The organism is Streptococcus taonis (assembly GCF_029948085.1).
GTDB lineage: Bacteria > Bacillota > Bacilli > Lactobacillales > Streptococcaceae > Streptococcus > Streptococcus taonis.
Genome location: NZ_JARZZP010000005.1, coordinates 57672 through 115342 on the forward strand (window position 1 = coordinate 57672; position 57671 = coordinate 115342).

43 protein-coding genes, 1 tRNA gene and 1 pseudogene (2 of these 45 cut by a window edge) are annotated in these 57671 nt (G+C 40.7%); 35 read left to right on the forward strand and 10 right to left on the reverse strand.

Going from position 1 to position 57671, the window contains the following annotated elements:
• Positions 1 to 893: the 3' portion of a zinc metalloprotease HtpX gene (gene htpX, locus QEZ38_RS03660; protein ID WP_281335078.1), read on the forward strand. The gene continues 7 nt to the left of window position 1, outside the view; 893 of the gene's 900 nt are visible here — the last part of the coding sequence; the start codon falls outside the window, past its left edge; the stop codon is at positions 891 to 893.
• Between the two features lie 44 nt (positions 894 to 937).
• On the opposite strand, the gene QEZ38_RS03665 is transcribed toward htpX, so the two are convergent.
• Entirely contained in the window at positions 938 to 2497 is a 1560-nt protein-coding gene (locus QEZ38_RS03665) for an ATP-binding cassette domain-containing protein (protein WP_281335079.1), read from the reverse strand.
• 345 nt (positions 2498 to 2842) lie between these two features.
• On the reverse strand, positions 2843 to 3172 hold the full coding sequence (locus QEZ38_RS03670) for a helicase BlpT (RefSeq protein WP_075231845.1): 330 nt from the start codon (positions 3170 to 3172) through the stop codon (positions 2843 to 2845).
• 168 nt (positions 3173 to 3340) lie between these two features.
• Here QEZ38_RS03670 and QEZ38_RS03675 point away from each other — a divergent pair, with 168 nt between their 5' ends.
• The 7 genes from QEZ38_RS03675 (at position 3341) to QEZ38_RS03705 (ending at position 12428) form a co-directional block, all read left to right on the forward strand.
• Positions 3341 to 3883: a YceD family protein gene (locus QEZ38_RS03675; RefSeq protein WP_281335080.1), complete on the forward strand. Its 543-nt coding sequence runs from the start codon at positions 3341 to 3343 to the stop codon at positions 3881 to 3883.
• The gene (nth, locus tag QEZ38_RS03680) at positions 3884 to 4513 is read left to right on the forward strand and encodes an endonuclease III (RefSeq protein WP_281335081.1); all 630 of its coding nucleotides are present in this window, start codon (positions 3884 to 3886) and stop codon (positions 4511 to 4513) included.
• A gap of 208 nt (positions 4514 to 4721) precedes the next feature.
• Positions 4722 to 5243 (forward strand): bifunctional pyr operon transcriptional regulator/uracil phosphoribosyltransferase PyrR, encoded by a 522-nt coding sequence (pyrR, locus tag QEZ38_RS03685; protein WP_281335082.1) that lies wholly within the window; start codon positions 4722 to 4724, stop codon positions 5241 to 5243.
• 20 nt (positions 5244 to 5263) lie between these two features.
• The gene (locus QEZ38_RS03690) at positions 5264 to 6187 is read left to right on the forward strand and encodes an aspartate carbamoyltransferase catalytic subunit (RefSeq protein WP_281335083.1); all 924 of its coding nucleotides are present in this window, start codon (positions 5264 to 5266) and stop codon (positions 6185 to 6187) included.
• Positions 6188 to 6236: 49 nt separating this feature from the next.
• Positions 6237 to 7319, forward strand: coding sequence for a carbamoyl phosphate synthase small subunit (locus tag QEZ38_RS03695; protein ID WP_281335084.1), 1083 nt, complete (start codon positions 6237 to 6239; stop codon positions 7317 to 7319).
• Between the two features lie 242 nt (positions 7320 to 7561).
• The gene (carB, locus tag QEZ38_RS03700) at positions 7562 to 10738 is read left to right on the forward strand and encodes a carbamoyl-phosphate synthase large subunit (RefSeq protein ID WP_281335085.1); all 3177 of its coding nucleotides are present in this window, start codon (positions 7562 to 7564) and stop codon (positions 10736 to 10738) included.
• A 355-nt stretch (positions 10739 to 11093) separates the two neighbouring features.
• Positions 11094 to 12428, forward strand: a complete 1335-nt coding sequence (locus QEZ38_RS03705) for an Nramp family divalent metal transporter (RefSeq protein WP_049530065.1) — start codon at positions 11094 to 11096, stop codon at positions 12426 to 12428.
• Between the two features lie 158 nt (positions 12429 to 12586).
• On the opposite strand, the gene QEZ38_RS03710 is transcribed toward QEZ38_RS03705, so the two are convergent.
• Positions 12587 to 12674: transfer RNA gene (locus tag QEZ38_RS03710), tRNA-Ser, on the reverse strand.
• A 161-nt stretch (positions 12675 to 12835) separates the two neighbouring features.
• Between QEZ38_RS03710 and QEZ38_RS03715 the strand changes: the two genes are divergently transcribed.
• The 9 genes from QEZ38_RS03715 to QEZ38_RS03755 all read left to right on the forward strand — a co-directional run bounded on the left by QEZ38_RS03715 (position 12836) and on the right by QEZ38_RS03755 (position 37183).
• Positions 12836 to 13576 carry a DeoR/GlpR family DNA-binding transcription regulator gene (locus tag QEZ38_RS03715; RefSeq protein ID WP_049530862.1) on the forward strand — a complete coding sequence of 247 codons (741 nt, stop codon included), beginning with the start codon at positions 12836 to 12838 and terminating at the stop codon, positions 13574 to 13576.
• Complete coding sequence (pfkB, locus tag QEZ38_RS03720) at positions 13573 to 14484, forward strand: 1-phosphofructokinase (RefSeq protein WP_281335086.1); 912 nt, start codon at positions 13573 to 13575, stop codon at positions 14482 to 14484. The genes QEZ38_RS03715 and pfkB overlap by 4 nt, the downstream gene beginning before the upstream one ends.
• Positions 14481 to 16436: a PTS fructose transporter subunit IIABC gene (locus QEZ38_RS03725; RefSeq protein ID WP_281335087.1), complete on the forward strand. Its 1956-nt coding sequence runs from the start codon at positions 14481 to 14483 to the stop codon at positions 16434 to 16436. Before pfkB ends, QEZ38_RS03725 begins: the two co-directional genes overlap by 4 nt.
• Before the next feature lie 268 nt (positions 16437 to 16704).
• Positions 16705 to 17493, forward strand: coding sequence for a HEAT repeat domain-containing protein (locus QEZ38_RS03730; protein ID WP_281335088.1), 789 nt, complete (start codon positions 16705 to 16707; stop codon positions 17491 to 17493).
• Positions 17494 to 17623: 130 nt separating this feature from the next.
• Entirely contained in the window at positions 17624 to 19954 is a 2331-nt protein-coding gene (locus QEZ38_RS03735; protein ID WP_281335089.1) for a DNA translocase FtsK, read from the forward strand.
• Positions 19955 to 20283: 329 nt separating this feature from the next.
• Positions 20284 to 27144, forward strand: a complete 6861-nt coding sequence (locus QEZ38_RS03740; protein ID WP_281335090.1) for a SpGH101 family endo-alpha-N-acetylgalactosaminidase — start codon at positions 20284 to 20286, stop codon at positions 27142 to 27144.
• Between the two features lie 156 nt (positions 27145 to 27300).
• Positions 27301 to 35655 carry an SIALI-17 repeat-containing surface protein gene (locus tag QEZ38_RS03745; RefSeq protein WP_281335091.1) on the forward strand — a complete coding sequence of 2785 codons (8355 nt, stop codon included), beginning with the start codon at positions 27301 to 27303 and terminating at the stop codon, positions 35653 to 35655.
• Positions 35656 to 36265: 610 nt separating this feature from the next.
• Positions 36266 to 36430 carry a hypothetical protein gene (locus QEZ38_RS03750; RefSeq protein WP_281335092.1) on the forward strand — a complete coding sequence of 55 codons (165 nt, stop codon included), beginning with the start codon at positions 36266 to 36268 and terminating at the stop codon, positions 36428 to 36430.
• 51 nt (positions 36431 to 36481) lie between these two features.
• Positions 36482 to 37183: a CPBP family intramembrane glutamic endopeptidase gene (locus tag QEZ38_RS03755; RefSeq protein ID WP_281335093.1), complete on the forward strand. Its 702-nt coding sequence runs from the start codon at positions 36482 to 36484 to the stop codon at positions 37181 to 37183.
• Between the two features lie 280 nt (positions 37184 to 37463).
• On the opposite strand, the gene QEZ38_RS03760 is transcribed toward QEZ38_RS03755, so the two are convergent.
• On the reverse strand, positions 37464 to 37877 hold the full coding sequence (locus tag QEZ38_RS03760; RefSeq protein WP_281335094.1) for a DUF6556 family protein: 414 nt from the start codon (positions 37875 to 37877) through the stop codon (positions 37464 to 37466).
• Between the two features lie 136 nt (positions 37878 to 38013).
• Between QEZ38_RS03760 and QEZ38_RS03765 the strand changes: the two genes are divergently transcribed.
• The 10 genes from QEZ38_RS03765 to abc-f all read left to right on the forward strand — a co-directional run bounded on the left by QEZ38_RS03765 (position 38014) and on the right by abc-f (position 48125).
• The gene (locus QEZ38_RS03765; protein WP_281335095.1) at positions 38014 to 39156 is read left to right on the forward strand and encodes a cysteine desulfurase family protein; all 1143 of its coding nucleotides are present in this window, start codon (positions 38014 to 38016) and stop codon (positions 39154 to 39156) included.
• A gap of 8 nt (positions 39157 to 39164) precedes the next feature.
• Entirely contained in the window at positions 39165 to 40379 is a 1215-nt protein-coding gene (gene thiI / locus QEZ38_RS03770; RefSeq protein WP_281335096.1) for a tRNA uracil 4-sulfurtransferase ThiI, read from the forward strand.
• Positions 40380 to 40514: 135 nt separating this feature from the next.
• Complete coding sequence (locus QEZ38_RS03775; RefSeq protein ID WP_281335097.1) at positions 40515 to 41339, forward strand: alpha/beta hydrolase; 825 nt, start codon at positions 40515 to 40517, stop codon at positions 41337 to 41339.
• Positions 41340 to 41360: 21 nt separating this feature from the next.
• Entirely contained in the window at positions 41361 to 42101 is a 741-nt protein-coding gene (locus QEZ38_RS03780; RefSeq protein WP_281335098.1) for an esterase family protein, read from the forward strand.
• A gap of 12 nt (positions 42102 to 42113) precedes the next feature.
• Positions 42114 to 43280, forward strand: a complete 1167-nt coding sequence (locus tag QEZ38_RS03785) for an ATP-grasp domain-containing protein (RefSeq protein WP_281335099.1) — start codon at positions 42114 to 42116, stop codon at positions 43278 to 43280.
• A gap of 158 nt (positions 43281 to 43438) precedes the next feature.
• Complete coding sequence (gene gla, locus QEZ38_RS03790; protein ID WP_281335100.1) at positions 43439 to 44308, forward strand: aquaglyceroporin Gla; 870 nt, start codon at positions 43439 to 43441, stop codon at positions 44306 to 44308.
• 163 nt (positions 44309 to 44471) lie between these two features.
• Entirely contained in the window at positions 44472 to 45005 is a 534-nt protein-coding gene (locus tag QEZ38_RS03795) for a YutD family protein (protein ID WP_281335101.1), read from the forward strand.
• 16 nt (positions 45006 to 45021) lie between these two features.
• On the forward strand, positions 45022 to 46107 hold the full coding sequence (gene rlmN / locus QEZ38_RS03800) for a dual-specificity RNA methyltransferase RlmN (protein WP_281335102.1): 1086 nt from the start codon (positions 45022 to 45024) through the stop codon (positions 46105 to 46107).
• A gap of 1 nt (position 46108) precedes the next feature.
• Positions 46109 to 46582, forward strand: coding sequence for a VanZ family protein (locus QEZ38_RS03805; RefSeq protein WP_281335103.1), 474 nt, complete (start codon positions 46109 to 46111; stop codon positions 46580 to 46582).
• Position 46583: 1 nt separating this feature from the next.
• On the forward strand, positions 46584 to 48125 hold the full coding sequence (abc-f, locus tag QEZ38_RS03810) for a ribosomal protection-like ABC-F family protein (RefSeq protein ID WP_049527818.1): 1542 nt from the start codon (positions 46584 to 46586) through the stop codon (positions 48123 to 48125).
• A gap of 328 nt (positions 48126 to 48453) precedes the next feature.
• Here abc-f and QEZ38_RS03820 read toward each other — a convergent pair whose 3' ends face one another.
• The 3 genes from QEZ38_RS03820 to QEZ38_RS03830 form a co-directional block, all read right to left on the reverse strand.
• Positions 48454 to 49260, reverse strand: coding sequence for a peptidylprolyl isomerase (locus tag QEZ38_RS03820; RefSeq protein WP_000717397.1), 807 nt, complete (start codon positions 49258 to 49260; stop codon positions 48454 to 48456).
• A gap of 71 nt (positions 49261 to 49331) precedes the next feature.
• The gene (locus QEZ38_RS03825; protein WP_248035411.1) at positions 49332 to 50144 is read right to left on the reverse strand and encodes an HAD family hydrolase; all 813 of its coding nucleotides are present in this window, start codon (positions 50142 to 50144) and stop codon (positions 49332 to 49334) included.
• Between the two features lie 13 nt (positions 50145 to 50157).
• Complete coding sequence (locus QEZ38_RS03830) at positions 50158 to 50901, reverse strand: DeoR/GlpR family DNA-binding transcription regulator (protein ID WP_281335104.1); 744 nt, start codon at positions 50899 to 50901, stop codon at positions 50158 to 50160.
• A 367-nt stretch (positions 50902 to 51268) separates the two neighbouring features.
• Here QEZ38_RS03830 and rpsP point away from each other — a divergent pair, with 367 nt between their 5' ends.
• The 6 genes and pseudogenes from rpsP to QEZ38_RS03860 all read left to right on the forward strand — a co-directional run bounded on the left by rpsP (position 51269) and on the right by QEZ38_RS03860 (position 53934).
• Entirely contained in the window at positions 51269 to 51541 is a 273-nt protein-coding gene (gene rpsP, locus QEZ38_RS03835; protein ID WP_000268760.1) for a 30S ribosomal protein S16, read from the forward strand.
• Positions 51542 to 51560: 19 nt separating this feature from the next.
• Positions 51561 to 51800: an RNA-binding protein KphA gene (gene kphA / locus QEZ38_RS03840; protein ID WP_000379617.1), complete on the forward strand. Its 240-nt coding sequence runs from the start codon at positions 51561 to 51563 to the stop codon at positions 51798 to 51800.
• Between the two features lie 184 nt (positions 51801 to 51984).
• Positions 51985 to 52230 (forward strand): annotated as a pseudogene (locus QEZ38_RS03845) (MazG nucleotide pyrophosphohydrolase domain-containing protein); the annotation flags it as partial.
• Between the two features lie 125 nt (positions 52231 to 52355).
• On the forward strand, positions 52356 to 52874 hold the full coding sequence (gene rimM / locus QEZ38_RS03850; RefSeq protein WP_248035415.1) for a ribosome maturation factor RimM: 519 nt from the start codon (positions 52356 to 52358) through the stop codon (positions 52872 to 52874).
• Positions 52864 to 53583: a tRNA (guanosine(37)-N1)-methyltransferase TrmD gene (trmD, locus tag QEZ38_RS03855; protein WP_248035416.1), complete on the forward strand. Its 720-nt coding sequence runs from the start codon at positions 52864 to 52866 to the stop codon at positions 53581 to 53583. Before rimM ends, trmD begins: the two co-directional genes overlap by 11 nt.
• A 12-nt stretch (positions 53584 to 53595) precedes the next feature.
• Positions 53596 to 53934: an ATP cone domain-containing protein gene (locus QEZ38_RS03860; RefSeq protein ID WP_001196044.1), complete on the forward strand. Its 339-nt coding sequence runs from the start codon at positions 53596 to 53598 to the stop codon at positions 53932 to 53934.
• A gap of 30 nt (positions 53935 to 53964) precedes the next feature.
• Here QEZ38_RS03860 and QEZ38_RS03865 read toward each other — a convergent pair whose 3' ends face one another.
• Positions 53965 to 54285, reverse strand: coding sequence for a hypothetical protein (locus tag QEZ38_RS03865; RefSeq protein ID WP_248035418.1), 321 nt, complete (start codon positions 54283 to 54285; stop codon positions 53965 to 53967).
• A 98-nt stretch (positions 54286 to 54383) separates the two neighbouring features.
• Between QEZ38_RS03865 and QEZ38_RS03870 the strand changes: the two genes are divergently transcribed.
• A complete protein-coding gene (locus tag QEZ38_RS03870; RefSeq protein ID WP_000807425.1) occupies positions 54384 to 54599 on the forward strand; it encodes a YdbC family protein in 216 nt (71 codons plus the stop codon).
• A gap of 51 nt (positions 54600 to 54650) precedes the next feature.
• Here the strand turns inward: QEZ38_RS03870 and QEZ38_RS03875 are convergent, their stop codons facing one another.
• Together QEZ38_RS03875 and gor are read right to left on the reverse strand one after the other, a co-directional pair.
• On the reverse strand, positions 54651 to 55190 hold the full coding sequence (locus tag QEZ38_RS03875) for a biotin transporter BioY (RefSeq protein WP_248035420.1): 540 nt from the start codon (positions 55188 to 55190) through the stop codon (positions 54651 to 54653).
• 335 nt (positions 55191 to 55525) lie between these two features.
• Positions 55526 to 56872 (reverse strand): glutathione-disulfide reductase, encoded by a 1347-nt coding sequence (gene gor, locus QEZ38_RS03880; protein ID WP_248035422.1) that lies wholly within the window; start codon positions 56870 to 56872, stop codon positions 55526 to 55528.
• 239 nt (positions 56873 to 57111) lie between these two features.
• On the opposite strand from gor, the gene QEZ38_RS03885 reads away from it, so the two are divergent.
• A protein-coding gene (locus QEZ38_RS03885; protein ID WP_281335105.1) for an efflux RND transporter periplasmic adaptor subunit crosses the window boundary here: on the forward strand, positions 57112 to 57671 show its 5' portion. 628 nt of this gene lie beyond the right edge of the window; the window shows 560 of its 1188 coding nt (coding positions 1–560); it begins with the start codon at positions 57112 to 57114; its stop codon lies beyond the right edge, outside the window.

Sequence of the window (57671 nt, forward strand, 5' to 3'; positions counted from 1 at the left end):
ATGATCAAATTGCGAGTAATAAGCGAAGAACTTGGATTTTACTACTAGTATTCTTTCTCCTTTTAGCCTTGCTCGGCTATGCGGTTGGTTATCTCTTTATGAGATCAGGAATAGGAGGTATGGTTCTAGCCTTAATTATCGGCTTAGTCTATGCATTCTCCATGATTTTTCAATCAACAGAGATAGTCATGAGCATGAATGGTGCGCGTGAGGTGAATGAGCAGACGGAACCAACTCTCTATCATGTTGTGGAAGATATGGCTATGGTGGCGCAAATCCCCATGCCACGTGTCTTTATCATCGAAGATGCTAGCTTAAATGCCTTTGCAACAGGCTCAAATCCCCAAAATGCAGCGGTAGCAGCAACGTCAGGACTCCTTGCGATTATGAATCGTGAAGAGTTAGAGGCGGTTATTGGCCATGAAGTCAGTCACATTCGTAACTATGATATTCGTATTTCTACTATTGCGGTTGCCCTTGCCAGTGCGATTACACTTTTATCAAGTATGGCTGGACGCATGATGTGGTGGGGAGGTGCAGGTCGTGGTCGTAGAAGCGATGACCGTGATAACGGGGGACTTGAAATTGTTATGCTAGTCGTTTCTCTCCTAGCAATTGTTTTGGCTCCCCTAGCAGCAACTTTGGTACAACTAGCCATCTCTCGTCAACGAGAATTTTTAGCAGATGCTTCCAGTGTGGAGTTGACTCGTAATCCTCAAGGTATGATCAATGCCCTTCGTAAGCTGGACCATAGTCAGCCTATGAGTCGTCATGTGGATGATGCTAGCAGTGCACTTTACATCAACGATCCTCAAAAACGAGGTGGGTTACAAAAACTCTTTTATACTCATCCGCCAATCTCAGAACGGATTGAGCGTTTGCAACATATGTAAAAACATCCAGAGATTTTCCTCTGGATGTTTACTATTTTTTACATTTATAAATCTTGTAAATCAATGACTTCTAACCCATTTTCGCTTAAACGATAGATACTTCTACAGACTTCTTTTAAAAAACGCCTGTCATGTGAAACAGTAACCAGACCACCAGGATAATTGGCAAAGAGTTTTCTGATTTCGGGTTGAGAAGTTGGAGAAAAGTTTCGTGTGGGTTCATCCAGAAGGAGAAAGTTTGGTTTCCGCAGAACTAAATTCAAAAGAAGGAGTTTTCCTTGTTGACCTCCAGATAAGGAGTGGATTTGGTGGTGCATCTCTGGATAGCTGAAGTTGAGACTGGCTAAGTGAGATTGGATTTTCTGTAATTCCTCTTTATGTCCAGTTTGGCTGAGAAATTCTACTGGAGATAGATCCAATTGCAATGTTTCTTGGTAATTTTGTGTCATAAATCCAAGTGAAATCTCACTTTTGTCACTTAGTAGTTGATGTATCTTTGCTAAAAGTGTGGATTTGCCAACTCCATTGGGACCGATGATGCCGATTTTATCTTGCCCCCAAACAGTTAGTTGGAGTTTTTGAGCCAAAACACGCTCACCAATGGACAAACTTTCCTTTTCCAGTCGAACTAAGACTTTAGAAGCTGCTAATGGCTCTATATCTGAAAAGAAAAGTTGGATTTGTTCCTCTTCAAGTGGCTTTTGGGTCATGGACTGAGCTGCTTTTTCGTAGCGTTTTTCTTGAGAAAGAACATTTTTCATCTTTTTAGCTAATAGGCGACCAGCAACATCATTTTTAGTATTTCTCAAGGCAGTTTCGACATTTTGCTTGACTCTGCGATGTTTTTCCATAGTTTTGCTATAGGCTCTTTGGTCGTTGGCAGCTTGCTGGCTTTGTCTGGCAAAGTTAGCCTTCCTTTGGGCACTATAGCGATCATAGTCTAAGTGCTCGACTAGGGTTTCAGCTTCCTTTCGATGTTTGACTAGTCGCAAGTGGATAATGGTGTCTGCCGTTTGAGAGAGGAAGTCTTCATCATGAGAAATGAAAATAACGGTTTGCCTCATCTTCTGAATCTGACTTTTTAGCCAATCAATCGTCTCAAGATCTAGGTCATTTGAAGGTTCATCTAAAAATAGAATGTCAAAGGGTTTAGCTAATTCATGGATGAGCTGAATTTTCAAAGCTTCGCCACCCGAGAGGCTACCAATCTCTTGGTCACTAGCAAAACGATTGCTATCAAAGTGCAATTCCTCAGCCAAACGATAGAGAATGCTGAAGTCCAAATCAGCAGACTCTAAAAAGAAGTAGTCTTGTAGAGATTTTTTCTTCAGTTTTTCAGGGAGATGTTGGGGAATGTAAGCCAGGTACTGAAGGTCAGACTGGATTTCTCCCCTGATAGTGAAATCTGCTAATCTTTCCCCCATTAAAGTTCGAAGTAAGGTTGATTTTCCATTTCCTTCTTCACCAATAATAGCAACCTTTTCCCCGTCTTGGATGGTAATGTTTAAATTGGAAATAAGGTCTCGTAAATCTTTGTTTTGTGTGATGGTCAGATGATTGATTTTTATCATATTATTGCCCTTTCTAGAATGTCCACATTGCATAACAAAAAGCTCTACTTTACCTAGTAGAGCCAATGTCTATGTCAAAAAAACTCTATTAATACTCTTCGAAAATCAAATTCAAACCACGTCAGCGTCGCCTTACCGTACTCAAGTACAGCTTGCGGCTAGCTTCCTAGTTTGCTCTTTGATTTTCATTGAGTATAAAATGCCAGAAAAAGAGCATAAAAGAGCACACAAAAAGAGACAAAAACAAGATCTACTAAATAAAGTTTCTTTATTTGATAGACTTAGTTGTTCATGTCTCCCTTACCTCCGAGTATTGTTGCAATCATCATACTCTTTTTGAGAAACTTTGTCAAGATTAAGCCAGAAAATCCTCTATTTTTAAAAACCAAAAACAGGTCCATAGAGTGTCAAAACGTGCTTAACTTGATCGTAGTGGAACTTGTCATAGTTTCGCCAAGCAGTGCGAGCTTCTTCATTCAGTTTAAGTGTGCCAAGTCCAATCAAGAGACTAGTACGTTGGTAAAATATCTCAAGGTCAATTAAGATAGAGTTATCTAGTTTCTCTGTCTTTTTAAGTTGATTGAGTAGCTCGTCGATATTTTGCTGCAAGCGCAGATCATCAGGCAATCCTTGTTTGCAAGTCTGGTAAGCTTTGTTTAACTCGGAAATGAGTTGATAAGCTTCTAAGATTAGTTCTTTATCTTCCATATGAGCGTCCTCCTTTGCCCATGTATTGATGTCTATAGTATAGCACAAAAAATAAAATTGTCATAATAAATATATCAAAAAATAGAGAATGATTTTTTGAAAGTTTAGTTGCCTTGCTTGCGGTTCTTTCATGGTATAATCAAGTGAGTAAATCTTTATGGAGGAAGTATGAAATTAAATATTCAAGAAATCCGTAAGCAGCCTGAAGGCTTGCACTTTGAGCAGACTTTAGACTTAGCAGCTGACTTGCGTGCCCGTAATCAAGAAATTTTAGATGTAAAAGATATTGTTGTTATTGGAAAAGTTCAGTACGAAGACCGTATGTTTTTCCTAGATTATCAGTTGTCTTACACAATCGTCTTAGAATCTAGCCGTAGCATGGAACCGGTAGAATTGCAAGAATCATATCCAGTGACAGAAGTCTTTATGGAGGGGGCGACTAATCAACTAGACCAGGAAGTTTTAGATGATGATTTGGTCTTACCTATTGAAAATGGGGAAATCGACCTAGCTGAAAGTGTTTCGGATAATATCTTGCTAAACATTCCAATTAAAGTCTTAACGGCAGAAGAAGAAGCTGGTCAAGGATTTGTTTCTGGAAATGACTGGCAAATCATGACTGAGGAAGAGTACCAAGCGCAACAAGCAGTCAAGAAAGAAGAAAATAGTCCTTTTGCAGGTTTACAAGGACTGTTTGACGGAGACGAATAGATGGTTTTATCCAAGAAACGTGCCCGTCATGTCATTGAGGAAATCATCGCTCTTTTTCCAGATGCAAAACCGAGTCTAGACTTTCGCAATCATTTTGAACTTCTGGTTGCTGTAATGCTGTCTGCTCAGACAACAGATGCAGCGGTAAATAAGGCCACACCAGGTCTCTTTGCTGCTTTTCCAACGCCACAAGCCATGTCTGTAGCGACAGAGAGTGAAATTGCTTCACACATTTCTCGCCTGGGATTGTATCGAAATAAGGCTAAATTCCTTAAAAAATGTGCCCAACAACTCCTGGATGATTTTGACGGTCAAGTCCCTCAGACTAGGGAAGAATTAGAGAGTTTGGCAGGAGTTGGCCGAAAAACAGCTAACGTAGTTTTGAGCGTGGGATTCGGTATTCCAGCTTTTGCAGTAGATACTCACGTAGAGCGAATCTGTAAACACCACGATATTGTTAAAAAATCAGCTACACCCCTTGAGGTCGAAAAACGTGTTATGGATGTCTTGCCACCAGAAGAATGGTTGGCAGCCCATCAGGCTATGATTTACTTTGGTCGTGCTATCTGTCATCCGAAAAATCCAGAATGTGATCACTATCCACAGTTGTACGATTTTAGTTCGTTATAAAATTGATTTCTTGTGTTTTTTCTTGCATCGATTCCTGGTTTGTGTTATAGTAGTACCAATCAAATATTCCTTTAATCCTGTCCCGTGAGGCAGGCAAGGAGCTGGATCAAGTAGAAGGGTGGAGTCTCTGCTGTTTTGGTAGAGCTAGCTTAACTATACATTCTGAAGTCTCCTTGTTTAAGGAGACTTTTCTTTTTGGAGGTTTGTCATGAAGACAAAAGAAGTTGTAGACGAATTAACCGTCAAGCGAGCGATTACTCGAATTACCTATGAGATTATCGAGCGAAATAAAGATTTGAACAAGATTGTACTGGCTGGGATAAAAACACGCGGTGTCTTCATTGCCTACCGTATCCAAGAGCGATTGGAACAGTTGGAATCTATCTCAGTGCCAGTCGTTGAGTTAGATACCAAACCATTCCGTGACGATGTCAAAAGCGGTGAAGATACTTCTATAATCTCTGTTGATGTGACAGAACGTGAGGTCATCTTGGTGGACGATGTGCTTTACACAGGTCGGACCATCCGAGCAGCCATTGACAACATCGTAAGCCATGGTCGTCCTTCTCGTGTGAGTTTAGCTGTTCTAGTTGACCGCGGGCATAGAGAATTACCGATTCGTCCAGACTATGTAGGGAAAAATATCCCAACCAGTCGTTCAGAAGAAATCATCGTAGAGATGACCGAACTAGATGGACAAGATCGTGTTCTTATTACCGAAGAAGCCTAGATAGCTAAAAGGAGTTAGCCATGTCAGAAAATCAACAAGCCATTCAACATGTAGTCTCAATGGAAGACCTTACTGTAGAACAAGTCATGAAATTGATTAAACGAGGAATTGAGTTTAAAAATGGAGCAAAGGCTTCTTATGAAGACCAACACATCGTCTCTAATCTCTTCTTTGAGAGTTCGACTCGTACCCACAAATCTTTTGAAGTAGCAGAGATTAAACTGGGCCTTCAGCTACTGGACTTCGATGTAAAAACAAGTTCAGTCAACAAGGGTGAAACACTCTACGATACAATTTTGACCTTGTCAGCCTTGGGAGTAGATGCCTGTGTCATCAGACATCCCGAGGTAGATTACTACAGAGAGTTGATTGATAGTCCGACGATTACGACTTCGATTATCAATGGTGGGGATGGTTCGGGTCAACACCCAAGCCAAAGCTTGCTTGATTTAATGACGATTTATGAAGAATTTGGACACTTCGAAGGACTCAAGGTAGCCATTGCTGGTGACCTTGACCATTCGCGTGTGGCTAAATCCAATATGCAAATCTTAAAGCGCTTAGGAGCAGAACTCTACTTTGCTGGTCCTGAGGAATGGAGAAGTCAAGAGTTTGCAGACTATGGACAGTTTGTAAGCATTGATGAAATCATTAACCAAGTTGATGTGATGATGTTTCTTCGTGTTCAGCATGAGCGTCATGAAAGTGGAACAGTCTTTTCAAAAGAGGGCTATCATGCCCAGCATGGTTTGACTCAAGAACGTTATAATCGCTTGAAAGATAAAGCTATTCTGATGCATCCTGCTCCTGTAAATCGCGATGTTGAAATTGCTGATCACTTGGTCGAAGCACCAAAATCACGTATTGTTCAACAAATGACCAATGGTGTCTTTGTCAGAATGGCAATTTTAGAATCTGTATTGACTTACAGAAACGCAAAATAAGACACAAAACGTTAAAAGATGCCTGAGAGCATCCACGAGAGGTGAATTTATGACTAAACGACTTCTAGTTTTAGAAGATGGAACAATTTTTGAAGGAAAAGCCTTTGGGGCTGATATTGATGTAACTGGTGAAATCGTCTTTAATACTGGGATGACCGGTTATCAAGAATCCATTACGGATCAGTCTTATAATGGGCAAATTCTAACTTTTACCTATCCCTTGGTTGGAAATTATGGAATTAACCGTGATGACTACGAGTCTATCAGTCCAACCTGTAAAGGTGTAGTGGTATTTGAAGAAGCTCGTAGAGCCAGCAACTGGCGCAACCAGATGACGCTGGATGAATTTTTGAAATCTAAGAAAATCCCTGGTATTTCAGGTATTGATACACGGGCTTTGACAAAAATCATTCGCAAACATGGAACTATGAGAGCGACTCTGACACATGTGGGAGATAGTATCGATCACATCACAGATCAGCTTCAAGCAACTGTTTTACCAATAGATAATATCAAACAGGTTTCTACAAAAACTGCTTACCCAGCTCCAGGAGTAGGTTTAAGCGTGGTACTTGTAGACTTTGGTCTCAAGCATTCAATCTTAAGAGAGTTGTCTAAGAGAGATTGTAATGTAACGGTGGTTCCTTATACAACAACTGCTGAGGAAATCCTTCACTTGAATCCAGACGGAGTTATGTTGTCAAATGGACCGGGAAATCCAGAAGATGTTCCAGAAGCACTCGATATGATTCGTGGTATTCTCGGGAAAATTCCAATCTTTGGTATTTGTATGGGGCACCAGCTCTTTGCAATGGCAAATGGTGCCAAGACCTATAAGATGAAATTTGGTCACCGTGGATTTAACCATGCTGTACGCGAAATTGCAACAGGGCGCGTGGATTTCACTAGTCAAAACCATGGATATGCAGTGAGTCGTGAAGATTTTCCAGACCATTTGATGATTACTCATGAAGAAATCAATGACAAGTCAGTTGAAGGTGTACGTCACAGATACCAACCAGGTTTCTCTGTGCAATTCCACCCAGATGCTGCACCAGGCCCACATGATGCAAGCTATCTTTTTGACGAGTTTATCGAAATGATGGAAGCTTTTAAAGCAAGCAATCGTTAAAACTAACAACTTCCCGTATGAGATTTTTTATAGTAAAGCATCGTTTCCTAAAAAATCGTCGGAGAATTTATTTAATGGCAACCAGAGAGTTGCCGAATAGAAAGGAGAAGGGTGTTCCGTATTTGCTGAATTGAATACGGGCTACGGACGGTGCTAAAAAGATAGTTATTCCTAGAACTGACGGTTCTTCGTCATAACTCCTATTTTAGCTTTGTCCGCTTGACGCCCTTAATATCTTGTAAATGCCTAAACGTACTGATATTCAAAAAATTATGGTGATTGGTTCTGGTCCGATTATTATTGGTCAGGCTGCTGAGTTTGACTATGCTGGAACCCAGGCCTGCTTGTCTTTGAAAGAAGAGGGGTATGAGGTTGTCTTGGTTAACTCAAATCCTGCAACCATCATGACAGATAAAGAGATTGCAGACAAGGTCTATATCGAACCAATTACACTTGAGTTTGTGACTCGTATTCTCCGTAAGGAACGTCCAGATGCCTTGCTTCCAACTCTTGGAGGGCAAACAGGGCTTAATATGGCCATGGAATTGTCAAAAAATGGTATCTTGGATGAGCTTGGAGTAGAACTTCTCGGGACTAAACTGTCTGCCATCGACCAAGCTGAAGACCGCGATCTCTTTAAACAATTGATGGAAGAACTCAAGCAACCAATTCCAGAATCAAAAATTGTCAACACAGTAGAGGAAGCAGTTGCCTTTGCAGCAACTATTGGCTACCCAGTTATCGTCCGCCCAGCCTTTACTCTAGGTGGTACTGGTGGTGGTATGTGTGCCAATGAGGAAGAATTGCGTGAAATTGCTGAAAATGGTTTGAAGTTGTCACCTGTTACCCAGTGTTTGATTGAACGTTCCATTGCTGGCTTCAAGGAAATCGAATACGAAGTCATGCGAGACTCAGCTGACAATGCCTTGGTTGTTTGTAACATGGAAAACTTTGACCCAGTTGGGATTCACACAGGGGATTCTATCGTATTTGCCCCTGCGCAAACCATGTCAGACTATGAAAACCAAATGCTTCGTGATGCGAGCTTGAGCATTATCCGCGCTCTCAAGATTGAAGGCGGATGTAACGTTCAGCTTGCGCTTGATCCCCACAGCTTCAAGTACTATGTCATCGAAGTAAACCCTCGTGTATCACGTTCTTCAGCCCTTGCATCTAAGGCGACAGGTTATCCGATTGCCAAATTGGCCGCTAAGATTGCCGTCGGTTTGACCTTGGATGAGGTTATCAACCCAGTTACAGGTTCAACCTATGCTATGTTTGAGCCAGCCCTCGACTACGTCGTTGCCAAGATTCCACGTTTCCCATTTGACAAGTTTGAAAAGGGTGAGCGCCGCCTGGGGACTCAGATGAAGGCGACTGGAGAAGTTATGGCTATCGGTCGTAACATCGAAGAGTCACTTCTTAAAGCTTGTCGTTCACTTGAAATTGGGGTGCATCACAATGAAATGCCTGAACTTGCAGATGTTTCAGATGATGCCTTGATTGAAAAAGTTGTCAAAGCACAGGATGACCGTCTCTTCTATGTATCAGAAGCCATTCGCCGTGGTTACACACCAGAAGAAATTGCTGAGCTTACAAAAATCGATATCTTTTATCTGGATAAACTCTTGCATATCTTTGAAATTGAGCAAGAATTGGGTTCACATCCACAAGATCTTGAAGTTTTGAAAACTGCAAAATTGAATGGATTTTCAGACCGTAAGATTGCTGAACTCTGGAATACTACAGCTGATCAAGTTCGCCAACTTCGTTTGGAAAACAAGATTGTTCCAGTTTACAAGATGGTTGATACTTGTGCGGCAGAGTTTGAATCAGAAACTCCATACTTCTATTCAACCTATGGTTGGGAAAACGAATCCATCAAGTCTGAAAAGGAATCTGTACTGGTCCTAGGTTCTGGTCCAATCCGTATTGGTCAAGGGGTTGAGTTTGACTACGCAACAGTTCACTCTGTTAAGGCGATTCAAGCTGCTGGCTACGAAGCCATCATTATGAACTCAAACCCAGAGACAGTTTCAACAGACTTCTCTGTATCAGATAAACTTTACTTTGAACCATTGACATTTGAAGATGTCATGAATGTCATCGATTTGGAGCAACCAAAAGGTGTTATCGTTCAATTTGGTGGTCAAACAGCTATCAACCTTGCTGAGCCATTGGCTAAGGCAGGTGTGACTATCCTTGGTACGCAGGTTGCTGACCTAGACCGTGCCGAAGACCGTGACCTCTTCGAACAAGCCCTCAAAGACTTGGATATTCCACAGCCTCCTGGACAGACTGCAACAAACGAAGAAGAAGCAGTACTTGCAGCCCGCAAGATTGGTTTCCCAGTCCTTGTTCGTCCTTCTTATGTCTTGGGTGGACGTGCTATGGAAATTGTAGAAAACGAAGAAGATCTCCGTTCTTACATGCGCACAGCCGTTAAGGCAAGTCCAGATCATCCAGTTCTTGTAGACTCTTATATCGTTGGACAAGAATGTGAAGTAGATGCTATCTCAGATGGACAAAATGTCCTCATCCCAGGTATCATGGAACATATCGAACGTGCCGGTGTCCACTCAGGTGACTCCATGGCTGTTTACCCTCCACAAACCTTGTCTCAAAAGGTTCAAGAAACAATCGCAGACTACACAAAACGTCTAGCAATCGGCCTTAACTGTCTTGGTATGATGAACATTCAGTTTGTCATCAAGGATGAGAAAGTTTACGTTATTGAGGTGAATCCACGTGCCAGTCGTACCGTACCGTTCCTATCAAAAGTAACCAATATCCCTATGGCTCAGGTAGCAACCAAGCTCATTCTTGGTCAAAGTCTTGAAGAACTTGGTTATCAAGATGGGCTTTACCCAGAAAGTAGTCGTGTTCATATTAAGGCACCAGTCTTCTCCTTTACCAAGCTTGCTAAGGTAGACAGCCTCCTCGGTCCTGAAATGAAGTCAACAGGGGAAGTTATGGGTTCTGATACGACTCTAGAAAAAGCACTATACAAGGCTTTTGAAGCTTCTTATCTTCACTTGCCAACCTTTGGGAATGTTGTCTTTACTATCGCTGATGATGCCAAGGAAGAAGCTTTGGATTTGGCTCGTCGTTTCCAAAATATTGGTTATGGTATCCTTGCGACTCAAGGAACAGCATCCTTCTTTGAAAGTCATGGCTTGAAGGCTCAACTCGTTGGTAAGATTGGTGATGATGAACATGATATCCCAAGCTATGTTCGTAAAGGGAAAATCCAAGCTATCATCAACACAGTTGGTACTAAGCGAACTGCTGATGAAGATGGTGAACAAATCCGCCGTTCAGCTATTGAACACGGAGTTCCTCTCTTTACAGCTTTGGATACAGCGGATGCTATGCTTAAGGTACTTGAAAGCCGTAGCTTCGTTACAGAAGCAATTTAGTTTCTTGTTAAATGATCTAAGTAGCTTTTATCCAGCGTCAAAAGACGCTGGTTTTTCCTCTTTTATAGAGAAATCGAGTTAGAAATAATAGTTACAGTTCACCATTAAATGTCAAAGTTTATCAATAGATTTATCATTATCGTTAATGAGTAGACTTATTCTGACTTTCCCTAAAATTTTGTTGAATTTTCTTAAGTTTTTATCATATTTTTTATAATTAAGGTGCCTTAAGAAAAATAATGAAAAAACTAAATGTTTTTCATATAGTTTTCATTGTTTTAATAGTTTAAAGTCAATCTTATTTTTCTCTAATAGAAAATAATGAAAAAGTAGGTTTAGAAAGAGGTAAGTATCTATGTCTTCTCATAAAAAAGTGTCACTCTCTGAGATTAATCAATCTATCGATACTCCAAATAACAATCATTTCTGGCAAAATTTAAAGGCCTTTTTAGGTCCGGGTGCTCTTGTCGCAGTTGGTTATATGGATCCAGGAAACTGGATTACCAGTGTAGTCGGTGGTGCTTCCTATAAGTATAGTCTCTTGTTTGTTATCTTGATTTCATCTCTCATTGCCATGCAACTTCAGCAGATGGCAGGAAAGCTTGGTATTGTAACCCAGATGGACCTGGCTCAAGCAACGGCTCATCATTCACCTAAATGGCTTCGTTATAGTCTATGGGTGATTTTAGAATTAGCCTTGATGGCGACAGATCTGGCAGAAGTTCTAGGTTCAGCGATTGCTCTCAATCTTCTCTTTAAGATTCCGATTATGATAGCCATCCTTTTGACGGTTCTAGATGTCTTTCTCTTATTGCTTTTGATGAAATTTGGCTTTAAGAAGATTGAAGCTATTGTGACAACACTGATTTTAACGATTTTAGCAATCTTTACTTATCTGGTAGCTTTGTCACATCCAAGCTTCCAAGGAATCGTTGAGGGTTATCTACCGAATGCAACCTTATTTGAAAGTCCTTTGCCAGGGCATGAAAGTCAATTAACCTTGGCGTTAGGTATCGTGGGTGCGACAGTGATGCCCCATAACCTCTATTTGCATTCTTCCTTGTCTCAAACTCGGAAAATCAATCACAAGGACAAGAATGATGTTCGAAAAGCCGTGCGCTTTATGACCTGGGATTCAAATCTTCAACTGTCCTTGGCCTTTATCGTTAACTCCCTTCTTTTAATCTTAGGTGCGGCCCTCTTTTTCGGACATGCATCTGAGATTTCTGCCTTTTCTCAAATGTATAACGCCCTGCAGGATTCTACCATTGCGGGAGCTATAGCTAGCTCAACCTTATCAACCTTGTTTGCCTTGGCCCTATTAGCCAGTGGTCAGAATTCGACTATCACAGGTACCTTGACAGGACAAATCGTTATGGAAGGTTTCTTGCATATGCGATTGCCTCAGTGGTTCATTCGTTTGGCGACTCGTCTCTTTGCCTTACTGCCTGTTATGATAGTAGCGGTTCTGTTTGGTCATCAAGAAAAAACCTTGGATCAGTTATTGGTTTATTCACAGGTCTTTCTTTCAATCGCTCTTCCATTTTCAATCTTCCCTTTGATTTATCTAACTTCTAAGAAATCACTGATGGGCGAATTTACCAATGCTAAATGGAATACCATCCTTGGTTATATTGTTTCCATTATCTTAACTGTTCTCAATGTGAAATTGCTATTTGATATTTTTTAAGAGCATCTGAGATGAAGTAGAAAAAATATCATTTTGATGATTAAAATTGAAGAAAAAAATCACCCAAGAGTTGAATCTTGGGTGATTTTTTGGAATTCTCATCTTAGACGAAAATCCATTATAAAAAGCTGCATCAAGATGCAGCCACACTATAGCTACGGAAGACATGGGATTCGAACCCACGCACGCTTTCACACGCCTACCGCGTTTCCAACACGGCCTCTTAAGCCTCTTGAGTAATCTTCCAATACTTACTAAAATAGTTTATCATAAAGGCAAGTATCTTGCAAATAAAATTCAAACAATTGGCAAAATGATAGAAAATGAAAGAAAATGACAAAAAGTGCTTGACTTTGATTTTTTTTGTGTTAGAATGATTATTGTAATCGTTAACAGGAGGTGAGTAAGTGCTAAAAACTGAGAGAAAAAAGTTGATTTTAGAGGAGCTGAGTAAACATAAAGTCGTAACTTTAGAGAAATTAGTAGGCTTGCTAGATACTTCAGAATCAACAGTTAGACGTGATTTAGATGAATTGGAGTCTGAAAATAAACTTCGCCGAGTTCATGGAGGAGCAGAGTTGCCTCACTCCTTGCAAGAAGAAGAAACCATTCAAGAAAAATCTGTCAAAAACCTTCAAGAGAAAAAATTGATTGCGCAAAAGGCAGCTTCCCTCATCAAAGAAAAAGATGTTATCTTTGTGGATGCAGGAAGTACAACAGCCTTTCTCATTAAGGAATTGGAGCGAAAAGACATTACTGTAGTAACCAACTCCATTCACCATGCGGTTCAATTAGTGGATAAGCAAATCCCAACAGTCATTATCGGTGGTGGAGTCAAGATGACAACAGATGCCAGTATTGGAGGAGTAGCGCTTAACCAGATTAACCAACTGCACTTTGATCGTGCCTTTATTGGAATGAACGGTGTGGATGAAGGTTATTATACAACTCCAGATATGGAGGAGGGAGCTGTTAAGCGAGCTATCTTAGAAAATGCCAAACAAACTTATGTTTTGGCGGATTCATCTAAGATTGGTCAGTCTTGTTTCGCTAAGGTTGCGCCTATAAAAAGAGCTATTGTCATTACAAGCAAGGGTCACGAACTCTTGCCAGCTATCAAAGAAAAAACGGAGGTTATCGAAGTATGATTTATACAGTCACGCTAAATCCATCTATTGACTATATTGTCCGTCTGGATAAAGTGGAAGTTGGTAGTGTTAATCGTATGGATAGTGATGATAAGTTTGCTGGTGGTAAGGGAATCAATGTTAGCCGTGTCTTGAAACGCTTGGATATTCCAAATACAGCGACAGGCTTTATCGGAGGTTTTACTGGTAAATTTATCACAGATACTTTAGCTGAAGAGCAAATTGAAACTCGATTTGTCCAAGTGGCAGAAGATACGCGGATCAACGTCAAGATTAAAGCAGACCAAGAAACAGAAATCAACGGAACTGGTCCTACAGTTGAACCTGAGCAATTGGAAGAGTTAAAAGCTATTCTTTCAAGTCTAACAGCAGAAGACACAGTTGTATTTGCGGGTTCGAGTGCTAAAAACTTAGGCAATGTTATCTATAAGGATTTGATTGCCTTGACCCGTCAGACGGGTGCTCAAGTGGTCTGTGACTTTGAAGGTCAGACCTTGATTGATAGTTTGGATTATCAACCACTTTTGGTCAAACCAAACAATCATGAACTTGGAGCAATCTTTGGAGTGAAATTCGAAAGCTTAGATGAGAGTGAAAAATACGCTCGAGAGTTGCTGGCTAAAGGTGCTCAAAACGTTATCATCTCTATGGCTGGTGACGGTGCCCTTTTGGTAACATCAGAGGGAGCCTACTTTGCTAAACCAATCAAGGGAACAGTGAAAAACTCAGTTGGTGCTGGTGACTCGATGGTTGCTGGATTTACTGGTGAGTTTGTCAAATCAAGAGACGCAGTAGAAGCCTTCAAGTGGGGAGTGGCATGCGGAACAGCAACCACCTTCTCAGATGATTTAGCAACTGCAGCATTTATTAAAGAAACTTATGAAAAAGTTGAGGTAGAAAAAAGATGAAAATTCAGGATTTATTGAGAAAAGATGTTATGTTGCTTGATTTGCAAGCAACTGAAAAAACAGCAGCTATCGAAGAAATGATTCATAGCTTGGTAGAGCACGGATATGTGTCAGATTTTGAAACTTTTAAAGAAGGAATCTTAGCGCGTGAAGCTTTGACTTCTACAGGTTTGGGTGATGGTATTGCAATGCCACACAGCAAAAACGCTGCTGTCAAAGAAGCGACTGTTCTCTTTGCTAAGTCAAACAAGGGTGTTGACTACGAAAGTTTAGATGGACAACCAACTGACCTCTTCTTTATGATTGCGGCTCCAGAAGGTGCCAATGATACTCACTTGGCTGCCTTGGCAGAATTGTCTCAATACTTGATGAAAGACGGCTTTGCTGACAAACTTCGTCAAGTAACATCAGCTGATCAAGTTATTGAACTCTTTAACCAAGCTTCAGAAAAAGCTCAAGAACCAGTACAAGTTCCTGCAAATGACTCTGATGACTTCATCGTAGCAGTTACAGCTTGTACAACAGGAATTGCCCACACATACATGGCACAAGAAGCTCTTCAAAAAGTGGCCGCGGAAATGGGTGTCGGTATCAAGGTTGAAACCAATGGTGCTAGCGGTGTTGGCAACAAATTGACAGCAGAAGATATTCGTAAGGCTAAAGCTGTTATCATCGCTGCAGATAAGGCAGTTGAAATGGATCGTTTCGATGGCAAACCATTGGTAAATCGTCCAGTTGCAGATGGTATTCGTAAGACAGAAGAGTTGATCAACCTGGCTCTTTCTGGTAATGCTGAAGTATATCGTGCTGCTAATGGAGCGCAAGCTTTAACAGCATCTAACGAAAAACAAAGTGTCGGTGGTGCTTTCTACAAACACTTGATGAGTGGTGTATCACAAATGTTGCCATTCGTTATCGGTGGTGGTATCATGATTGCCCTTGCCTTCTTGATTGATGGTGCTATGGGTGTGCCAAATGAAAACCTTGGAAATCTTGGTTCTTACCATGAACTCGCTTCTATGTTCATGAAAATCGGTGGCGCAGCCTTTGGTTTGATGCTTCCAGTATTTGCAGGATATGTTGCTTACTCAATCGCTGAAAAACCAGGTTTGGTAGCAGGTTTCGTAGCTGGAGCTATTGCCAAAGAAGGTTTTGCCTTTGGTAAAATCCCTTATGCTCAAGGTGGTGAAGCAACTTCAGCTCTTGCAGGTGTATCATCAGGTTTCCTAGGAGCCCTTGTTGGTGGATTTATCGCTGGTGCCTTGGTACTCTTGGTTAAGAAATACGTGAAGGTTCCACGTTCACTTGAAGGTGCTAAATCAATCCTTCTCTTGCCACTTCTTGGAACAGTCTTGACAGGATTTGTCATGCTTGCTGTTAACATCCCAATGGCAGCAATCAACACTGCTATGAACGACTTCCTTGGCGGTCTTGGAGGCGGTTCAGCTGTCCTTCTTGGTATCGTTCTTGGAGGAATGATGGCTGTCGATATGGGTGGACCTGTCAATAAAGCAGCTTATGTCTTTGGTACTGGTACTCTTGCAGCAACAGTGTCAACAGGTGGTTCAGTAGCCATGGCAGCAGTTATGGCTGGAGGAATGGTTCCACCACTTGCGATCTTCGTTGCAACACTTCTTTTCAAAGATAAATTTACTAAAGAAGAACGCAACTCAGGTTTGACGAACATCGTTATGGGCTTGTCATTCATCACTGAAGGAGCGATTCCATTTGGTGCGGCTGACCCAGCTCGTGCTATCCCAAGCTTTATCCTTGGTTCAGCAGTGGCAGGTGGACTTGTTGGTCTTGCAGGTATCAAACTGATGGCACCTCACGGAGGAATCTTCGTTATCGCCCTTACAACAAATGCCCTTCTTTACCTTGTCTTTGTCTTGATTGGAGCACTTGTTAGTGGTGTAGTTTATGGTTACCTTCGTAAACCTTTAGAAAAATAATCACAAAGAGATTCAAATGACTGAACACGAAAGTGGGCAGTCATTTTTTGATAATGGAGTTAGAGAGGCCGGTCTCTAAAGTGATATAATAGAGGTAAATCGTAGAGAATTTAATACTCAATGAAAATCAAAGAGCAAACTAGGAAGCTAGCCGCAAGCTGTACTTGAGTACGGTAAGGCGACGCTGACGTGGTTTGAATTTGATTTTCGAAGAGTATAAATGACAGAATGCTAAAGTTCTGCAAATACCTTAGAGGAGATAAGTGTCATGAATGATTCTAGAAAAGAAGAAATCGACAAACGAGAGAAGTCTAAGATTTATTGCCAAAATCTTACAAAAGAAGAGTTGCAAGAGACCTATGCCAGCTTGGTGAAAGAGAATTTTCCCGATTCTAAACGAATTCATTTTATAGCTGATTTAGGTAGGAGCCCAGAAATTGCCTTTCATTTTGAGCTCATTTGCAACGATTGGGAGGAAGGAACTGACCTGAATTTTGAAGCGAGTTTTGACCAGCATGGGCAGGCGGGAATCAATTATCTTTTAGAAACTCTCAATCAAGAGGAAGTGGAGAGTCAACGCGTTTTGATTGTATATCTTCTAGCGAAAATCCTCTCCAAAGCAAGACATAGAGATTTTTATGCGTTTTCTTGCAAGCAAGTACTTCCTGTTCTAATCTCTCTTTTACCTAGTTCAGAAGCTTCGAATCGTAGAAAGCTAATCATTGCCCTAGGTTGGATTGGTTCAATAGGTGAGATAGAAATCTTAGGACAACATCTCTTGACTGACCAAGATGCTCTTTGTCGTGCCTGGTCTGCCAGTAGTCTAATGCAATTATCTTTTCATCAAGTAAAAAAAGAAATCTTAATGGAAAAAACGAAGGATTTGTTTTGTGAAGCAATTACAGAAGAAAAGGACTTACAGGCTTGCGCTCTGATGATAGAAGCAGCCCAGGTATTGTTTGGGAAAAGATGGATCCCTACATCTGCTGTAGAGAAGTTGGAAATCGAAAAGATTGAGAAAGCAAGAAAATCAGCAATTAGATTTTTAAAGAAATAGTGAGACAAGGTTGTTGAAAAATCATATAGAAAAGAAAGTGCAGAAATATCAGCGAAAAATGATTGTATCTAGTAGATTCAGTCATTTTTTGATTTCTCTAGATGTTTCTGAAATATGGTATAATAGAAGCATGGCAAACAAGAATACAAGTAAAACAAGACGGAGACCGTCAAAAGCTGAATTAGAAAGAAAGCAAGCTATCCAAAGGATGTTAATTTCCTTAGTCATAGCTTTTTGCTTAATGTTCGCTGCTTTGAGATTAGGAGCAGTTGGACTCACCCTCTATAATCTTATTCGATTACTAGTAGGAAGTCTGGCCTATCTGGTCATCTTTGTCGTTCTAGTCTATCTTTTTTTCTTCAAATGGATTCGGAAGCAAGAAGGTCTAATCTCAGGTTTTCTTTGCATTTTTTCAGGCTTATTGCTGATTTTTGAAGCTTATCTAGTATGGAAATATGGCATCGAGCAGTCTGTCTTAAAGGGTACTTTAGCCCAAGTTTTGACAGATTTGACAGGCTTTCGTGTGACTAGCTTTGCTGGAGGAGGGCTTCTAGGTGTTGCCCTTTATATTCCAGTCGCCTTTCTCTTTTCAAATATTGGTACTTACTTTATCGGAGCCATCTTAATCTTGATCGGTGCTCTTCTAGTCAGTCCTTGGTCTGTCTATGACGTTGCTGATTTCCTTGGAGCACGTTTTGCCCTTTGGATGGAGCGACGTGAGCAGAAGAAACAAGAACGCTTCGTCAAACGAGAAGAAGAAAAAGCTCGTAAGGAAGCAGAGGAACAGGAAAGACTAGAAAAGGAACAAGCAGAACAAGCTTTGTTGGATATACCTCCTGTTGATATGGAAACTGGCGAGATTTTAGAAGCTCCCCCTGTTCACTTTAATGATTTACCACCTCTTCCTGAGGAAGAATGGATAGGACCTGAAATTATTCTCCCTCAAGCAGACTATGAAGTTCCTAGCGAAGTTGACATTCCAGAGGAAGATGAGTTCATAGAGGATGAGGATGTTGAGGTAGATTTTTCTGCTAAAAAAGCTTTAGAGTACAAACTTCCAAGCTTGCAACTTTTTGCACCCGATAAGCCAAAAGACCAGTCCAAGGAAAAGAAAATCGTTCGCGATAATATCAAGATTTTGGAAGAAACCTTTGCAAGTTTCGGTATTAAGGTAACGGTTGAACGTGCTGAGATTGGTCCATCCGTTACCAAGTACGAAGTCAAGCCAGCCGTTGGTGTGCGGGTCAATCGCATTTCTAATCTAGCAGATGACTTGGCTCTGGCCTTGGCTGCGAAAGATGTCCGTATCGAAGCACCGATTCCTGGGAAATCCTTAGTCGGGATTGAAGTGCCTAACTCAGAGATTGCGACAGTCTCCTTCCGAGAGCTCTGGGAACAGTCGCAAACTAAACCTGAAAATCTGCTAGAAATTCCCCTTGGGAAAGCAGTTAACGGAACAGCTCGTAGTTTTGACCTAGCTAAAATGCCTCACTTACTAGTGGCTGGTTCGACAGGTTCTGGTAAATCTGTTGCAGTCAATGGTATCATTGCAAGTATTCTCATGAAGGCACGTCCAGACCAAGTCAAGTTTATGATGGTGGATCCGAAGATGGTTGAGTTATCGGTCTATAATGATATTCCTCATCTTTTGATTCCAGTTGTGACGAATCCACGTAAGGCCAGCAAGGCCCTTCAAAAAGTCGTGGATGAGATGGAAAATCGCTATGAACTCTTTGCCAAAATTGGCGTTCGTAATATTGCTGGTTTCAATGCTAAGGTAGAGGAATTCAACGCTCAATCTGAGTATAAACAAGTACCTCTTCCTTTGATTGTCGTGATTGTCGATGAGTTAGCTGACCTCATGATGGTAGCCAGCAAGGAAGTAGAAGATGCTATTATCCGTCTTGGACAGAAGGCGCGTGCAGCTGGTATTCATATGATTCTTGCAACGCAGCGTCCGTCGGTTGATGTTATCTCTGGTTTGATTAAGGCCAATGTACCGTCTCGTGTGGCCTTTGCTGTTTCATCAGGAACGGATTCTCGAACTATTTTGGATGAGAACGGTGCTGAGAAACTCCTGGGTCGAGGGGACATGCTCTTTAAACCAATCGATGAAAACCACCCTGTTCGACTGCAAGGTTCTTTTATCTCGGATGATGATGTTGAGCGTATTGTTAGCTTTATCAAGGCTCAAGCGGATGCTGATTATGATGAAAGCTTTGATCCCGGAGAGGTTTCTGAGACGGAAGGTGAGTCTGTCTCAGGAGATGAAGGTGGAGATCCGCTATTTGAAGAAGCTAAGGCTCTGGTCATTGAAACTCAAAAAGCGAGCGCATCCATGATTCAACGTAGATTATCAGTTGGTTTTAACCGAGCAACTCGCTTGATGGAAGAATTAGAGATGGCTGGAGTTATCGGACCTGCAGAAGGAACGAAGCCACGAAAGGTTTTACAACAATAAAAAAACGTAAAAATAGTATAAAAATGCATGGAAACTTTATTAAAAAGTTAGTCAAAATTGGTCTAACTTTTCGATGAAGTTTCCTTTTTTATAGCGATTTCTTTAGAAATAAAGCCATCTGAAAATCGTTTCAGACTTGCCCAATAATTGGATTTTACTTTTACTAGTTTTACCTATTAAACTATTGATTTTTTAAACTGTTTTTGATATATTAAGTTGGTATAGAAAAAATTATATGTTTATTCAGAAGTGTTTAAAAATTGAGGAGGATATTTTTTTAAAATAAAATGCAAACGCTTACTTTGTAAACTGAAAGGAACAAAAAACCGATGGATAAAGGATTATTTGAAAAACGTTGCAAATATAGTATTCGGAAATTTTCATTAGGGGTTGCTTCTGTTATGATTGGTGCAGCTTTCTTTGGAACTAGCACTGTTCTCGCAGATTCTGCACAAACAGGTTCAACAGCGAATATGCCAGCTGATTTGGCGGCAGCTCTTGCCAATGCTAAAGAGGATGATGGGCATGACTTTGAAGCGCCAAAACCTGGTGAAGATCAGGGTTCTCCTGAAGTAACTGAAGGACCAAAAACTGAAGAAGAATTGCTGGCAAAAGAAAAAGAAACTGCAACTGCAACAAGCTCAGCAGCTTCAGATGCTCTTCCAGAAGACTTACGTGGAAAACTTGATAAGGCTGAAGAAAATGGCAGTACTGTATCAAAAGAGGAATTAGCAAAAGAAGACAAGAGTCTTGTTCCAGAAGATGTCGCTAAAACAAAAAATGGTGAATTAAACTATGGTGCAACAGTAAAAATTCAAAGTGCAGCTGGTGTTGGTAGCGGTATCGTCATCGGTGAAAATCTAGTTTTATCTGTTTCTCATAACTTTATCAAAGATGTTCCAGACGGAAACAATCGTAAGGTAGCTGATAATATTGAAAGTGATGGCGATGTTTATTCAGTTTCTTACGAAGGAGCACCTGATGTTAAATTCAGTAAGAATGATGTTAAGCACTGGGACCGTGAAGGATTCCTAAAAGGTTATAAAAATGACTTGGCCATCGTTAAGCTTCGTTCTCCTCTTGCAAACGCTCCTGTTGAAGTGACTGACAAACCTGCAACTACTAAGGTTGGAGATAAGGTACACGTGTTTGGTTATCCAACTGGAAAACTTTCTCCAATCCTCAATACGACAGTTGAAGATATCAATAATCATGGTGAAGGTGTTCGTGGCATCAGCTATCAAGGAAGTGAACCAGGTGCAAGTGGTGGCGGAATTTTCGATGAAAATGGAAAATTGATCGGTATCCACCAAAATGGTGTTGTTGGAAGCCGTAGTGGAGGTATTCTCTTCTCACCTGCTCAGCTAGAATGGATTCAAAACTACATCAAGGGTATTGAAACAACGAAACCAGCTGGTCTAGATGCTCTCGATAAACAAGTTGAGGACAAGGAAGAAAAACCAAAAGAGGATAAACCTAAGGAAGATAAGCCAAAAGAAGAAACACCAGCAGAAAATAAACCAGCTGAGAACAAGCCAGCAGAAAATAAACCTGCTGAAAACAAGCCAGCTGAGAATAAACCAGCTGAATCAAAAGAAGTTTCTCCAGAATGGAAAACAGTTGAAAATAAAGACCAACAGGGAACAGTAACAATCCGTGAAGAAAATGGAGTTCGTTACAACCAACTAGCTTCAACTGCTCAAAATGACAATGGTAAGAAACCAGCCTTGTTTGAAAAAGATGGTTTGACAGTCGATGCTAATGGAAATGCCACAGTCGATTTGACCTTTAAAGAAGAATCTGAAACAGGTAAATCACGCTTTGGTGTCTTCATGAAATTCAAAGACACTGATAACAACGTTTTTGTAGGTTATGACCAAGGCGGATGGTTCTGGGAATACAAGTCAAATGGAAGTGGACTTTGGTACCAAGGTGGACGTGTTGCAGCTCCTGTTAATGGCTCAACCAACCACTTGACCATCAGTCTTAAATCAGATGGACAACTTAACGCAACAAACAATGATGTCAAACTTTTTGACACACTTACCTTACCATCTGCTGTAAATGACAAGCTCAAAGATGAGAAGAAAATCGTTCTTAAGGCTGGAAGCTATAGCAGTGAGAGAACCATTGTCAATGTTAAAACAGATGACCAAGAAGGCGTGAAAAACGACCAAGAGGCTGCTGAAAAAGAAAAAGGTGATACAGTAGACGATAGCAAAGTCAAATATGACACGATCGAATCTACAGTATTGAAAGCAGTCATCGACCAAGCCTTCCCACGTATTAAAGAGTACGTCCTTAATGGTAACAAGCTCCCAGGTCAAGTGCAACCGATTAATCAAGTTGTGATTAACAAGCACGCTGTGACTCCTGAAGTTACCTATAAGAAGGTCAATGCAACGACTGCCGAGTATGAAATGAAACTCCGTGATGAGGAAAATCTCATCAATGCAGATATGACCGTTCGTTTGCAAGTGGTGGACAACCAACTTCACTTTGATGTGACTAAGATTATCAACCATAACCAAGTTACACCAGGACAAAAGATTGATGACGAACGTAAATTACTTTCTTCAATCAGCTTCCTAGGAAATGCCTTGGTATCTGTTTCAAGCGATCAAGCGGGAGCTAAGTTTGATGGGGCAACCATGTCAAACAATACTCACGTCAGTGGTGATGACCATATCGAAGTAACAAATCCAATGAAAGAATTAGCCAAAGGCTATATGTACGGATTTGTTTCAACAGATAAACTCGCTGCTGGTGTATGGAGTAACTCGCAAAATAGCTACGGTGGTGGTTCTTACGACTGGACACGTTTGACAGCTTATAAGAATACGATTGGCAATGCTAACTATGTGGAAATTCATAGCTCTGAATGGCAATGGGAAAAAGCCCACAATGGAGTTGTCTTCCCAGCATACACTCAAGAACTTCCAAGTGCAAAAGTTGTCATCACTGAAGATGCCAATGCTGACCATAAGGTTGACTGGCAAGATGGTGCCATCGCTTACCGTAGCATCATGAACAACCCTCAAGGTTGGGAAAAAGTTAAAGACATTACAGCTTACCGTATCGCTATGAACTTTGGTTCACAAGCACAAAACCCATTCCTCATGACCTTAGATGGTATCAAGAAGATTAACCTCCACACCGATGGTCTTGGTCAAGGTGTACTTCTTAAGGGATACGGAAGTGAAGGACATGATTCTGGTCACTTGAACTACGCGGATATCGGTAAACGTATCGGTGGTGTTGAAGACTTTAAGACTCTTATTGCGAAAGCTAAGAAATATGGTGCCCACCTCGGTATCCACGTTAACGCTTCAGAAACCTATCCTGAGTCTAAATATTTTAATGAAAATATTCTTCGTAAAAATGCAGATGGTAGCTACAGCTACGGTTGGAACTGGCTTGACCAAGGTATCAATATTGATGCTGGTTATGACCTTGCTCATGGGCGTCTAGCTCGTTGGGAAGAGTTGAAGAAGGAATTGGGTGAAGGTTTAGACTTCATCTATGTCGACGTATGGGGTAACGGTCAATCAGGTGACAACGGTGCCTGGGCAACTCACGTTATTGCGAAAGAAATTAACAAACAGGGTTGGCGTTTTGCTATTGAGTGGGGCCATGGTGGTGAATATGATTCTACCTTCCAACACTGGGCAGCTGACTTGACCTACGGTGGCTATACAAATAAAGGTATTAACAGTGCCATCACTCGCTTTATCCGTAACCACCAAAAAGATTCTTGGGTTGGTGACTACAGAAGTTATGGTGGTGCAGCTGACTACCCACTTCTAGGCGGTTATAGCATGAAGGACTTTGAAGGATGGCAAGGACGTAGTGACTATAACGGTTATGTAACAAACTTGTTTGCTCATGATGTTATGACTAAGTACTTCCAACACTTCACAGTCAGCAAATGGGAAAATGGCAAACCAGTAACCATGTCTGACAATGGTAGTACCTATAAATGGACTCCAGAAATGAAAGTCGAGTTGGTCGATGCTGCAAATAACAAGGTTGTTGTAACTCGTAAATCCAATGATGTCAACAGTCCACAATATCGTGAACGGACAGTTACGCTCAATGGTCGTGTGATCCAAGATGGTTCAGCCTACTTGACACCTTGGAACTGGGATGCAAATGGTAATAAACTTGAAAGTGACAAGGAAAAAATGTACTACTTCAATACTGAAGCAGGTGCAACAACTTGGACACTTCCTAGCGACTGGGCAAATGGTAAAGTTTACCTTTATAAACTAACTGACCAAGGTAAGACTGAGGAAAAAGAAGTTGCCGTGAAAGATGGTAAGATTACCCTTGACCTCACTGCAAATCAACCTTATGTTCTCTATCGTTCTAAACAAACAAATCCTGAAATGTCATGGAGTGAAGGAATGCATATCTATGACCAAGGATTTAACAGTGAATCTTTGGATCATTGGAAGATTTCGGGAGATGCTTCTAAGGCTGAAATCGTGAAGTCTCAAGGTGCAAACCAAATGCTCCGCATCCAAGGCAATAAAGAAAAAGTTAGTCTCACTCAAAAATTGACTGGCTTGAAGCCAAATACTAAATACGCAGTCTATGTCGGTGTAGACAACCGTAGTAATGCTAAAGCAAGTATTACTGTTAATACTGGTGAAAAAGAAGTAACCAACTACACCAACAAGTCACTCGCTCTCAACTATGTAAAAGCCTATGCTCACAATACTCGTCGAAGCAATGCAACAGTTGATAATACAAGTTACTTCCAAAACATGTATGCTTTCTTTACAACAGGTTCAGATGTATCAAATGTAACCTTGACCTTGAGTCGTGAAGCAGGCGATGAAGCAACTTACTTTGATGAAATCCGTACTTTTGAAAATGAATCAAATATGTACGGTGACGGTCATGATACTGCAACAGGCGTTTTCAAACAAGATTTTGAAAATGTCGGACAAGGTATCTTCCCATTTGTCATCGGTGGTATCGAAGGTGTTGAAGACAACCGTACTCACTTGTCTGAAAAACATGGTCCATACACACAACGTGATTGGAATGGCAAGAAAGTTGATGACGTTATCGAAGGAAATTGGTCACTCAAGACCAATGGTCTCGTAAGTCGTCGAAACTTGGTTTACCAAACAATTCCACAAAACTTCCGCTTTGAAGCAGGCAAGACCTACCGTATTACATTTGACTATGAAGCTGGTTCTGACAACACTTACGCCTTTGTAGTCGGTAAGGGAGAATTCCAATCTGGTCAAACGAGCAATATGGAAGTGCATGAATTGCCAAATACTTGGACAGATTCTAAGAAAGCGAAACGAGCAACCTTCCTCGTGACAGGGGCTGAAACTGGCGATACATGGGTAGGTATCTACTCTACAGGCAATGCAAGCAATACTCGTGGTGATTCTGGAGGAAATGCCAACTTCCGTGGTTACAATGACTTCATCATGGATAGACTTCAAATTGAAGAGATTGTCTTGACTGGTAAGATGATGACAGAAAATGCTGTCAAGAACTATCTTCCAACTGTTGCTATGACTAACTACACTAAAGAAACAATGGATGCTTTGAAAGAAGCTGTCTTCAACCTCAGTCAAGCAGATGATGATATCAGTGTAGAAGAAGCTAAGTCTGAAATTGCTAAGGTCAATGCTCTTAAAGACGCTTTAGTGATGAAGAAAACAGCTCTTGTAGCAGATGACTTTGCAAGTCTTACAGCTCCTGCTCAGGCTGGTGAAGGTCTTGAAAATGCCTTTGATAGCAACGTGTCAAGTCTATGGCATACATCATGGAGCGGAGGAGATGTTGGTAAACCTGCAACTATGGTCTTGAAGGAACCAACTGAAATTACTGGCTTCCGTTACGTTCCACGTGGTTCAGGATCAAATGGTAACTTGAGAGATGTTACTCTTGTGGTTACTGATGAAACAGGTAAGGAACATACCTTCAATGCAACCAATTGGGCTAACAATAATAAACCAAAAGATATTGACTTTGGTAAGACTATCAAGGCTAAAAAGATTGTTCTAACTGGAACAAGAACCTACGGTGATACTGAAAACCAATATCAATCAGCTGCGGAATTGATCTTCGCTCGTCCACAGGTTGCTGAAACAGGTCTTGATACAGCAGCCTATGAAGCAGCCTTGGCTAAAGCTCAAAAATTGACTGATAAGAGCAATCAAGAGGAAGTAGCAAGTGTTGTTGCCAGCATGAAATTTGCAACAGATAATCATCTCTTGACAAATAGAATGCTTGAATTCTTTGCAGATTATCTCGACAAATTGAAAGACCAAACACCTACCCCAACTCCAGATCCAGAACCAACTCCAGAACCTAAACCTGAAACTCCAACTTCAAGCAAGGGTGACGAAGCTGCGCCAGTTGTTGACCTTCCAGAATTCACAGGTGGTGTAAATGGTGTTGAAGCCGCAATCCATGAAGTTCCAGAGTACACAGAACCAATTGGTACAGCAGGTGATGAACCAGCACCAGTTGTAGAGGTTCCAGAATACACAGGAGTTCTTGGCACAGCAGGCGATGAATCAGCCCCAGTTGTAGAGGTTCCGGAATACACTGGCGTTCTTGGCACAGCAGGCGATGAATCAGCCCCAGTTGTAGAGGTTCCAGAATACACAGGAGTTCTTGGCACAGCGGGCGATGAAGTAGCCCCAGTTGTAGAGGTTCCAGAATACACAGGAGTTCTTGGCACAGCAGGCGATGAACCAGCGCCAGTTGTAGAACTTCCAGAGTATACAGGAGTAGTTGGAACGGCAGGAGAAGAAGTAGCTGTAAACGAAGTTCCAGAATTCAAGGGTGGAGTTAACGCAGCAGAAGCAGCTGTGAGCCAAGCACCAGAATTCACAGGTGGTGTAAATGGTGCCGAATCCGCAATTCATGAAGTACCAGAGTTTACCGGAGGTGTGAATGGAAGTGATGGCGCAATCCATGAAATTCCAGAATACAAAGGCCAAATTGGTACAGTAGGTAACCAACCTGCCCCTGTAGTGGAAAAACCAGAGTATCGAGAAGATTTAGTAGAGAATAAAGATACATCTAAAGAGTCACATTCAAATGTTCTTCCAAATACGGGTGAACATAATTCTGAAACAGCTCTCTTCATCGCTAGTGTCAGCATGGCAGTTTCAGCAGCACTCTTAGCTGTCAAAAGAAAAGAAGATTAAAATACAAAAAAGTTTTCAATAAAAGAGAGCTTAGACTCCACAATCATTGTCGTGGAGAAAAAGAAAACCCAGAGAGGACCCTCTAGGTCCTCTCTTTTTCTAAAGGGGAATGAGAACGCTTACCACTTGTGAGCGTATGAAAGGAAACAGGAAAAAATGGGAAAACATTTTTTTGAGAAACGGTGTCATTACAGTATACGTAAATTTACAATCGGCGCAGCTTCTGTTATGATTGGTGCTAGTATCTTTGGAGCTAGTGTGGTTCAGGCTGCTGAAACAGAAGGACCTTCAGAGACAGAAGGTACGGTAACACAGGCTCAGCCTCTGGATAAACTGCCAGCAGATATAGCAGCAGCTATTGAAAAAGCAGAAGCGAGTGCTGGAACTGTAGATGATCAACCTGCAGCGTCAGAAACTGGAGCAACTGCAGCTGAAACAACTACTCCAAAACCAACTGAAACTCCTGCTCCTAAGGAAGAAGTGGCTTCAAAACCAGCTACAAATCCTAAAGAGGAAGCAGTTTCTGAGGCGAAACCAGTTGCAAGTCCTGCGATTAAAGATGTAGTAGATACACCAGATGTCAATCATCTAGAAAAGGCGACTGCAACAGCTTCAAACCATGAAGCCAACACACCATTTACAGCAGAAAAGGCAATCGACGGAAAACCTGATACTCGTTGGGCAACTGACCAAAACGTTGAGAAACCAACAATCGAATTTACACTTGAGAAGACAACAGTGATTAAGCATGTGGAGATTGATTGGGACCGCCGTCTTCGTGGTCAACAAAACGATCCAAATATCAAATCATGGAACCTCTATTACGCTGGGCAAGATGATGTAAATGGTTCAGGTAACAAAGAATGGAAGTTGGCTTATCAAAGAACAGGGAATCCTCTTCTTGATGAAAAAATTGACTTGAAAGAAGCTATCCAAGCCAAATACCTTAAACTTGAAATTACAGATTATCAAGCTGGTACAATGAACTGGAAAAATGTTGGGATTCAAGAAATTCGTGCCTACTCAAACATCCCAGACGCTAGCAAACCAACAGATATTCGCCAAGTGACAGAATTAGCGATTGCTGAAGATGGGAAATCACTTGTTTTACCTAAGTTACCAGGTCAAGTCAGCTTGATTGGTAGCAACAAACAGGGAGTTGTTGATCTTAATAACAAAATCTACAAACCCTTAACAGATCAAACTGTCAAGGTCATGGTCCAACAAGTCAAGGATACTCATACCTTCACAAAAGAATTTGAAGTCCTTATTAAAGGATTACATGCAGACGAAGGCGTTGGAACCAAACCAGCAGTTGCTCCAGCAGTTCAACAATGGTATGGAACTGAAGGCAAAACTTCTATTACAGCTGATACCGTGATTTCAGTTGGCGATTCTGGATTTGGTCAAGAAGCTAAATTTTATCAGACTGACCTTGAAAGTCGTGGGCTAGAAATCGCTACAGGTGATCAAACAGCTCAAAAACGGATCGAATTTAAGAAAGTTGTAGATAAAGGCTATGGCAAAGAAGGCTATGGTATCACCATTAAAGATGGAGTTATCACAGTAGAAGCGGCGACCAACGCAGGAGCCTTTTACGCAACTCGTACTCTCCTTCAGATGGGAGAAAAGGATTTGCAAAACGGAGAAATCCGTGACTTCCCAAGCTTCAGCCACCGTGGCTTTATGCTAGATACAGGTCGTAAGTTTATTCCTTATGATACGCTTGTAGACATCATGCTCAACATGGCTTACTACAAGATGAACGATCTTCAGTTGCACTTGAATGATAACTATATCTTCTTAAAAGATCACTTGGCTGGTAAAAATCTTTCTCAAGATGAAGAACTGGACTATGTCCTCAAAAAAGCTAAGACAGGATTCCGTGTAGAGACTGATGTTGTCGGTGAAAATGGTGAAAAATTAACATCTGACGAGCATTACACCAAGGAAGAAATGCAAGAAATCATCAAGTTGGCCAAAGCTTTACATATCAATCTTGTTCCTGAAATTGATACACCAGGTCACGCTCTTTCATTTGTTAAGGTTAGACCTGACCTTATGTACAAAGGCAGTCTTAGCGACTATAGGGGCAAGCACAATGTAGAACGTGTTGCTATGTTGGACTTGGATAACAAGTATGAAGAAACTCTTGCTTTTGTTAAATCAGTCTATGATAAATTGCTCGATGGAGAAAATGCACCACTTCATGGTGTCTCAACAGTTCATATCGGAACCGATGAGTACTACGGTAGTCGCGAAAGCTATCGTCGCTATGTCAATGATATGATTCAGTACATCAAAGGCAAAGGCTATACACCACGTATTTGGGGTTCACTTAGTGCAAAACCTGGTACAACGCCAGTTGATTGGAAAGATGTAGAAGTTGATATCTGGAGTATCGGATGGCAACGTCCAGCTGATGCTATTGCTCAAGGCGCTAAGATTATCAATATCACAGATATTCCAACCTATAGTGTCCCAAGCGGAAGTAACAGTCAAGGTGGTTATGGGGATTATGCAAACTATGAAACTCAATACAACCGCTGGACACCAAATGACTTCTCAACAGGTGGAGGACCACGCCTAGAAGCCTCTAATCCAAATATCCTTGGTGGTGGTCATGCAGTTTGGAATGATAACATTGACCTACATGAAACAGGACTTACCTCTTTTGATATCTTTAAACGCTTCTTCAAGAGTATGCAATCAACTGCTGAACGCACTTGGGGTTCAGATCGTGCAGCTAAGACCTATGCAGACCGTATCCAACCAACAAGTGTTTATGCACCACGTTCAAATCCAGAAAAGACCGTAGCTGAAGAAGATTTGTTCAAGATTAATCCTGAGACTGTCAAAGATTATCTCGCTAAGAAAGTACAGAAGACTGAAGCAGGTTTGAACTTCGAAAAAGATTCTAGTATCGAAGGCTTAGTAGGTGATGTTGGTCCTAGTCATGTTTTGAAATTGGATGTAACTGTTACAGGTGATGGAGAGCAAGTCTTCTCTACAAGCGGGGACAACCAACTTTACCTTGCGGACAAGGATGGCTATCTTGCTTATAAATTTGAACAATTCCATATTCAATTCAACAAGAAACTTGAGAAAAATAAACGTTATCAAATCTCTGTTGTTACCAAACCACAAAAAACAGAAGTTTATGTAGACGGTAAAAAGGTTGAGCGTATTGCAAATCCAGCTCATCCTCGCTTGGCTCACAATAGCTTGGTACTTCCACTTGAAACAATCGGTGGCTTCAAAGGAATCTTGCATAGTGCTGAGTTGTCAAATGAACCATTCGTAAATCCACGTTTGATTCCAAATGATCATTTTACAGTTTCTGCAACTAGTCAAGAGTTACCAGGTACCAATGCAGAAGGTCCAGTAGAAAAAGCCTTTGACAATGATCCAAATACTTTCTGGCATTCAAAATGGTCTGGTCATCAAGCTCCATTCACTGTTGCAATGAACTTGAAAGCAGCAGAAAAAGTAAATGGTCTGACCTACCTTCCACGCCCAGGTGGAGGCAATGGTGTCGTGACATCTTATGAAATCTATGCTCAAAAAGATGGTCAGATGGTTAAAGTTGCCTCAGGAACTTGGGAAAATAATGCCAAAGAAAAAACAGTAAACTTTGAGGCTATTGAAACAGATAAGATAGAGTTTAAAGTTCTAGAAGGTGTGCGTGGATTTGGTAGTGCCGCAGAAATTCAACTACTCAAGCCACTTTCTGATAGCGAATCAGAAGAGCCAGTTGCTCCAGAAAAACCAGTGACTCCAGAGAAGCCTGTAACTCCAGAAAAACCTAAAGTTGAGGAAATGGGAGATGGTACAACTGAACTTGCTGATAACTTTGTAGCTAGCAAACCTGCTAGTGACGACGTAGTTACTGCTGCAGCACAAAGTCAAGACTATCTCAAAAAAGAATACAAGGTCTTCCCAACACCACAAAAAGTAACTTATGATGAAGGTGTTACGAAACTCCATAAACAAGTCAATCTTGTCATGGGAGATCAATTAGACATCTATACTCGCAACCGCTTGAAGAGTGTTCTGCAAGATCATCAAATCTCATACACAAGCAGTCAAACAGCAGTGGCGGGTGCTACTAACATCTACCTTGGTGTTCATGGTCAAAATTCACAGGCTGAAAAAGAAGTGTCTGGAATTTCTCAAGGACTCTTTGATAAGATTGATGCCTATGCCTTGTCAATTAAGAACAATACAATCTCTATCGTCGGTAAAGACACAGATGCTGTCTTTTACGGTTTAACGACTCTCAAACACATGCTTAATGAGAGCGAGGCACCAGTCTTGCGTAATGTAACAGTTGAAGACTACGCTGAAATTAAGAACCGTGGCTTTATCGAAGGATACTATGGTAACCCTTGGAGCAATGCTGATCGTGCAGAATTGATGCGCTATGGTGGTGACTTGAAGTTGACTCAATACTTCTTCGCACCAAAAGACGATCCATACCACAACAAGAAGTGGCGTGAACTTTATCCAGAAGAAAAACTTGCAGAAATCCGTGAATTGGCACGTGTCGGAAATCAAAACAAAACTCGTTATGTATGGACCATTCACCCATTCATGAACAATCGTATCCGATTCGGAAACGATGCTGACTACCAAAAAGACCTTGAAACTATTAAGGCTAAGTTCACTCAATTGATGAACGTCGGTGTCCGTGAGTTCGGTATTTTGGCAGATGATGCTCCAAGTCCAGTTGGTGGCTACAATAGCTACAACCGCTTGATGAAGGACATGACAGACTGGTTGACTGAAAAACAAGCAACTTATGTTGGCCTTCGTAAGGAAATGATTTTTGTCCCTGGTCAGTATTGGGGTAATGGACGTGAAGATGAGTTGAAAGCACTCAACGAAAACCTTCCAACCTCGACTTCTATGACCCTTACTGGTGGTAAGATTTGGGGTGAAGTGTCAGAAAACTTCCTTTCAAATCTTAAGAATAACCTTACTGCAGGTGGTAAGACCTACCGTCCAGTTTCTCTATGGGTCAATTGGCCTGTTACAGATAACTCTAAACAACATTTAATCTTGGGTGGTGGTGAGAAATTCCTTCATCCGAATGTAGATCCTAGTCTCCTTTCAGGAATCATGTTGAACCCAATGCAACAATCTGAGCCTTCTAAAATTGCCCTCTTCTCTGCAGCTCAATATGCATGGAAACAATGGAAGTCTGAAGAAGAAGCTAAGAAAGTAAATGACATCGCCTTTAACTTTGTTGAAAACGGTAAGTTTACAGATAGCGAAGCATCAGTTGCCTTCCGTGAACTTGGTAAACACATGATTAACCAAAACATGGATGGTCGTGTTGTTAAGTTGGAAGAGTCTGTTGAACTTGCACCGAAATTGGCAACCTTCATGTCTAAGTTGAAAGCTGGTCAAGATGTCAGCGCAGAGCGTCAAGAATTGCGTGCAGAATTTGCTAAACTAAAAGCTGCAGCACAACTTTATAAAGCATCTGGTGATGAAAAGATGCGTGCTCAAATCCACTATTGGTTGGACAATACCATTGACCAAATGGATGCCTTGAGTGCTCTTCTTGATGGTACAGAAGCTATCGAAACCAATGATTCTGCAAAACTTTGGGATAGCTACTATAAGGGATTGAAACTATATGAACAGTCTCAAACTTATACCTTCCATTATGTAGACCATGATGAGAGAGCTGAGTTGGGTGTTCAACATATCCGTCCATTCTTGCTTGGCCTTCGTGAAATCCTTGCAACAGAAGTTCAAAAAGCCTTGCATCCTGACCAAGTCATTAGTACCTTTATCACAAACCGTACAGGTGTCGAAGGTGGACTTGCTGAAGTGACTGACGGAGATTTAGGAACACATGCCCTTATCAAGTCACCAAATAGCATTCAAACTGGTGATTACATTGGCTTGAAATTTAACAAAGCTGTTCCAATCCAAAACTTGACATTTGCAATGGGAACTCAAGCAAATCCTCGTGATACCTTCAACAACGCTAAGGTTGAGTATCTAAATGAAAATGATGAGTGGGTCACCCTTTCAGAACCAAGCTACACTGGTAATGAGCCTCTTCTTAAATTTGAAAATCTCAATATCAATGCTAAAGCTGTTCGCATGATTGCGACTTCAGATCGTGAGAACACTTGGTTTGCTGTACGAGAAATCGCTGTGAACCGTCCTGTAGAAGTAAGTCGTCCTAAACAGGCAGCTACAGTGACCATCAGTCCAAATCTTATGTACAAGTACAATACGACAGTTGCTCAGATTACAGATGGTCGTGACAATACTGAAGCAATGCTTGCAAATGCTGATAGAACAGACACTACTCCAGTAAATGGTTGGGTGCAACTTGACTTGGGTGAAGTCAAACCTGTAACTAAGGTTCGTCTTGTTCAAGGATCAGGAGACAAATTGGCGGAAGGTGTTCTTGAATATTCTGCAGATGGTAGCTCATGGCAAGAATTGGATCGTTTGACTGGTGAACAAACTAAAGAAATCGAAACTCCAATTTCAGCTCGCTACGTTCGTGTTCGCAATACTAAGAACATCAACCTATGGTGGCGTATCGCTGACTTCTCAGTTGAAACACGTGCAGGCAATAGCGAATTGACTGATACAAACGTTGAAAGCTTGAAGTCAACTCCAGTTTATGACAGCCTAGGCCGTTATGACCTTCAAATTCCAAGCGGAACTAAGCTTCCAGCTAATAGCTACTTGGGTATGAAACTTGATCGTCTTCACCAAGCTGAAAGCATTCAAGCACTTGGTACACAAAATCCATCCCTTAACTTGGAATACTCTCCAAATGCCCAAGAATGGTATCCAGCTAATCAAGTGACTGATAAGTCCTTGGTACGTTATGTTCGTTTGGTTAATAAGACTGGCCAAGAACAAGCAGTGACAGCAACATCTCTACTTGTTCAGACAAAAGAAGTTCAACCAACAACACTTGATTCGACATCAATGGGAATCCACCCAACATACGGTAGAAACGACGTTCGTAAGATCAAGAACTTGGATCAATTATTTGATGGTGTTTACAATAACTTTGTAGAGTTCTCAGACTATGCTCGTAAAGACGGTCATATCACCTTGAGACTTGGTAGCGAACGTGATATTAAGAAGATTAGAGCTTACATCCAAGACGGCACTCAAAACTATCTCCGTGATGGTAAGATTCAAGTCAGTCAAGATGGCAAGACTTGGACAGATGTTGTGACAGTTGGTGACGGTGTTGCTAATGAAACACGTGATGACTCCTTGACAGATGGCTGGACACATGATTCTAAGATGCCAGGAAATCGCTATATCGAGGGTGAACTTTCAAGCCCAGTTAAAGCCAACTATCTCCGTGTTCTATTTACAGCAGACTATGATGCTCGTTTTGTAGGCTTCACTGAGTTGGTGATCAATGATGGCGAATTCGTGAAACCAATCAATGACCCAACTGTAGAAGGAAACAGCAGTGAAAGCCAAGGCAACCTTTACACTAACCTTGTAGATGGCAAAGTATTGACAAGCTACAAGGCTGAGAAAGAACAAGGTGAGCTTGTTTACCACTTGTCAGAACCAACAGACGCTAACCATATTCGACTTGTTTCAAGTATTCCTCAAGGAGTTACTGCACGTGTGCTTGCTCGTACTCTTAAAGAAGATAAAAAAGATGCTTGGACAGATCTAGGAGCAATTACCTCAAGCTTCCAAACATTTGCAGTGAGAGAGAAAGCGCCATTGTTGGATGTCAAAGTTGTTTGGGAAGGTGGCAAACCAGAGTTCTACGAAATGACTACATTCCACCAAGAACTGCCAGAAGAACCAGAGAAACCAGCTCCAACTACAAGTAAGGGTGATGAGCCAGCACCAGTAGTAGAAGTACCAGAATTTACTGGTGGCGTAAATGGTGTCGAAGCAGCTGTTCAAGAAGTTCCAGAATACACTGAAGCTATTGGTACAGCAGGTGATGAGCCAGCACCAGTAGTAGAAGTCCCAGAATTCACAGGTGGCGTTAACGCAGTCGAAGCAGCTGTTCAAGAAGTTCCAGAATACACTGAAGCTATTGGTACAGCAGGCGATGAAGTAGCACCAGTAGTGGAAATCCCAGAATATACAGGAGCTATTGGCACAGCAGGTGAAGAAGTAGCTGTTCAGGAAGTAAGCCCAGAATTCACAGGCAGTGTCAATGGATCAGAAGCAGCTATCCATGAAGTCCCAGAATTTACTGGTGGTGTGAATGGTGAAGCAGCAGCTGTTCAAGAAGTAGGTCCAGAATTCACAGGTGGTGTCAATGGGACAGAAGGAGCTGTCCGTGAGATTCCAGAATACACAGATGAGCAGTCTCTTGTAGCTCTTACTATGTCACAAGATAAGACCTACCAAGCACCTGCAAGTCATCCATACAAGCTCCCAGAGACAGGTACTAAAGAAAATGCCGGCCTTGCAGCCGTTGGTGTTGTAGGAGCACTTCTTGGTATGTTTGCTATGGGAAAGAAAAAAGACGACGAATAAGATGATGTAAAAGCATCTAATACTCAATGAAAATCAAAGAGCAAACTAGGAAACTAGCCGCAGGCTGTACTTGAGTACGGCAAGGCGACGTTGACGCGGTTTGAATTTGATTTTCGAAGAGTATAAGTCATAGAGATTGGATCAAGATACTAATCTCGATCAAAAAAAGCGGACAAAACTAGTTTTCTGATGAACAGAATCTGGTCTTGTTCGCTTTTTCTTAAAGTGAGGAAGCTGATGGCCACTGAAGTTCTTTGACCAGAATATTTTTAACTTGGGACGAAGAACTTTCGATTGGGTTAAGTCGCAAGCCAATTTCTACCATTTAGGATGTTTTGATGACAATTTAAGAAAGAGCAATCTTTTCCTAGAAATAAATGCTAAACTATAATTGTTCCTAAACATGATTTAGTAGATCGGTGGTCTGGTTCAACCCTAAAAGAATAGAGCTGATCTTACAAGTTAATCATGAAGAGTATTATTAGATTGGATTTAGAGGTAGCTAGTAGAAAAAAGTAAATCTGAAATTTGATGCTCTTATGTGAGCAAGACTAAGAAGTTAATTCTATTCATTCATTCATTTATTTGTAAAAAGCTTTGGGGAGTATCTATGAAATTTAATAAATATGCCTATCCCTTAGCGCAAGCCTGCTTGGGTTTGTATTTATTCGCTAATGGAGGTAGTTTGATCAATTTAGATATTGGGGTTATCCTTGTGTTATTATCCCTGATTAAGGGAGTAGAAATCCATAAAGAGAAAAGAAAACACAGATGAGCATCGTTAGTAAGTGGAGATGCTGGAGTTAAGGAAAGAAGAGGTAGTGGTTTGCAAAAGTTAAAAAATAGTTTAAAATTTGTAGGAATGATCTTACTGATTATAAATGTAAATATATTTCCAATGAGAATGCTGGCTCTCGAAGACTCTAGTTCTCTGCCCTTAAAGTGGACGACTAGTATTGGGTATTTGGTACTGGCTACTTTCTTGCTAGTTGCTGTTTGGCGACAATATAAAAAGAAAATTCCGAATCAGCAGAAGGCTTTCAAGTTTACCTGGAAGGATTTTGGAATAGCCCTTTTATTTTATGTGGCTACTCGACTAGTAGCGATTGTAGGTACCCTCCTGATCCAAGTAGTTACTGGAAATCCAACATCCGCTAACGATGCTGCCTTGCTGGCTACAAGCGAGCAGGTTACTCGTGTTTTTCCTCTATTTTTCATCGCCTTTCATTTTGCAATTGGTATATTTGCTCCAATCATGGAAGAATTAGTATTTAGAGGATTCTTCAGCCACTATTTTTTTAAAGAAGATCAAAAGTGGTTGAAATTGTTAATAAGTTCTGCGATTTTTGGCTACCTGCATATGTTTTATCCGATAGAGTTTGTAACTTATTTTTTACTGGGAGTGATATTTTACTTAGCCTACGCTCGTAGAGGGAATATCCTTGATTCCATAGCTGTTCATTTGCTAAATAACGGACTGCTGGTACTGGTATCTATTTTAAACTATCTATTTTTAGTTTTTAGCTAATACTCTTCGAAAATCTCTTCAAACCACGTCAGCGTCGCCTTGCCGTATATTTGTTACTGACTTCGTCAGTTCTATCCACAACCTCAAAACAGTGTTTTGAGCAACCTGCGGCTAGCTTCCTAGTTTGCTCTTTGATTTTCATTGAGTATAAAATATATTCAAAAAATGATTGGTTTAAAGGCTGATCATTTTTTTGTTGCAAAGATTAACTTTTGCTGATAAATGCTGAAGATAGCAATAAAAAACCAGCGATTCAATCACTGGCTGTTAGATCGTTCTTTTAGGAAGCTCCATTAGTAGTAGACGTTTTTGTATCTGTTGTTTGAGTGCTAGAAGAAGGAACAGTCGGTTGTTCTTGTTTACTGCTAGTATCTTCTTTCTTACTTTCTGCACTGCTACTAGATTGACTTGTTGTTTCTTCTTGTGTGTTTTCTTTTGTAGAAGTATTGTCCTTGTTTGGAGTAGTATTCTCTTGAGGGGATTCCTTTTGAATCTCTTTTATGACTGTTGTCTGGGTTGTCGTAGTTTCTTTTTTAGAGTTATTATTGTTGTTATTCATAGCATTCATGATGGTGATGCTTGCAGTAATCAGTCCCAGAATACTACCGATAGTTGCGATGGTTTTTTGAAAAACGGTAAATCCTTTTTTGATATGTTCCGTTTTAGGTTTTGATGTTCTACGATAATTAGACATAATATCTCTCCTTTACTAAAATTCATTATACCGAAAATCTTTAAAAAAAACTTAAATGAACCTGAATTGCCTTTCTTGTCGCCTGAACTGTTTCGTGATACAATAGAAGGAGTGATTTTAGAAAGCGTGAGAAACCATGATTTACTTTGATAATTCGGCAACGACCAAGCCGTACCCAGAAGCATTAGAGACCTATATGCAAGTTGCTGCAAAAATTATTGGAAATCCTTCTAGTCTCCATCGATTGGGGGACCAGTCTACCAGAATTTTAGAAGCTTCTCGTCAGCAGATTGCAGATTTAATTGGCAAAAAAAGTGAGGAAATCTTCTTTACCTCTGGTGGGACTGAAGGAGACAACTGGGTTATCAAAGGGGTTGCATTTGAAAAAGCGCATTTTGGTAAACACATTATTGTATCAGCTATTGAGCATCCAGCAGTCAAGGAGTCAGCCCTCTGGCTCAAGACTCAAGGTTTTGAAGTGGATTTTGCACCAGTTGATGAAAAAGGATTTGTAGATGTAACTGCTTTAGAAAATCTACTTCGTCCTGATACAACGCTAGTCTCTGTTATGGCTGTCAACAATGAAATCGGCTCAGTCCAGCCCATCCAAGCCATTTCAGAACTTTTAGCGGATAAACCAACCATTTCTTTCCATGTAGATGCTGTTCAGGCCTTGGCAAAAATACCAACAGAAAAGTATTTGACAGACCGAGTAGACTTTGCAACCTTCTCCAGTCATAAGTTCCATGGAGTTCGTGGTGTTGGCTTTGTCTATATCAAGTCGGGTAAGAAAATTACACCCCTATTAACCGGTGGTGGTCAGGAGCGTGACTATCGTTCCACAACTGAGAATGTAGCAGGGATTGCAGCGACTGCCAAGGCACTACGTTTGGCTATGGAGAGATTGGACTTATTTGCTAGCAAAACAAGTCAGATGAAAGAGGTCATTCGTCAGGCTCTTCTTGACTATCCAGATATTTTTGTCTTCTCAGGTGAGGAAGAATTTGCTCCTCATATTCTGACCTTCGGAATTAAGGGAGTTCGTGGGGAAGTTATTGTGCACGCCTTTGAAGACTATGACATTTTCATTTCCACAACATCAGCTTGCTCGTCCAAGGCTGGGAAACCTGCTGGTACCCTGATTGCTATGGGCATTGATAAGGATAAAGCTCAGTCAGCAGTTCGTCTCAGTCTAGATCTAGAAAATGACATGAGTCAGGTAGAGCAGTTCTTGACCAAGTTAAAATTAATCTACAATCAAACTAAAAAAGTAAGATAGGAGCATTCATGCAGTATTCAGAAATTATGATTCGCTACGGAGAGCTTTCAACAAAAGGTAAAAACCGTATGCGCTTCATCAATAAACTACGTAATAATATCTCAGATGTCTTGTCCATCTATCCTCAAGTCAAAGTGACAGCAGACCGCGATCGTGCCCATGCTTATCTGAATGGGGCAGATTATGAACCGGTGGCAGAGTCACTCAAGCAAGTTTTCGGGATTCAAAACTTTTCTCCAGTATATAAGGTTGAAAAATCTGTAGAAGTTCTGAAATCTGCTGTCCAAGAGATTATGAAGGATATTTACAAGGAAGGTATGACCTTTAAAATCTCTAGTAGACGCAGCGACCACAACTTTGAACTCGATAGTCGTGAACTCAATCAAACGCTTGGTGGAGCAGTTTTTGAAGCTATTCCAACCATTCAAGCCCAGATGAAAAATCCTGATATCAATCTTCAAGTGGAGATTCGTGAGGAAGCAGCCTACCTTTCATATGAAACCATTCGTGGAGCTGGTGGTTTACCGGTTGGAACTTCAGGGAAAGGCATGCTCATGTTGTCAGGTGGGATTGACTCACCAGTAGCTGGTTATCTAGCTCTAAAACGTGGAGTGGATATCGAAGCTGTTCACTTTGCTAGTCCACCATATACAAGTCCAGGTGCCCTCAAAAAAGCCCAAGATTTGACCCGTAAATTGACTAAGTTCGGTGGGAATATCCAGTTTATCGAAGTACCATTTACTGAGATTCAAGAAGAAATCAAAGCTAAAGCTCCAGAAGCCTACCTCATGACTCTGACTCGTCGCTTTATGATGCGCATTACCGACCGTATCCGTGAAGTGAGAAAAGGTTTGGTCATTATCAATGGTGAAAGTCTTGGTCAGGTGGCCAGCCAAACTCTTGAAAGTATGCAGGCTATCAATGCTGTCACAAATATGCCAATCATTCGTCCAGTTGTAACTATGGACAAGCTAGAAATCATTGATATTGCTCAGGAAATTGATACCTTTGAAATTTCCATCCAGCCTTTTGAAGACTGTTGTACTATTTTTGCACCCGATCGTCCGAAGACAAATCCAAAGATTAAGAATGCAGAGCAGTATGAAACACGTATGGATGTCGAAGGTCTGGTTGAACGTGCAGTAGCAGGAATCATGATTACTGAAATTACGCCTCAAGCTGAGAAGGATGCAGTTGATGAGCTAATTGACGATCTCCTCTAATTAGAAAATCCAGAAGAATAGAGAAAATAAGTAGAAAAAGTTAGTTTATTGTCCTAAATTTGGACGGAAACTGACTTTTTTTCTATTTTTGTGCTATAATAAGATAAAATTTTGAATATAGAGAGTTTTCTGACAATGAATCAATCTTATTTTTATCTAAAAATGCGAGAGCATAAATTAGTGGTTCCCTACACAGGTAAGGAGCGCCGGGTACGTGTTCTCCTCCCCAAAAACTATGATAAAGACACGGATAGAAGCTACCCAGTTGTGTATTTTCACGATGGACAAAACGTCTTCTATAGTAAGGAATCTTACGTTGGACATTCCTGGAAGATTATCCCAGCCATCAAGCGAAATCCAGATATCAGTTGTATGATTGTTGTGGCTATTGATAATGATGGTCTAGGACGGATGAATGAGTATGCGGCATGGAAATTCCAAGAGTCCAACATTCCTGGCCAACAATTTGGTGGTAAGGGAGTCGAGTACGCTGAGTTTGTCATGGAAGTGGTCAAACCCTTTATCGATGAAAACTATCGGACAAAGTCTGATCGCAAGCACACTGCTATGGTTGGATCTTCTCTAGGTGGCAATATTACCCAGTTTATTGGCTTGGAATATCAGGATCAGATTGGATGTTTGGGAGTTTTCTCATCAGCTAACTGGCTTCACCAAGAGGCCTTTGATCGCTATATCGAGCGAAAAAAACTATTGCCTGACCAGCGTGTCTTTATCTATGTTGGTACGGAAGAAGCAGACGACACAGACAAGACCCTCATGGCTGGCAATATTAAGCAGGCCTATATTGACTCTTCTCTTCGCTATTATCATGATTTGATAGCAGGAGGAGTTCAGTTGGAAAATCTCTTGCTCAAGGTTCAAGCTGGAGCCATTCACCATGAAGTGCCATGGTCAGAAAATCTCCCAGCTTGCCTACGCTTTTTTGCAGAAAATTGGTAATCAATATAAAGGAGACAGGATATGAACATTGAACATCTTAGCCACTGGAGTGGTCATCTTAACCGTGAAATGTATGTTAATCGTTACGGACACGCAGGTATCCCAGTGGTTGTCTTTGCTTCCTCAGGTGGTAGCCACAATGAATACTATGATTTTGGCATGATTGATGCATGTGCATCCTTTATCGAGGAAGGTCGCGTGCAATTCTTTACTCTTTCAAGTGTCGATAGTGAGAGTTGGCTAGCAACATGGAAAAATGGTCATGACCAGGCTGAAATGCACCGTGCCTATGAACGATATGTGATTGAAGAAGCCATTCCTTTTATCAAGCACAAGACAGGCTGGTTCGACGGCATGATGACGACAGGCTGCTCTATGGGAGCCTATCATGCCCTCAACTTTTTCCTACAACATCCGGATGTCTTTACCAAGGTAATCGCCCTCAGTGGTGTCTACGATGCGCATTTCTTTGTAGGTGACTACTACAATGATGATGCCATCTATCAAAATTCACCAGTAGATTATATCTGGAATCAAAATGATGGTTGGTTTATTGACCGTTACCGTCAGGCTGAGATTGTGATTTGTACTGGCTTAGGTGCTTGGGAACAGGATGGCCTTCCTTCTTACTACAAGTTAAAAGAAGCTTTTGACCAAAAACAAATTCCTGCCTGGTTTGCAGAATGGGGGCACGATGTGGCCCATGACTGGGAATGGTGGCGCAAACAAATGCCTTATTTCCTCGGTCATTTGAGTCTATAAAAGGAGTCGCTTATGAATTATCTTGTAATTTCACCCTATTACCCACAAAATTTCCAACAGTTTAGTGTTGAGCTAGCCAATAAAGGAATCACCGTTCTAGGGATTGGGCAAGAACCCTATGAACAACTAGATGAGCCATTGCGCAATAGCTTGACTGAGTACTTCCGTGTTGATAATCTTGAAAATATTGATGAAGTTAAACGTGCAGTTGCCTTTCTCTTTTATAAGCATGGTCCAATTGACCGCATCGAATCTCACAATGAATACTGGCTAGAGTTGGATGCTGCTCTTCGTGAACAGTTTCATGTCTTTGGTGCCAAACCAGACGATCTCAAAAAGACCAAGTTCAAGTCTGAAATGAAGAAACTCTTCAAAAAAGCTGGAGTTCCAGTGGTTCCAGGTGCTGTCATTGAAACAGATGCAGATGTTGACAAAGCTGTGAAAGAAATTGGCCTTCCTATGATTGCCAAACCTGACAATGGAGTGGGAGCGGCAGCAACCTTCAAGCTTGAAACAGAAGAGGATATCCATCATTTCAAGGCAGAGTGGGATCATTCAACCGTTTATTTCTTTGAAAAATTTGTTACCTCTAGTGAAATCTGTACCTTTGATGGTTTGGTAGATAGAGATGGAAATATCGTCTTTTCTACGACCTTTGACTATGCCCATACACCGCTTGATCTCATGATTTACAAGATGGACAATTCTTATTATGTTCTTAAAGATATGGATCCAAAATTGCGTAAATATGGTGAGGCTATTGTCAAGGAATTTGGTATGAAAGAACGTTTCTTCCATATCGAGTTCTTCCGTGAGGGTGATGATTATATTGCCATTGAGTACAATAACCGTCCAGCGGGTGGCTTCACTATTGATGTCTATAACTATGCGCATTCCTTGGATTTGTACAAGGGCTATGCAGCTATCGTTGCAGGTGAAGCATTCCCAGAGTCTCCATTTGAAACCCAGTATTGCTTGGCAACATCTCGTCGCGCCAATGCTAACTATGTTTATTCAGAAGAAGACTTGCTCGCTAAATATGGTCAACAGTTCAAAGTAAAGAAAATCATGCCGGCAGCCTTTGCTGAATTGCAAGGAGACTTTCTCTATATGCTAACGACACCAAGTCGTGAGGAAATGGATCAGATGATTAAGGACTTTGGTCAGCGTCAAGAATAATCAAAATTTTGACTTAACAAACTAGGTTTGTTAGGTCTTTTTTTAAGAACTAAAATAAAAGCGTTTTCCCGCAGTATTCTTTTAGAATATCTGTTGCTAAAAGGCTTAAAAATTGATAGAATAGGGATTGTCTAAAAAATATTAAGGAGAATCTATCAATGGATTTCGCATGGGCAGTCAAATATGCCACTGAATTTTTGGGAACAGCCATCTTGATTATCTTGGGAAATGGTGCAGTTGCCAACGTTGAACTTAAAGGTACGAAAGGTCACCAAAGTGGCTGGCTCGTTATCGCTGTTGGTTACGGTATGGGGGTTATGATCCCTGCCTTGATGTTTGGTAATGTTTCTGGTAACCACATCAACCCAGCCTTCACTCTTGGTCTAGCAGTTAGCGGACTTTTCCCTTGGGCACAAGTAGCACCATACATCGTTGCACAAGTCTTGGGAGCAATCTTCGGACAAGCCTTGGTTGTTGCAACTCACCGTCCTTACTACTTGCAAACTGAAAAAGCAAACAATATCTTGGGAACTTTCTCAACAATTTCAAGTTTGGACCACGGTACAAAAGAATCACGCTTCGCTGCAACAGTTAATGGTTTTATCAACGAGTTCGTTGGTTCATTCGTTCTTTTCTTTGCAGCACTTGGTTTGACAAAGAACTTCTTTGGAGCTGAAGTCCTACAATACATGAAACAAATGGCAACTCAAGCTGGTCAAAATGTTGACTTCTCTGATTTGGCAATTAAAGCTCAAGTAGCGCCTCATACAGCTTCAGGACTTTCTGTTGCTCACTTGGCACTTGGTTTCCTAGTAATGGCCTTGGTTACTTCACTTGGCGGACCTACAGGACCTGGTTTGAACCCAGCTCGTGACTTTGGACCACGTCTCCTTCATGCCTTCCTTCCAAAATCAATCCTTGGTCAACACAAGGGTGATTCAAAATGGTGGTATGCTTGGGTACCAGTAGTTGCACCGATTGCAGCAGCTATTGCAGCAGTAGCGCTCTTCAAATTACTTTACCTATAATCATTAAAAACTGGGAAATCCCAGTTTTTTCTTGTCCATGAAAGTCAAGTTTTTAGATAGATATTCTTAAATCGTCAGACTTTTTTCATTTTAAAACTAAAAGTGAAAATATGGCAAAAATGTGGTAAAATAGAGTATTAAGTAAACGTTAAAAAGGAATATTATGCGTAAAGAGATTGCACCCGAATTATATAATTACAATAAATTCCCTGGTCCTGAATTTCATCTATCTGGAGATAAAGTCGAAGCTGAAGGGTTTACCTTTACTTTGGTTGAAAATAGTAAGGACGCTTTTGATGCAACGGCATTTACTCAACGCTTTTCGGAAGTTTTAAACAAGTATGATTATATTGTAGGAGACTGGAGTAATGAGCAACTACGTTTACGTGGTTTCTACAAGAATGAGCGAGCCGAAGAGTCTTTAGAAAAAATCAGTCGCTTGCAAGACTACCTACTTGAGTATTGTAGCTATGGCTGTGCCTATTTTGTTTTAGAAAATGAAACTCCTAAACGTGCACCATTTGACCAAAAAATGCGCAAAAAAGAGGAAGAAAAAGATACTCGAAAAGGTAAGAAGACTTCTCAAAATAAGAAAAGAAATCATACGGACAAGAGAAATAGACATCGTCGTAAAGAACAGAAACCCCAGAATGAAGAAAAAGGACAACGTCATTTCGTCATCCGCAAGAAAGATTAGAGAATAAGGAGAAAATATGAAACCGTCAATTTATAGTTTAACACGCCAAGGAATGCAAGAATGGGTCTTGGAGCAGGGAGAAAAGAAATTCCGTGCAGATCAAATCTGGGAATGGCTTTACCGTAAACGTGTTCAATCATTTGAAGAAATGACCAACTTGTCTAAGGATTTGATTGCCAAACTCAATGACCAATTTGTGGTAAATCCTTTGAAACAACGCATTGTGCAAGAGTCAGCCGATGGTACTGTCAAGTACCTCTTTGAGTTGCCTGATGGTATGTTGATTGAGACTGTACTGATGCGCCAGCACTACGGTTTGTCAGTTTGTGTAACCACTCAGGTAGGCTGCAATATTGGTTGTACCTTCTGTGCATCAGGCTTGATCAAGAAACAACGTGACCTTAATAACGGGGAAATCGTCGCTCAGATTATGCTGGTTCAAAAATATTTTGACGAGCGTGGCCAGGACGAACGTGTTAGTCATATCGTAGTTATGGGTATTGGAGAACCATTTGATAACTACAATAATGTCTTGAACTTCATCCGTACTATCAATGATGATAAGGGAATGGCTATCGGCGCTCGTCATATTACAGTATCAACTTCTGGTTTGGCTCACAAGATTCGTGATTTTGCTAATGAAGGCGTACAGGTCAACCTTGCTGTCTCACTTCATGCGCCAAACAATGAACTGCGTTCAAGCATTATGAAGATTAACCGTGCCTTTCCAATTGAAAAACTCTTTGCAGCGATTGAGTATTACATCGAAACAACCAACCGCCGTGTGACTTTTGAGTATATCATGCTCAATGAAGTCAATGATGGAGTGGAGCAGGCACTCGAGTTGTCAGAATTGCTCAAGAATATCAAGAAATTGTCATATGTTAACTTGATTCCTTACAACCCAGTTAGTGAGCATGATCAGTATAGCCGAAGCCCTAAAGAGCGTGTCATGGCCTTCTATGATACACTCAAGAAAAAAGGTGTCAACTGTGTCGTTCGCCAGGAACATGGTACAGATATCGATGCGGCTTGTGGACAGTTGCGTTCAAATACCATGAAGCGTGATCGTCAAAAAGCAGTAGCTGAAGTAAATCCATAAGATGAATCGAAAAACATTACTAAGCTTGGGAGTGCTTTTATACAGTCTTTGTATCGTCTGTTTTTGCTTTACTCCCCAACCTCAACTTCCTACAGGAGTGGAAACTCCAGGTATTCAAACTTTTGGACGCCTGGTTTTTCTTTTGACGCCTTTTAACTCCTTTTGGAAACTGGGTGAAGTAACAAGCCTTTTACAGCTGTTTTGGATTTTTTTGCAGAATGCCTTAAATATCCTCTTGCTTTTTCCATTGATTTTCCAGCTTCTCTATCTCAATCCTAGATTAAGAAAAACGAAGAAAGTGATTTTGGTAAGCTTTTTATTGAGCTTAAGCATCGAGTGCACACAATTAGTTTTGGATTTTTTCTTTGATTTTAATCGGGTCTTTGAGATTGATGATTTGTGGACCAACACTTTGGGTGGCTACCTAGCTTGGATCCTCTATAAACTACTACATAAAAATAAGATAAGGAATTAAAATGAGTATCTTAGAAGTTAAAAATTTGAGTCACGGTTTTGGTGATCGTGCGATTTTTGAAGACGTATCCTTCCGTCTCCTCAAAGGTGAACATATCGGTTTGGTTGGTGCCAATGGTGAAGGAAAATCAACCTTCATGAGCATTGTGACTGGTAAAATGTTACCGGATGAAGGTAAGGTGGAATGGTCTAAATATGTGACAGCTGGCTACCTAGATCAGCATGCTGTGCTTAAAGAAGGCCAAACTGTTCGTGACGTTCTTCGTACAGCTTTTGACGAATTATTTAAAGCCGAAGCACGTATCAATGAACTCTATATGGAAATGGCAGAAGAGGGCGCTGATATTGATGCATTGATGGAAGAAGTTGGAGAACTCCAAGATCGTTTGGAAAGTCGTGATTTCTATACCTTAGATGCTAAGATCGATGAGGTAGCGCGTGCCCTTGGTGTCATGGATTTTGGGATGGATACGGATGTAACAGCCTTGTCAGGTGGACAAAGAACCAAGGTACTTTTGGCCAAACTCCTTCTTGAAAAACCTGATATCTTGCTTCTGGACGAGCCAACCAACTACTTGGATGCTGAACATATCGACTGGCTCAAGCGTTATCTTCAAAACTATGAGAATGCCTTTGTCCTCATTTCTCACGATATTCCATTCCTCAACGACGTTATCAATATCGTCTATCATGTAGAAAATCAGCAGTTGACTCGTTATTCAGGCGATTACTACCAGTTCCAAGAAGTCTATGCCATGAAGAAATCACAGTTGGAAGCAGCCTATGAGCGTCAACAGAAAGAAATTGCGGATCTCAAGGATTTCGTAGCCCGTAATAAGGCGCGTGTTGCTACTCGTAACATGGCTATGTCTCGTCAAAAGAAATTAGACAAGATGGATATCATCGAACTTCAAAGTGAGAAACCAAAGCCATCCTTTGAATTCAAAACAGCTCGTACACCTGGACGCTTTATCTTCCAAGCCAAGGACTTGCAGATTGGTTACGACCGTCCCCTTACTAAACCCTTAAACCTCACCTTTGAGCGCAATCAAAAGGTTGCTATCATCGGTGCCAATGGTATCGGGAAAACAACCCTCTTGAAGAGTCTTTTGGGGATTATTCCACCTATTGCTGGGGAAGTTGAGCGTGGTGACTACCTAGAACTTGGCTACTTTGAACAAGAAGTGGAAGGTGGCAATCGCCAAACACCACTAGAAGCGGTATGGAATGCCTTTCCAGCGCTCAATCAAGCAGAAGTTCGTGCAGCCCTTGCCCGCTGTGGCTTGACGACTAAGCACATCGAAAGCCAGATTCAGGTCTTGTCAGGTGGGGAACAAGCCAAGGTTCGTTTCTGTCTCCTGATGAACCGTGAGAACAATGTCCTTGTTCTAGATGAACCTACCAACCACTTGGATGTGGATGCTAAGGATGAGCTCAAACGAGCTCTAAAAGAGTATAAGGGCTCAATCCTTATGGTTTGCCACGAACCAGACTTCTATGAAGGCTGGATGGACCAAATCTGGGACTTCAATGAGTTGACATAAAAAGAGAATCCCGCAAAACTAGAATAGGAAAAAGCCAAGTCTGGGTGACTTGGCTTTTTGGCTAGTAATTCAAATAGGTTTCAATATCAGATTTTTGGATTTCTTTACCGAAGTGACAAATTGGGCAAGAAACGAAATAAGTTTTTCCGTAAGGAAAGAGTGGAATCCAGTAAAGGGTAAACTTACGTCCAGTTTCTGAAATTTCCCAAGTGTTGGCATTGTTACAGTGACCACACTCGATAGTGGTTTGAGTATGTCCTAAGACCTTTTGGTAACCTTTCGACCCCAGAATAAAATCATTTTCACATCTCCTTATTTTGGGGCCATACTATTTTTTACTGAAATCGTAGTCCTTAACAATTTCAATGCTGTCAATAGTGATAGCAGTAGTTGGTTTGTCTTTTTCGTCTTTTTCAGCCTTGGCAATCTTGTCAACAACATCCATACCGTCGATGACTTGACCAAAGACAGGGTGCTTACCGTCTAGACTAGGATTTCCACCTTCTTTGTAGGCTTCGATAATTTTCTTTGGATAGCTACTTGTAGGGAGTTTGGCAGAAATATCCGTCGTATTTTGGTTGATGAAGAACTGGCTGCCGTTTGAATTTGGTTGACCAGTATTGGCCATAGAGAGAGAACCACGAATGTTATAGAGATACGGAGAGATTTCGCTTTTGAAACCAGTTCCCTGGTCTTTAGTCTTGTCCTTATCATGCCAGATGGATTCACCACCAGTACCATCCCCTTTTGGATCACCAGTCTGGACCATGAAGCCATCGATCACTCGGTGGAAGGTAACGCCATTATAGTAGCCTTCTTTTGCGTGAGTTAGGAAATTTTCAACCGCAAGTGGAGCTAGCTTTGGAAAGAGTTTGATGCGGATATCTCCTTGACTGGTGTGGAGAATGACTTCAGCTTCGTCTTCAGCAACTTCTTTAGATAGTTGCGGGAAATTGGCATTTTCATTTGTCAAGGCATCTTTGAGATCCTTGGCAGATTGGGCGGCTGCTTTGGAACTTTCTTCGGCAGCCAAGCTAGAATCTACATAGTCATCCCCTCGCAGACTACGTTGGATACTGCTACATCCAGCAAGGGCAAAAGTTGATATTAATAGAAGTGTTGCTATTTTTTTCATGGTAATCCTTTCAAAAATCATTTCTACCATTGTACCCTAATTGAAAGTGGATTTCAAATATTCAATTGTGATCATTCCGATAGTACATACAATTTTATGGCCTTACTTACCCCATTTTGATCATTAGAATCTGTTACTTTATTTGCACAGACTTTAACATCCGTAGGAGCATTTCCCATTGCAACACCAAGTCCAGCGGTCTCAATCATTGGAATATCGTTATAATTATCTCCAATACTCATAATTTCAGTGAGTGATAGTTGATAATAGTTGGCTAATTCTAACAGAGCTTGTTTTTTTGAGACTTGATTGTGTGTGACTTCAAGATAGTTATCCTTCGAAAGGTAAAAGTCAGTTTGAGGGAAATCCATGGTTGCTAATGTCTCTTTAAGTTTCTGGATAGTAGCTGCGTTATCTATTAGTAAAAGTTTATGAATAAGATTCTTTTCTTCCTGAAGAAAATCTGCTAGTGAAGTAACTTTTGGGCTCTCTCCAGTAATCTGTGCTTCAATTTCTACCCATTTATCTAAAGTATTTACGTACCAATCTTTTCCAGAATAAACATTAATTGAAACTGTCGGAAATTCTTTTTTTAAAAAATCATGTAGTAAGAGTAATTCCTTTTTATTAATAGTATGCTGACTCAGAATTTTATCTCCTTTACTAATGAGAGCACCATTATAACTTGCAATTGGAAAATCTGTGATTCCAAGTTCTTTCGAAATTGGAGCTATACCAAGAGGAGAGCGAGCAGAAGCTAGAACAAAAGGGATGTCACTTTGTTTCAAAAGTGGCATCAGTTCTATCAAATGAGAATCTAATTGGTGATTTTTATCCAAAATAGTGCCATCAATATCACTTATGATTAACTTTATTACTGACATATGTTTCTCCTTTTTAAAATAGAATAGTTGTTTTACCATCTAAAGATTGTTGAATTTCTATGTCGGGTTCTTTGTCTGTAATCCAATAATCAAAATCAGTAAGTTCGGAAAGAATATAATGAGAGTGTTTGTTTATCTTGCTGGTTTCAGCTAACAAGACGCGAATTTTACTGGTTTTAAATGCTCTTTTTTTCATTAGAACATCTTCTTGATCCTCAAAGCTAACTTGTCCGTCTGAAAGACTAGCTGCACCAAAAAATGCTAAGTCAAATTTAATTCTATTCAAAGATTCGGATTCTTCTAATGAGTAATAGAAACGATTCTTTTTATGAAATCGTCCACCGATAATGTGAAAATCGACATTTTCGTTTTCTCCTAAGACCAGTGCATTATCCAATGAATGGCTGAAAATAGTAACTTTTTTATCTGTTATTTTTGCTAACTCAAGTACAGTTGTTGAAACATCATAGAAAATTAATTGTGAATCAGAAATAAGTTGGGTAGCTAAATGAGCAATTTTCTCTTTTTCTTTGGAAGACTGTTCTGCTCGACCTTTATAACCAAGAATCCTTTGTTTTTGGATTGGCAATAAACCTCCATGAGTTCTTTTTGCTCGTTTCTCCTTTGCGAGAATAGCAAAATCTCTACGGATGGTATCTTTGGAAACATGGAAATGGTCAACCATTTCTTTTGCTGATAGACTTCCTCTATCCTCTAAAAGTTTAATGATTTCTTCTAATCGTTGTTCTTGGTACATATGAATTCCCTCTTTTAATACTAATATACCTCTTTCGTAAGCGATTGTCAATAAATGTAATGATTTATAAGTGTTTTGATTGATTTATAAAAAAATCAACCTGACTTGGTTGATTAAAGATTCTTCTTTGGATGGCGGTCAATGATTGCCTGATGGTCCTTGTAAATGTTATCTAGACTAGTATTCATAAAGTTTCTCTTTCTAATTTATCTCTATTAGTCTAACAAATTTCTAAAAAATTTAAAAATTTTAAAGTCTGTCAAGTTTTTTTCTTGACACCTCTCAGAAATCTGCTATAATAGAACATGTGCTAAATAGCTCAGCTATTTCACCGAACTAAAAAAATAAAAGAAAAGAGATATTAAAAATGGCAGTAAAAATCCGTTTGACTCGTATGGGTTCTAAGAAAAAACCTTTCTACCGTATTAACGTAGCAGATTCACGTTCACCACGTGACGGACGTTTCATCGAAACAGTTGGAACTTACAACCCACTTGTTGCTGAAAACCAAGTAACTTTGAAAGAAGACCGCGTTCTTGCATGGTTGGCTGATGGAGCTCAACCTTCAGATACAGTACGCAACATCCTTTCAAAAGAAGGCGTATTGAAGAAATTCCACGATTCTAAATTCTCTAAATAATTCTAAAGTAGGTTGACAGATGGATACGATTGAAAATCTCATTATTGCAATTGTGAAACCTTTGATTTCACAACCAGATGCCTTAACTATCAAGATTGAAGATACACCAGAATTTTTGGAGTATCATTTGGATCTTGACCAAAGCGATGTGGGTCGTGTGATTGGTCGTAAGGGTCGCACTATCTCTGCGATAAGAACGATTGTCTACTCTGTCCCAACTGAAGACAAAAAAGTAAGAATCGTTATTGATGAAAAATAAAAAAGCGGGACGGATGTCTCGCTTTTTTGCTAGGAGTAGGATATGAAGGATTTAACGTTTAGACAATTACAAGACTAGTTATACTCAATGAAAATCAAAGAGCAAACTAGGAAGCTAGCCGCAGGCTGTACTGGAGTACGGCAAGGTGAAGCTGACGTAGTTTGAATTTGATTTTCGAAGAGTATTACTCGAACATTACCAGTAGTCTCGGACTGAGGAAGGTCTTTTTATCAAGCTAGTGGAGGAAGTTGGAGAAGTCGCTGAGGTTTTAAATGGACGCTCTGGTCGAAAAGAAGGGGTTCAGGATTCTAACGAGGAACTTGCCAAAGAACTTGCTGATATCATTCACTACACCGTCGCAATTGCAGCCATCAACGACATTGATCTAACCAAGACTATTTTTGAAAAAGACAAAAAGGCAGCTATCTAATATCAGCATGAACGAGATTTGGAAGGATATTTAGAAGCCGAGGGTCAGAACTAGCTTTTTTCTCCAACTTGTGAAAATACCTAGAACGTGATAAAATAAAGGGAGAAACATACACAGGAGATCAAATGAACTATTTTAACGTTGGAAAAATCGTCAATACGCAAGGTTTGCAAGGTGAGATGAGAGCCTTATCTGTGACGGATTTTTCGGAAGAACGCTTTAAAAAAGGTGCAGAGCTGGCCTTGTTTGATGAGAAGGATCAATTTGTTAAAACTGTGACTATAGCAAGTCACCGTAAGCATAAAAACTTTGATATCATCAAATTTAAGGATATGTATCACATCAATGATATCGAAAAATACAAGGGCTACAGTTTGAAGGTTGCGGAAGAAAACCTTAATGACCTGGATGAGGGTGAATTTTACTATCACGAGATTATTGGACTAGAGGTCTACGAGGGTGACAACTTGATTGGAACCATTAAGGAAATCTTGCAACCAGGGGCCAATGATGTTTGGGTAGTTAAGCGTAAGGGAAAACGTGATCTGCTTTTACCATATATCCCACCGGTCGTGCTCAATGTTGATATTCCGAATAAACGGGTTGATGTGGAAATCTTAGAAGGGTTAGACGATGAAGATTGATATTTTAACCCTCTTTCCAGAGATGTTTTCTCCACTAGAACATTCTATCGTTGGAAAGGCACGTGAAAAAGGGCTCTTGGATATCCAGTATCATAATTTTCGTGACTATGCTGAAAAGGCTCGTCATGTTGATGACGAACCCTACGGTGGTGGTCAAGGCATGTTGCTACGTGCGCAACCAATATTTGATGCCTTTGATGCTATTCAAAAGAAAAATCCGCGCGTGATCCTTTTGGATCCTGCTGGTAAGCAGTTTGACCAAGCTTATGCTGAAGATTTAGCACAAGAAGAGGAACTCATCTTTATCTGTGGTCACTACGAGGGCTATGATGAACGCATTAAGACCTTGGTAACAGATGAGATTTCCCTAGGTGATTATGTGCTAACTGGAGGAGAATTGGCGGCTATGACCATGATTGATGCGACGGTTCGCTTGATACCAGAAGTAATTGGGAAGGAAACCAGTCACCAAGATGATAGCTTTTCATCTGGGCTCCTTGAATATCCTCAGTACACTCGTCCTTATGATTATCGTGGAATGGTGGTTCCAGAAGTGCTTATGAGTGGGCATCATGAGAAGATTCGCCAATGGCGTCTCTATGAAAGTCTCAAAAAAACTTATGAGCGTAGACCAGATTTGTTGGAAAATTATGAATTAACAGTAGAAGAAGCTAAAATGTTAGCGGACATTAAAGAAAATACAAATTAAAAGGAGAAGCCTATGCAAGTCATTAAACGTGATGGACAAGTTGCCGACTTTGATCCAGATAAAATCTATCAAGCCATTCTCAAAGCTGCTCAAACGGTTTATGTTTTGACAGATGATTTACGTCAAAATCTAGCTCAGGTAACTAAGAAAGTTGTCTTGGATCTAGAAGAGGCAAAAGTGGAGCGTGCGACAATCAGCATGATTCAATCAATGGTTGAGCATCGCTTGCTTGGTGCAGGTTACATCACCATCGCTGAACACTATATCTCTTACCGTTTGCAACGGGATTTAGAGAGAAGTGGTTACGGAGAACATATTGCTGTTCATCTTCATTTTGAACAAATCCGTTAATAGAAAAGAGTGAGATGAAGAAAACTCATCTCACTCTTTCTTAAATCGATTTTTTTGGGCAGTTTGGACAGTTGAGGGAACAAAACTTATTTTTCGAATATCTGGGATTCGAATAATGCGGGTCACATTTTTTGCAAAATTTTTAACGATAATTTGCTGGCGGTCTGTATCAAATTTGATGATATCCCCTGTAAAACTTGTATCTGAAAAAATAATGTGGACAGCAGTTTTTTTCAGGAGTGCCTCTTTAATGGCACTTGTCAGGGAGTCAGCTTTGGAATGATCTGGTTCTTCTCGTCCGTTGAGAAATCCTTGGAATTTTTGTTGAATATGTTTAAATAAATCTTTCATCGGAGCCTCCCTTCTTTTTACCATTATTATATACAATTTTAAAAAAATCTACAAGATTTTACGAATAATCAAGTGAAGACAATTAAAAGGAGAATACAATGGCAGAATTTACATTTGAAATCGAAGAACACTTACTTACGCTCTCAGAGAATGAAAAAGGTTGGACCAAGGAAATCAATCGTGTCAGCTTTAATGGGGCACCAGCAAAGTTTGACATTCGTGCTTGGAGTCCAGACCACACTAAGATGGGGAAAGGAATCACCCTCTCAAACGAGGAGTTTCAAGTGATGGTCGATGCCTTTAAGAATCAATAAGCAATCATGTAAGAATAATCCAAAAGAAGCTGGGAAAAACCCGGCCTCTTTTTATTTGCTTGAAAAATAGGATTGAGTACGGAGACGTTGAAGGAGTGGTCGACCGATAAAACTGATGGTAAGGATTTTTGCAAGATCAGGAATGATAAAGGGAATGACACCGACAGCTAGTGCTTTATCAAAAGGCATGCCAGCAAGGAAGTGGAGGCTGAGAATACCACCAACAAAGACAAGGGAATCTCCCAAGAGATTTGCAAGAAAGATACGAATATAGCCACTTTTCTTATGGATAAGATAGGACGTAAGTCCAGCATAGACAAGGTCAAACCAAAGATAGCCAGCGCTTGGACCTACCAAAACATGAAAACCAGCTCCCCCACTGGCAAAGACAGGAATACCGATAGCACCCAGCAAGAGATAGAGACCAACAGAAAGAACGGCTTCCCTTGGTCTAAAAACAGTAGCAATGAGTCCGATAGCAAAGTTTTGTAGAGTAAACGGAACAGGTCCAATTGGGACACTGATTTGGGCTAATACTGCAATCAGAGCAGCTCCAATAGCAGGAATAGCGTAAATATGTGCTTTTTTCATAATAGTTAACCTCTTTTTTAATTTATAGTAACTATTATACTGGAAGGGGGATGATTGTCAACCTGTTTTAAAAATAAAGGTTACAAATCTGTAATGGCCGATTTAGAGAGAGCCGGAGGACAAGAGATTTTTCAAAACACAGGTAAATCTTATCAGTAATAAAAAGATGAGCCTTATGGAAGTTGGCTATCATATAGTGCAAACACTTAGGAATCCTGATGGGATGCTATTTTTAAGTGTTTTATAATTTGCTCTAATAAAAGAAAAAGATTGAAGAAAATGGTCCTAAATAGGCTTTTTCTTCAATCTGAGTGACCAAGATGGTCTTTTTTGTATTAACGCATGGTCACAAATTCTTCTGAACCTGTAGGATGGATAGCGACCGTCGCATCAAAATCAGCTTTTGTAGCTCCCATCTTGATAGCAACTGCAAAACCTTGAATCATTTCGTCGACGCCGTAGCCGATACCATGAAGGCCAACTACCTTTTCGTTCTCACCAGCTGTAATGAGCTTGAAGCGGGCTTCTTGACGGTGGCTAGTGACTGCTGAATACATAGAAGCAAATTTTGAAGTATAAACTTTAATGTTTTCTTGTCCATACTCTTTGATAGCTTCTTCCTCAGTCAGACCGACAGTTCCGATAGCTGGATGTGAGAAGACAACAGTTGGAATAGTAGTGTAGTCCATTTTAGCATTGGTTTTACCGTTGAAAAGTCTCTCGGATAGGGTACGACCAGCCTTGATAGCGACGGGAGTTAGTTCTTTCTCACCCGTGACATCTCCTAGAGCATAGATACCATCAACGACTGTATTTTGGTATTCGTCAACTTGAATGAAACCACGTTCATTGAGGGTAACACCTGCTTTCTCAAGCTGGAGCCCTTCAACATTTGGACGGCGACCAGTTGCCCATATAACTTGACTGGTAGTATGAGTGCTCCCATCTTCGAAATGAATGGTAATGCCTTGTTCAGTTTCTTCAAGTTTAGCAGGAACCTTATGGGTGTGGAGGTGTAATCCAGTATTTTCCATTTCTTGAACTAGACTCTCAACAATATAACTATCAAATCCACGGAGCGGACGCTCGCGACGGACGAATAAATCTGTCTGCACACCAAGGGTATGGAGCACGCCAGCTAATTCGACAGCAATGTAACCAGCACCCAGAATGGCTACAGAATCTGGCAACTTTTCCCAAGCAAAGACATCATCAGAACTACCACCTAGTTCAGCACCAGGAATGGTAGGAATACGAGGATGTGCCCCAGTTGCAATCACGATGTGCTTAGCACGGATCAACTCTCCATTGACACTAACAGTATGAGCATCAACGAACTCGGCGCGTCCTTCAATCAAATCAACTCCGTTACGCTTAAAGCTTCCACCATAAGAAGAGCGAGCACGATCAATATAGGCTTCACGATTTTTACGAAGCCTTGCATAATCAAATTCATTGCCAGTACTTGTAAAACCATAGTCAGGCCCATATTTGTGGATGCTCTCTGCGATTTGAGCACCGTACCACATAATTTTCTTAGGAACGCACCCAATATTGACACAAGTTCCACCTAATTTCTTTTCCTCAATAACTGCGGCTTTAGCGCCATGTTCACCAGCACGATTCATGGTAGCAATACCCCCGCTACCTCCACCGATAGCGATAATATCATATTCTCTCATAGAAAGCTCCTTTACTTGTTTTCTAGTCATATTCTATCTTTTTTTGGGAGTCAATGCAAAAATCTGCTACGCTTAAAAATTTTAAGAAAATGCTTGCAAAAATAAAAAAGAAAGTGTATTATATAACTAATACAACAATAAAAGGATCTTACAAATAAATTTGGATTGTTAGAAAGAAATTGTCCATTTTTGAGACTTGTGCTATAATCTTAATATATATTTGTAAAGAAGGAGTTCTTATGAAAAGAAAGAAAACAGCCAAGAAATGGCCTTTATATACTGCTATTGGGGTTGCAACAGCCATCGTAATTGGTGCTGGAGCTATTCTCCTATTTAGACAACCAAACCAAAGTGCAGCAATTGACGAACCTGCTAAAATCGCTGTAGCAAAAGAGGGAACGGTTGCTTCATCGGTTCTTCTATCGGGTAGTGTAACTGCTCAAAAAGAACAATATGTTTATTTTGATGGCAGCAAGGGAGATTTGGATGAGGTTCTAGTTTCAGTTGGTGATAAGGTAAGCGAGGGCCAGGCCTTAGTCAAGTATAGTAGCACAGAAGCCCAGGCTGCCTATGATGCTGCCAGTCGTGCAGTTGCTAAAGCTGACCGTCATATCAATGAACTGAATGAGTCTCGAAATACCGCCGCAGCAACACCTAACCTTCCGCAAGCAGGTCTAGAAGGAGCAACTGGACAAGCGCCAGCTCAGTCATCCGGTTCTGCCACAGCTGCTATTGATTCTCAAATCAGCGATGCTCGTGATGTGCGTGCAGATGCAGAAGCGCAACTTGAAAAAGCTCA

What these genes read in the sequence shown, in the direction of transcription:
- QEZ38_RS03665 (WP_281335079.1), bottom strand. Translation starts at nt 2,497, where the DNA reads ATGCAATGTGGACATTCTAGAAAGGGCAATAATATGATAAAAATCAAT.
- QEZ38_RS03670 (WP_075231845.1), bottom strand. Translation starts at nt 3,172, where the DNA reads ATGGAAGATAAAGAACTAATCTTAGAAGCTTATCAACTCATTTCCGAG.
- QEZ38_RS03675 (WP_281335080.1), top strand. Translation starts at nt 3,341, where the DNA reads ATGAAATTAAATATTCAAGAAATCCGTAAGCAGCCTGAAGGCTTGCAC.
- nth (WP_281335081.1), top strand. Translation starts at nt 3,884, where the DNA reads ATGGTTTTATCCAAGAAACGTGCCCGTCATGTCATTGAGGAAATCATC.
- pyrR (WP_281335082.1), top strand. Translation starts at nt 4,722, where the DNA reads ATGAAGACAAAAGAAGTTGTAGACGAATTAACCGTCAAGCGAGCGATT.
- QEZ38_RS03690 (WP_281335083.1), top strand. Translation starts at nt 5,264, where the DNA reads ATGTCAGAAAATCAACAAGCCATTCAACATGTAGTCTCAATGGAAGAC.
- QEZ38_RS03695 (WP_281335084.1), top strand. Translation starts at nt 6,237, where the DNA reads ATGACTAAACGACTTCTAGTTTTAGAAGATGGAACAATTTTTGAAGGA.
- carB (WP_281335085.1), top strand. Translation starts at nt 7,562, where the DNA reads ATGCCTAAACGTACTGATATTCAAAAAATTATGGTGATTGGTTCTGGT.
- QEZ38_RS03705 (WP_049530065.1), top strand. Translation starts at nt 11,094, where the DNA reads ATGTCTTCTCATAAAAAAGTGTCACTCTCTGAGATTAATCAATCTATC.
- pfkB (WP_281335086.1), top strand. Translation starts at nt 13,573, where the DNA reads ATGATTTATACAGTCACGCTAAATCCATCTATTGACTATATTGTCCGT.
- QEZ38_RS03725 (WP_281335087.1), top strand. Translation starts at nt 14,481, where the DNA reads ATGAAAATTCAGGATTTATTGAGAAAAGATGTTATGTTGCTTGATTTG.
- QEZ38_RS03730 (WP_281335088.1), top strand. Translation starts at nt 16,705, where the DNA reads ATGAATGATTCTAGAAAAGAAGAAATCGACAAACGAGAGAAGTCTAAG.
- QEZ38_RS03735 (WP_281335089.1), top strand. Translation starts at nt 17,624, where the DNA reads ATGGCAAACAAGAATACAAGTAAAACAAGACGGAGACCGTCAAAAGCT.
- QEZ38_RS03740 (WP_281335090.1), top strand. Translation starts at nt 20,284, where the DNA reads ATGGATAAAGGATTATTTGAAAAACGTTGCAAATATAGTATTCGGAAA.
- QEZ38_RS03745 (WP_281335091.1), top strand. Translation starts at nt 27,301, where the DNA reads ATGGGAAAACATTTTTTTGAGAAACGGTGTCATTACAGTATACGTAAA.
- QEZ38_RS03750 (WP_281335092.1), top strand. Translation starts at nt 36,266, where the DNA reads ATGAAATTTAATAAATATGCCTATCCCTTAGCGCAAGCCTGCTTGGGT.
- QEZ38_RS03760 (WP_281335094.1), bottom strand. Translation starts at nt 37,877, where the DNA reads ATGTCTAATTATCGTAGAACATCAAAACCTAAAACGGAACATATCAAA.
- QEZ38_RS03765 (WP_281335095.1), top strand. Translation starts at nt 38,014, where the DNA reads ATGATTTACTTTGATAATTCGGCAACGACCAAGCCGTACCCAGAAGCA.
- thiI (WP_281335096.1), top strand. Translation starts at nt 39,165, where the DNA reads ATGCAGTATTCAGAAATTATGATTCGCTACGGAGAGCTTTCAACAAAA.
- QEZ38_RS03775 (WP_281335097.1), top strand. Translation starts at nt 40,515, where the DNA reads ATGAATCAATCTTATTTTTATCTAAAAATGCGAGAGCATAAATTAGTG.
- QEZ38_RS03780 (WP_281335098.1), top strand. Translation starts at nt 41,361, where the DNA reads ATGAACATTGAACATCTTAGCCACTGGAGTGGTCATCTTAACCGTGAA.
- QEZ38_RS03785 (WP_281335099.1), top strand. Translation starts at nt 42,114, where the DNA reads ATGAATTATCTTGTAATTTCACCCTATTACCCACAAAATTTCCAACAG.
- gla (WP_281335100.1), top strand. Translation starts at nt 43,439, where the DNA reads ATGGATTTCGCATGGGCAGTCAAATATGCCACTGAATTTTTGGGAACA.
- QEZ38_RS03795 (WP_281335101.1), top strand. Translation starts at nt 44,472, where the DNA reads ATGCGTAAAGAGATTGCACCCGAATTATATAATTACAATAAATTCCCT.
- rlmN (WP_281335102.1), top strand. Translation starts at nt 45,022, where the DNA reads ATGAAACCGTCAATTTATAGTTTAACACGCCAAGGAATGCAAGAATGG.
- QEZ38_RS03805 (WP_281335103.1), top strand. Translation starts at nt 46,109, where the DNA reads ATGAATCGAAAAACATTACTAAGCTTGGGAGTGCTTTTATACAGTCTT.
- abc-f (WP_049527818.1), top strand. Translation starts at nt 46,584, where the DNA reads ATGAGTATCTTAGAAGTTAAAAATTTGAGTCACGGTTTTGGTGATCGT.
- QEZ38_RS03820 (WP_000717397.1), bottom strand. Translation starts at nt 49,260, where the DNA reads ATGAAAAAAATAGCAACACTTCTATTAATATCAACTTTTGCCCTTGCT.
- QEZ38_RS03825 (WP_248035411.1), bottom strand. Translation starts at nt 50,144, where the DNA reads ATGTCAGTAATAAAGTTAATCATAAGTGATATTGATGGCACTATTTTG.
- QEZ38_RS03830 (WP_281335104.1), bottom strand. Translation starts at nt 50,901, where the DNA reads ATGTACCAAGAACAACGATTAGAAGAAATCATTAAACTTTTAGAGGAT.
- rpsP (WP_000268760.1), top strand. Translation starts at nt 51,269, where the DNA reads ATGGCAGTAAAAATCCGTTTGACTCGTATGGGTTCTAAGAAAAAACCT.
- kphA (WP_000379617.1), top strand. Translation starts at nt 51,561, where the DNA reads ATGGATACGATTGAAAATCTCATTATTGCAATTGTGAAACCTTTGATT.
- rimM (WP_248035415.1), top strand. Translation starts at nt 52,356, where the DNA reads ATGAACTATTTTAACGTTGGAAAAATCGTCAATACGCAAGGTTTGCAA.
- trmD (WP_248035416.1), top strand. Translation starts at nt 52,864, where the DNA reads ATGAAGATTGATATTTTAACCCTCTTTCCAGAGATGTTTTCTCCACTA.
- QEZ38_RS03860 (WP_001196044.1), top strand. Translation starts at nt 53,596, where the DNA reads ATGCAAGTCATTAAACGTGATGGACAAGTTGCCGACTTTGATCCAGAT.
- QEZ38_RS03865 (WP_248035418.1), bottom strand. Translation starts at nt 54,285, where the DNA reads ATGAAAGATTTATTTAAACATATTCAACAAAAATTCCAAGGATTTCTC.
- QEZ38_RS03870 (WP_000807425.1), top strand. Translation starts at nt 54,384, where the DNA reads ATGGCAGAATTTACATTTGAAATCGAAGAACACTTACTTACGCTCTCA.
- QEZ38_RS03875 (WP_248035420.1), bottom strand. Translation starts at nt 55,190, where the DNA reads ATGAAAAAAGCACATATTTACGCTATTCCTGCTATTGGAGCTGCTCTG.
- gor (WP_248035422.1), bottom strand. Translation starts at nt 56,872, where the DNA reads ATGAGAGAATATGATATTATCGCTATCGGTGGAGGTAGCGGGGGTATT.